Origin of the sequence: Methylotenera sp. (assembly GCF_029945535.1) — a bacterium.
Lineage (GTDB): Bacteria > Pseudomonadota > Gammaproteobacteria > Burkholderiales > Methylophilaceae > Methylotenera.
In genome coordinates, this window is record NZ_JAQSCU010000018.1 from 128,119 (window position 1) to 185,789 (window position 57,671).

Here is a 57,671-nt window from a genome sequence, read left to right on the forward strand (position 1 = left end):
AGGCTCTGCTTGAGCTTGTTCTCTCATTATTTCAGCTAACTCGGCTGGGCGAAAAAAAACGGTTTTTTCAAAAGCTGAATCATTGCTAATGTGGTTTTTTGACTTAGCGTCACTGATAAATTTCAATTGATGCTTGCCAAGCGAAATCAAGTCTCCAGACTGCAATAAATAGCTTTTGACCAACTTGTCGTTAACTTCGGTGCCATTTGTACTATCTTTATCTTCGATATAAAAGTCATCGCCCTTTTTCAATATCACGGCATGCTCACCACTGACTGCTAGATTATCGATATGAATGTCATTCGTTGGTCGTCGGCCAATAGTAGTGCGCTCACTTTCAAGCGGAAACTCATTCAGCACCTTATCATCTAAAGAAAAAATCAGTTTAGCCATTATCCACCCTGCTATTTTAACCAACTAAAAAAGTTATCGCGCCAAGTCTTGCTGTACTCAAAAGACTCTTTTACCTTAATAAGTATGACAGAAATATTATCTTTTCCACCATTTTCGTTCGCCAACTGCACTAGCGCTTGTGCAGCAACGTTGATATCTGGCATGAGCTTGTTAAGCGCAGACTCAATGACTTCATCATCGACTAAATCGCTTAAGCCATCTGAACAAACTAAGTATATATCACCTACCTCAACATCATGCTCGTTAAGCTCTAACTCAACCTCTGGGTCAATGCCCAAGGCCCGCGTGACTAAGTTTCTATTGGCTGAGTGTTTTGCTTGCTCTGGGGTAATAAGCCCTGATTTAATCTGCTCTTGCAATAATGAATGGTCTTCCGTTATTTGGCTTAATACTTGGTCACGCAGCCTATACATACGCGAATCGCCGACATGCCCAACGAGCAATTTATTATTGGTAAAGACCCCAACAACCAGGGTGGTGCCCATACCTGCACACTGTGGCTGAGATTGAGAAACACTATAAATGACTTCGTTAGCACTTTTAACTGCATCAACAATCAACTGCGCTTCTGCTTGCTTACCTAATACCGAATCAACTTTTCCAGCGTGCTGGCTAGCCAAGCTTTCCATTAGTTCGGCAGTAATACTTAGCACCGCCATCTCACTTGCCACTTCACCAGCCTTGTAACCACCCATGCCATCAGCAAGCACAACAAAACCCATTGTGTCATCACTTGCAACGGCATCTTCGTTATGGTCACGCTGCAAACCAACATCAGTTAAACGCACAATTTCTAGCACGCCACTCAAGTTCATGCTAGCCGGCTAACTCGATCTTAGCATCGCATAATGCAGGGAACTTCTGCACTTTTCCACGAAGAATATGCAGAAAGACTAACAACATGACGGAATCAGAAATTTTAACGGCATGAGCATCTCTTTAATCATCAATTGTCATCACTGACTAGCGCGCATCATTTAATAGTCTAAATGCTATAACGCAGAGCGATATCAACTCTTATTATTTAGAACTTCTGAAGCACGCACATCAGCCGCCAGTTTATCTAATACGCCGTTGATATATTTATGGCCATCAATCCCGCCATATATCTTAGCTAACTCAACGCCCTCATTAATCACCACTCGATAAGGAATGCTCATATCAAACATTAATTCACAGCCAGAGATTTGTAAAATCGCATGCTCTATCGGGCTTAATTCACTGACTTGACGATCAATAAATGCAGCCATTTTTTCATCAAGTTCAGTGGCATGCTCACCAACAGCTTCAAGCAATTGTTTGAAATAAGCTTCATCTGCCTTTGCATAATCTGGGTCTTCTGCCATATCACGATATACAGCACTCATCTCGGACTGATTCAACATTCCACGATAAACCGCTTTTAATACTAACTCGCGTGATTTTCTGCGATTTTGCCCAGGTTTCTTTTTAACTGATGGTTTTTTTGCTACATTTTTTTGATCAGTTTCTTTTTCTACGACTAGGCTGGTTAATGAAGCATCATTCTCAGCCATCATAGCGATCTAACCAAATTAGCCATTTCAATAGCTACTTGTGCGGCTTCAGCACCTTTAACATGCATACGCGCAATTGCTTGATCATCATCTTCAGTGGTCAGTACGGCATTAGCCACAGGAATACCTGTGTTAAATTGAACTTCAGAAATACCACGTGCAGATTCATTAGAAACCACTTCAAAATGGTAAGTCTCACCGCGAATAATGGCACCTAGTGCAATCAAGGCATCAAATTTTTCGCTAATTGCCATGTGTTGCAAAACCAATGGTGTTTCTAATGCACCTGGTACGGTTGCGATGGTAATATCATCGCTCGCAACGCCTAACTTCAGCAACTCTGCAGTACATGCGCTGAGCAAACCATCACCAATATCACTGTTAAATCTTGAAAGGACTACACCGATTTGCAGGCCTGTTCCATCTAAGTTTTTTTCAATTTCTCTCACGTTTTATCCTTAAGCGCTACCGCACAATTCACAAAACCGTATTTTACCGCATATCGATGATAATGATTTAGTAAAAATACCGTTGTAAGCGCTATACAACTGATTTAATGAAATAATCCCCAAGCCTTTTGTATGGTGCTCCAAATACCATAACTAATCGGAATTAACACCAAAGTCCATGCAAGCACCACCAACATTGGATGGCTAGCCGATTGCGAGGCGCTATTCACGACACCATTTGTATTTGTAGCTTCAGATTTTTCATGTGCTAGCTTTCTTACAACTTCTAGCTCCGCGTCTGTCATGTAATATTTTTCAGCCACCGGTTTCACTAGAGAGTTCGCGATAAAACCCACCACAAGCAAACCTGCCAGCACCAGAAAAATTGGCGCGTATACTTGGTCAAACGGCACTTTGGCTTCTAAACGCGTGTCATGCATGTAATTCACCACGACTGGCCCTAAAATACCTGCGGTAGACCACGCAGTAAGTAAGCGCCCATGAATCGCACCCACAAACTGCGTGCCGAACATATCTGCCAAGTAGGCGGGAATGGTTGCAAAACCACCGCCATACATAGAGGCAATCACACAAAAAGCACCTACAAATAAAGCGAGTGATTTAAAGCCCGCCACATAAGTCGCAGTGCAATACATGAGTGCGCCCAACACAAAGAAAATATAGTAAGTGCGCTTACGGCCTAATTTATCTGACGAAGTCGCCCAAGCAAAACGGCCAAAAATATTAAACAATGAAATCAAGCCAACAAAACCTGCGCCTACTGCTGCCGCAGCGGCCGTGAGTGCTTCATCTTTTTTAATATCAGCAAAGCCAATACCAGGCTGACCAATCAGTGCACCACCAAAGGTTTCTTGCAGCATAGGCGCAGCCGCGCCAATAATACCAATGCCAGCTGACACGTTCATACATAACACCAACCACAATAACCAAAACTGCGGTGTTTTATGAGCGTTTTTAAGATGCACGTGCTTGCTGGAAATCATCGCGTTATTTTGTGCTGCTGGCGGCGCCCAATTGGCAGGTTTCCAGCCAGTTGGCGGCACGCGATAGCTCAGCGAACCCCATAACATGAATACAAAGTAAATCGCCGCTAAGGCAACAAATGTTTGCCAAACACCTGGATTGGTTGGCGTTGCAAAGTGCCCCATCAGCTTAGTAGCAAGTGGCGAGCCTATCATCGCACCACCGCCAAAACCCATAATCGCCATACCAGTTGCCATACCACGACGATCAGGAAACCATTTAATCAGGGTAGAAACAGGCGAAATATAACCTAAACCAAGACCTATACCGCCGATCACACCACTGCCTAGCCACATCAACCATAATTGATGCGCATAAACACCGTACGCCGAAATAAGTAAACCACCGCACCACAACACCATAGAAACTAAACCGGCTTTGCGAGGGCCTTCACGCTCTAGCCAGCCACCCCATAGCGCAGCCGAGCAACCTAGCAACACAAAAAACAAAGTAAACATCCAACCTAAATCAAACTGCGTCCAATTACAATCTGTCGCAAATAAAGCCCTTGCCGTGCCTGATAGTTTTTCAGATAAGTTAGTCGCTCCGGCCGCACAGGCTGCTAAGGGCTTACCATCCACGCCTATAAGCGCATTGCCTAGTGGCTTCCAAAACACACTAAAACCATACGCCATACCAATGGACAAATGCACTGCCAATGCTGCTGGCGGCACTAGCCAGCGATTAAAATTTGCATTTGCGGTAATATGCTCTTTAGATAAAAAATTCGCCATGCCACCCTCTTAATATACAAGAATTATTATTGCGTAATTACGTTATGTTACATAGTGTAACAAATTAAAAAAAATGGCAATTTAAAAAGAGGTAATTTGATAGAAGCACTACAGAAGCATCACTGATGCATAACCGTAGAATTTTATATTTACTATTTGTCATTAATCTGTCACATTTAAATCATAAACTGGCAAAAATAAAGTAATAAAAAGTACATTCAAGAGGAAGCTATGCCTGCCAATATATTAGTTGTGGAAGACGAACCAGCGATTCAAGAACTGCTCGCGCTAAACATTACCCAGGCGGGGCACAATGCCATGCGCGCCTTAAGTGTAGAAATTGCACAAAACCTAATGCGTGAAACTATTCCAGATTTGATTTTACTGGACTGGATGCTGCCAGGCATGAACGGCTTGGAGTTTGCGCGCTTATTGAAATCAGACAGCCTAACAAAGACCATCCCGATTATCATGCTGACCGCTCGCGGCGATGAATATGACAAAGTGCGAGGTTTAGAAGTTGGCGCAGATGACTACGTCACAAAACCATTTAGCCCTCGCGAATTGAATGCACGCATTAAAGCGGTGTTACGTCGCCGCGCGCCGCAAATGACAGACGACCCAATTGAAATGGCAGGTTTACGTTTAGACCCTACTACTCACCGCGTCACTGGCAACAGTAAAACGATAGACTTAGGTCCAACTGAGTTCAGACTGCTGCACTTCTTTATGACGAATGCTGAACGCGTACACACACGCAGCCAGCTTTTAGACAAAGTTTGGGGCGACCGCGTTTTTGTTGAAGACCGCACAGTAGACGTACATATTCGCCGTTTGCGTAATGCACTTTCACTTTCGGGCCATGAAGATTTAATTCAAACCGTACGTGGAGCAGGCTATCGATTATCAGAAAAGAACGATTAAATTAAGCATTAAATATATACGTTATAGCTCATTATTCGGCTAAAAGCTGGCTATAATTGTTGACGTTAATTTATTGAAGAAGTTAATCTGTGCTAGATATTCGTTGGAAAGCTGGTTTATTCGTTTGCGCGCTCAGCGTCATCTGTCTATTTTTCTGGCTAATCACTAGCATCAATACAGCGCTTATCGTATTCGCTGCTGGCCTTTTGATGTACCTCATCAGCCATGTTTATTGGCTACATGCGTTGCAAAAGTGGTTTAAAAACCCCAAACTCAAAGAAATACCCGAAGGCTCAGGCGTTTGGGAGGATATTTTCGTCGCACTGTTGAAGTACGAGCGCAACAATAACCAAAACCAAAATCAACTTAACTCTGCACTAGAGCGCTTTAATCTTGCCACTAGCGCCATGCCCGATGGCTTGGTAATACTGAGTGCGAGCAATGAAATTGAATGGTGCACACCCAATGCAGAACATCAGCTGGGATTGAATCTAGATACAGATAGAAAGCTTCCTGTCGTTAATTTGATTCGCAATAGCCACTTTATTGCTTACTTATATAACGAAAAATATGACGAGCCTTTTAAATTAAAATCTTGGCGTAATTCTGAAGTCACTCTTGAAATTCAGTTGATACCATTCGCCAATAATCAAAAACTATTAATTAGCCGCGATATGACTCAGTACGAAAAAGTAGACGTCATGCGGCGCGATTTTATTGCCAATGTTTCTCATGAACTACGCACGCCACTCACCGTGGTAGGTGGTTTTTTAGAAACACTGACTGATATGGAAGGCGCAGTGCCAGATAATTTAAAGAATTATTTTGCCATGATGGAAGATCAAACCATACGCATGCGCCGTATCATTGAGGATTTACTCACACTCTCCACAATAGAAAGCAACACCGAAGAGCCTGACGATAGTGAAATCGATATGTCTATTTTATTAAAATCCGTGCAAAATGATGGCGTTGGGTTAAGTCAGGGCTTGAATAAAGTTAAGCATATCATTCATCTAGAAGCTGACGCTACACTCAACCTAAATGGCGCGGTGGAAGAGCTGCGTAGCGTATTTAGCAACCTAGTCAGCAATGCTATTCGCTACACCCCTGCTGGTGATAAAAAGTCAGGTAAAACTGGTGAAATCTTTATCCGTTGGGCATTAGTGAATGGCGAGCCTGTTTTTTCTGTGCGCGACACGGGGATTGGTATTGAACAACAACATATTGACAGGTTAACCGAACGGTTTTACCGAGTAGACCGTAGCCGTAGCCGAGAAACTGGCGGCACGGGGCTTGGTTTATCCATCGTTAAACATATCTTAATTCGCCATCAAGCGAAACTTGAAATCTCCAGCGAGTTAGGCGTAGGAAGCACATTCAGTGCGGTATTCCCTAAAGCACGAATTGCATTAAAAAAATAAACGTTTAAAAATGCGCTCATTCATTATTGTTCTGCTAATTGTGATGTTGCCAGCTTGTACAAACATTTCAACTAATACAGCCACGCAAGCCACCAAGCCGATTCCTGAGCAAAATGACCGCAGTACGATTAATCAGATCGGCAAGGGTGATTCTGACCGCATGGCTGATGTTGAAGTGCGTGAAAACACCGAAAGCCTGCGCCTACTGATGCTAAAATTGTATAAGCGCAACCCGCACGAATTGCAAAAGAGCACGCCGGATGTTGCAGAGAAGATGGTTAATTGGGTGTTCAACGGTGAAACACAACATCATTACCAATTTGAATCCATCAACAATCAGCAAGGTACAGAAGCCATATTCTTAGCATTTAAACCAGAGTTCACTGGTGACCGTGTGCTGGCCTTTACTGTTGGGCTGCAAACTATGTTACTTAAAGCGCATGGTAACAAAACTGATTTCTACTTAAATGACAGCATAGACCCGCAACATATGTATAACGTGTCGAGAAACATTGAGATTGCCGCTTGGAAGCTTTCAAATGCTAGAGATGAAATGGGCACATTGTATTTACTCAGTAATGAAATCAACGATAAAGATAAAAATTTATCATTTGAACGCGAGTTCGGAAAAATGATAGGTCGCACAGATTTGTTTGCCATTACCTTAGCTGAAAAGTCACAGAGGCTAATTTCAAGGGTGGTGCAAAGTCTTGCAACTGCTGTGTTCTTACCTTTCTAGCAGGCTCCAAACAGGCAATAAAAAAGGAGCCTAGGCTCCTTTTTTATTGAATACAGCTAGAACAGGTACGCGAAAAATTACTTTGCAGCTGAGTCTTTTGCAGCAGCATCTTTAGCGGCTTGCACAGCATCTACTGCTGCATCTTTGGCTTCACCAGCAGCGGCTTCAGTAGCTGCAGCAGCTTCTTTAGCAGCATCCTCAGTTTTAGCAGCAGCATCTTTTGCAGCATCAACGGTAGTTGCTTTCATTTCTGTAACAGCTTCTTTCGCTTTTTCAGCAGACTCTGCTGCTGCATCCTCTGCCTTTTTGCTACATGCGGCAAAACCTACAGTCACAACCAAACTTAATAACAACACTTTTAGCAGTTTATTCATCTCAAAATCCTTTATAAATTTTAGGTCTACTGTTTAAATTGCAGTCCTACGAGTAAAAAGTTTATTACTTATTGCTTGCTGGTGCAACGGCAGGTGCAGGCTCTGCAACAAAAATCTCTACACGACGATTTTTAGCTTTATTTGTCGCAGTATCATTTGCCACCAATGGCTCGCGCGAACCGCGACCATCAATCGTAATGCGGCTGCTGGCAATTTTTCTGCTCGTTAAATAATCACGCACGCTAGCGGCACGGTTCAATGACAATGGGTTATTCACGGCATCGCTACCAGTGCTGTCAGTGTGACCAATAATAGTCACGTTACTATTTGGATTAGTCACCAAACCATTCGCAAATGTATCTAATATCGCTCTAAAGTTAGGTTGTACATCCGCACGACCTACGGCAAACGAAATATCACTTGGAATATCTAACTTCAAGCGATTATCAGCAGTCTGCGTTACAGCAACGCCAGTTCCAGCTGTAGCCTCTTCCATTTGTTTTTTCTGCGCTTCTTGACGCTTAGTCCAAACATTACCCGCCACACCACCTGCAGCAGCACCAACCGCAGCACCAATCACGGCACCTCTTGTATTACCTGCGATTGCACCGACTACTGCGCCTACGCCAGCGCCAATTCCCGCACCTTTAGCTGTACCCTTTTGGGTCTCAGTCATATTGGCACAACCGCCCAATGTAAACGCAACTAGAATAGAACTCAAAATAAGTTTATTACGCATATAACTTCCTTTACTAATGAAACAACTATTGGTTAACCAACCGAATTAACTATTCATTACTTAGATCAACCGTTTAAAAATGAAATAGAGAATTTGAGAGTGATTTTAATTATGAACTAGATAAAAAAATATTTATGTTGGCTAACGCACACAAGAGAATTAGTTTAACAACATTAACTCAGCAAAGATGTTAACTAAACGTAAAGAATCGTAATTAATTTTAGACAGTTTGAATACTTAATAAGGAAGAGCAAAACCGAAAGCCAATAGATTGCGACTTTCGTCAGAATGACGGTTTAATTTGTAAATTTAATTAGAAATTTTAAAAACTTATATTTGCTAGTATTAAAGTAATTATTAAGAAAAAAACTAAGTTTAGTTTGAACTTTTAATTTTTTTCTTTCAAATTCAACCACTTTCCCATTTTTAACAAACTCAATATATTGTCCATGCAGCATTTGAGTCACTATAAGAGAATATGGTGCAAACTCACCGAAAATTTTATCTCTATAAAATTGCCGAATAAAATCATCGAGATTATTTGAAACAGTTGATACCCAATAGGTATTCTGGTCACCTTCTTTAAACCAAAATATGTATTCACCTTTTCCAACAACCATGTGATAACGATTTAATGCTCTGATTTGTTCCGGCGCGTACGATTCTTTTAAGTAACATACAGGCAAATCTCTTGCAGCAAAAACCTTCGGGGGTAAATGCAATGAGTGATGAGCACACCTAAATGCTAAGTTAAAGAGACATAATCGAATCTTTTGAATCATTAATTAATGTCGTTAATTGAAAGAGCGCATTAAATAACTACTTGGTTAAGTCTTTGTTACATACCCACCAAAATCCAAATGCTCGGCATTTAGATGCCGGTGGATTTTGGTGATTTTTATTCATTTCTTTCACTATTTTCAGATGAGTTCTCGTGAAATAAACATCATCTACAACAACACCTTCTCAATCCCACCGTTATTCACTCGCGCTACATATTCCTGCATCCAATTTTCACCAAGAATATGCTTCGCCATCTCAACAACAATGTAGTCTGCCTCAATACCAGTGTCTTCACCATAACGAGACAAGCCCTGCAAGCAGCTTGGGCACGAAGTCAAAATTTTCACTTTTTCTTCAGGATTACCTACCGTTAGGCCCATTTTACCCATGCCTTTTTCCAGCTCTTCTTGCTTACGCATTTTCACCTGCGTGGCAATATCTGGGCGCGCAACAGCAAAGGTGCCGCTTTCACCGCAGCAACGGTCATTCAGTTGGACGTCAGTGCCCATAAGTTTATTGGTCACCTCTAAAGGTTTATAAGTCTTCATCGGCGTATGGCAAGGGTCATGATACATATACTTAGTACCAGTAATGCCTTTCAGCTTCATGTCCTTTTCCATGAGATATTCGTGAATATCTAACAGTCTGCAACCTGGGAATATCTTTTCAAATTCGTATTTTTGCAATTGATCCATACACGTACCGCAAGACACGATGACAGTTTTAATATCCAAGTAATTCAGCGTATTGGCCACTCGATGAAACAGCACACGATTATCCGTAGTGATTTCCTGACCTTTATCGTGATTACCACTTGCTGTTTGCGGATAGCCGCAACACAAGTAACCTGGTGGTAATACGGTAATTGCACCTACTTCATACAACATCGCCTGCGTAGCTAATCCTACGTTTGAGAACAAACGCTCAGAGCCACAACCAGGGAAGTAGAACACCGCTTCTGAATCTTCAGTCACAATTTTAGGATTACGAATGACTGGAATCATTGTGTCATCTTCAATACCCAAAAGTGCGCGTGAAGTTTTGGTCGGCATTTTCTTTGGCATTGGTCGATTGATAAAATGAATCACCTGAGCCTTGATTTCCGGCTTGCCGACAGTCGCTGGCGGTCTGATTTTATCTTTTAACAGATGAAATTTCTTAGCCAAGCTATGCGCGAAACTTTGCGCTCGATAGCCAATGGTGACCATAAAGGTGCGCATCAACTTAATCGTTGCAGGGTCTTTAGCATTCAAGAACGCCATACCCAAAGCAGTACCCGGATTGAATTGCTTCTTACCTTGCTCGCGCAGGAAGTTACGCATAGCGACTGAAACATCGCCAAAGTCAATATCCACTGGGCATGGGTTTAAGCACTTATGGCAAACCGTACAATGGTCTGCTACGTCGTTAAACTCATCAAAGTGTTTCAGTGAAATACCGCGGCGCGTTTGCTCTTCATATAAGAAGGCTTCAATCAATAAAGACGTGCCTAAAATCTTGTTTCGCGGGCTATACAGCAAATTAGCCCTTGGTACATGTGTGGTACACACAGGCTTACATTTTCCGCAACGCAAACAGTCACTGATTGAGTCTGCAATCTCGCCAATGGCTGATTGCTCCATAATGATAGACTCTTGCTCAAGCAAGCCAAAGCTAGGCGTATAGGCATTCTCTAGCCCTGAACCTGCCATGAGTTTGCCTTTGTTAAAGTGACCGTTTGGATCGACTTTATTTTTATATTTGGCAAATGCTTCAATCGTTGAAGTTTCTAAGAACTCCATTTTAGTAATACCGATGCCATGCTCACCTGAAATCACGCCATCTAAGCCCTTAGCTAGCGCCATCACTCGCGCCACAGCTGTGTGCGCTGTACGCATCATTTCGTAATCATCAGAATTCACTGGAATGTTGGTGTGCACATTACCGTCACCCGCATGCATGTGTAAGGCAATGAATACGCGACCTTTAAGTACAGTTTTGTGAATTTCATCACAACGATTCAGTATTTTTTGATACTCACGACCTGCAAATATATCCGCCATTGGGCGCTTAAGTTCACGCTTCCATGAAATACGTAAATCGTAAGACTGCACAGCACGGAACACATTTTCATACTGACCGAGTGGGTCGCCAAGCTGACCCAGCACATTCACTGGCTCATCCAATGTATTCAAAATCATGCGCCATTTAGCACGTAAATCGCGTAGCAACTGTAAAGCAATCAATTGTTTTGATTGCACCATCTGCGCATCTGCGTTGCCATCTTCATCAGCTTGCAGAGGTAAATCACCTTGCATAAATGCTTCTAAAGCATCTAGCAGTTGCAGCTTGTTATTGATAGACAGCTCAATATTGATGCGTTCGATACCGTCTGAATAATCACCTAAACGAGGTAATGGAATCACCACGTCTTCGTTAATTTTGAAGGCATTGGTATGTTTGGCGATGGCGGCGGTACGGGCACGATCAAGCCAGAACTTTTTACGCGCTTCAGCTGAAACAGCAATAAAACCCTCGCCGTCGCGTGCATTACACAAGCGAACGATGTGCGAAGCCGCTTCACCCACTGCATTTTCATCGTCGGAGGCAATATCAGCAATCAACACCATTTTAGGGCGTTGTTGACGGGCAGCTTTGGTCGCATAACCAACGGCCTTGATATAGCGTTCGTCCATGTGTTCAAGACCAGCCATTAACACTAGCGGATCTTTTCTCGCAGTCGCGTCTAAATAATCTTTGATTTCAACAATGGCAGGCACAGCGTGCGATACATTGCCAAAGAACTCCAAAGCCACCGTGCGTACATGCTTAGGCATACGATGCAAAATAAATGTCGCAGAGGTAATTAAACCATCGCAACCTTCTTTTTGTATACCTGGTAAACCACTTAAGAATTTATCAGTAACGTCTTTACCCAAACCAACCTTACGGAAGCTAGGCCCTGCAATTTCTAAAATCTCCGGCTCTGCCAGCAAGGTTTTCATGTCTTCTGCGTAGCGACTCACTTTAAAACGCGCCATTGCAATATCATGAATTTTGCCTAGATTATGGTCTAAGCGTTCCACCTCAAGCCACTCAGCATCAGGTGTTACCATACGCCATGAGGCGAGATTGTCTAAAGCCGTACCCCAAAGCACTGCTTTTTTACCACCCGCATTCATCGCAACGTTACCGCCAATACATGACGCGTCAGCTGAAGTTGGGTCGCAAGCAAACTCTAAGCCGGCATCAGTCGCAGCTTCCATTGCACGACGTGTTACCACACCAGCACCACATTCAATGGTCGCCACTTGTCTTGCTACACCCGGCAAGGTACGCATTTGTACGCCAGTGTGTTGATCTAGCTTTTCCGTATTAATCACCGCAGACATAGGCGTCAGCGGAATGGCACCGCCTGTGTAGCCAGTACCGCCTCCACGTGGAATGACAGTAAGCCCTAACTCAATACAAGCGCGCACTAAGTAAGCAATTTCTTTTTCAGTGTCAGGGTTAAGCACCACAAACGGGTACTCAACGCGCCAGTCAGTAGCGTCTGTGACGTGTGAAACTCTAGCTAAACCATCGAACAGAACGTTGTCTTTACGCGTGATTTTCGTAAATTTAGCTAAGGCTTTTTTACGCAGATCATAGGTTTGACGGAAGTCATCCGCAAACTTATCAACCGCTTTTTTTGCAGCAGTGACCATTTTTCGCACTTTATCACTGGCGGTGCTACCCGTGTTGCGCTCATCAATCGCAGCAATGCGGTGATGCAACGCATCTATCAAAGCTTTGCGACGCTTAGGATTTTCTAACAAATCGTCCTGCAAATACGGGTTGCGGGTTACAACCCACAAATCACCTAGCACTTCAAACAACATGCGCGCAGAGCGGCCTGTTTTACGCTCGCCGCGTAATTCGTTTAAAGTTTCCCATATACCCTCACCCAAGAACCGAATAACGATTTCGCGGTCTGAAAATGAGGTGTAGTTGTAAGGAATTTCGCGCAAGCGCGTAGCAGGCTGTGCTTCTGCATGATGAATATTGCTATGTAGAGGTGCGTTCATTGTTTTTTTGATCAACGTCTTTTTTTGAGTAAATGTCTAGATAAATAGCTTTGCTATTAAGATAGGTGATTATAACATGTTGAATCACTGCAAATAAGCGCGACTGTTTTGTGGTTATTGAAGTTTTTTCTGACCCATTTTAAATCATTAAGTTGCGTATTAATTATGGCTTACTGCCACTATAAATAAGATAGACTATTTGCATGAATAATTTATTAAATAAATCACTAATTGCTGCCGTTATATTGATATTGCTAGGTTCTTGGGCAGCGCTTACCCACAATAGAAGCAACGCACCAGAAGTTACTTTTACCACCATTGAAGGTAAAAAAATCAGCATGGTGGACTTAAAAGGCAAAGTGGTATTAGTGAACTTTTGGGCAACCGACTGCCTAGCTTGCGTCACTGAAATGCCAGCATTAGTGGCTACGTATCAGCAATATCAACAAAAAGGTTTTGAAATCATTGCCGTTGCAATGCCTTACGACCCACCTGCACAAGTGTTAAATTATGCCACCCAAAAGAAGCTGCCCTTTCCCGTAATGCATGACGGGCTTGCAGAAATAACAGAAAAGTTTGGTAATGTTGATTTAACGCCAACGACCTTTATTTTTGATAAGCAAGGTAAGCAGTTACAACGTACAATTGGGGCATTAGATTTTGTTAAGTTAAATCAGTTATTAACTGCAGAACTTACTGCAAAAAATTGATGATGATTAAAGGATTTTATTGATGTTATGGGTTAAAGCATTTCACATTATTTTTGTCACCAGCTGGTTTGCTGGGCTATTTTACTTACCTAGGCTTTTAGTCAATCACGCCATGGTGACAGATACTGTAACATCTGAACGACTTAAGCTGATGGAACGTAAATTGTATCGATTCATGTTTCCGCTCGCAGTGCTAGCACTCAGCTTTGGCCTTTGGCTGTGGCTAGGCTATGGCGTGACAGGCAAATGGATGCACCCAAAATTAACACTGGTTGCCGTGCTTATTGCTTATCACTTTTATTGCGGAAAGCTAGTTAACGACTTTAAACATGATAGAAATACACGCAGCCATATCTGGTATCGCTGGTTTAATGAGCTTCCTGTCGTTGCGCTTACTCTAATCGTCATACTGGTTGTTGTTAAACCGTTCTAATCATTTAAAGGGTGATTTAAGCGATGGATATCTTCAATTCTCAGTGGTTACTTAATATGCTGGCTAAATCCAGCAAAACGCCACAAGGTCGCGTGCTCAGCCTGTTTGACATTTTAAATGACTGGCTTGCTGCACCTGACACGCAGATGACCATCACACAAACTTCACTAGAGAGTAGTCAGCTCATCGAGTTTTTAACAGCACAAGCTAAAAACTTAGGTGCGTCTAACCCATCCATTCTAGCTGAGCACATTGCACTGATTGCGCGTAATGCAGCACAGCAAGAAATCAATCAGCCTGGTTGCGGTAGTTTAATGCATGCTAAAAAAGCAGCGAATGCGCTGATTCTGGCGCAAACTCAAAATGAATGGGTTTGGTTAGAAAATCTACGCGATAAATTACCTGCTTTTACACCAAGCATGTCCAAGCCAGCCATTTATGGAGTAGCCGCAAGTTTATTTGTAATGATTGGTATTGGTTCAATTTGGCTACCCACACTTTTACATGCGCAAGCTAAGCCTTTAATCGCTAAATCTTTTAACAATGAAACTACAAAAGTGAGTGCTGCAATAAGTCCAGCGAATACTAGGTTAACAGCCCAAGAAGCAGCTGCGATGTATGCAAGATATGAGCAGATGCGTAATGGCACGTGTCAGTTTCCCGAAGCGATTCAGATTCCGGATAAAGATAAAGCAGTTTATTTAGAAAATGTAGTGGGTGGGAAAATACCAACCAATTTGAATGACTTGGCGATTGCCAATTCATATTTAGAAAAAGTACGCTGTAATTTCACGCCAATGTTAATGGCAAACTCTAGATAACTAAATCACAGTGTGGCAATGCTTTTACATCGCCACACCTGTTTTAAGTAACTATACTTCAGTAACTACTCTAGAATTTTCTTTAGGTTTGCTAAACCACCTTCGTAAACGCCACCAATAGCATCAGATGCTGCTTTTTCATCCGCAGGCGCTTTTGGCAAAAAGCTGCCTTCCCACACTACAACAGATTTATCTGCACCATTTGAATATACATGTAAGTTTGAAGCGTAACTAGTCACAGGCAATACGCCATCAGTAATGATGTAGCTCATCGTTTTACTTTTAGCATTGTACGCAGTTAATGTTTCATTAATCTTGCCGCCATCTTGCAATGTTAGCGTGCGTTTTGCACCTTTTTTACCTTCTGATCCAGCAACAATTTCCGTTTTTGCTACTGCTGGATGCCAAGCGCCTAAATCGCCAAACTTAGAAATCTTTTCCCAAGCAGTTGCAGCCGGTACATTAATGTTGACAGATTTAATGACATAAAGTGTTGTTGCTGATCCTGCGTTGGCATTTGCTGTAAAACCAATCGCTGCTAAAGATAGTGCTATAAGTAACTTACTCATTATAATTCTCCTAAAAAATATACAAATTGGTATATACATTTAACATCGCATTATTACAGTATAATTATTTATAATGTTGTTTTAAATCAACAATGAAAAACAATTAAACTGCAACCGTGAAAATAGTTTATCTTATATATACAGGTCTGTATATAGATTTTTTATTTATTTTGGTATAGAATCAAAATTCAAGTGTTAATTGGAGGCAATGCTATGTCTTCGCTAAAAAGTAAAATACTAATAGTCGCTACCGACCTCTTCCAAACGAGGGGTATAAATTCGACTGGCGTTGATACGATTGTCGCAGTTGCTGGTACAACTAAAATGACGCTCTATAAATACTTCACTAGCAAAGAGAATTTAATTCTTGAAGTGCTAGAAAAAGGTCATCAAGACTTTCAAAGCTGGTTGAGCGAGAAACTCAATTCCAACGCAAAAAAACCAAGCGAAAAACTACAAAAACTATTTGAATTTATTGAAGAGTGGGTAACATCACCAAACTTCCGTGGCATGGGATTCATTAAAGCTTCTGCAGAGTTTCCTAATGAAGAGAGCCCCGTACATCAACTTTCTTCAGAGCAATCACGCCAGTTTAGGCAATATATTAGTAGTCTAGCCACAGAAGCAAACATTCAAGACGCAGATGGCTTAGCACTACAACTCTCACTCATATTTGAAGGCGCCGTTCAGGCTGAACAGATGAAACGTGGCTCTGGCGCCATGAAGTATGCGAAAAAAGCCGCAAAAATATTAATCGACAGCTCACTCACAAATTAGCCTTAACATTAATTTGGCTTGCCTGTGCAAGCCAATACCTTAGATAATAGAATCTTTAATTTAATCTATTATTTTCATGAATACTCTTATTTGCGGTTCGCTTGCTTTCGACACCATCATGGTGTTTCAAGATCAATTCAAAAATCACATCTTGCCAGATAAAATTCATGCATTGAGTGTGGCGTTTTATGTGCCTGAAATGCGCCGCGAGTTTGGCGGTACTGCAGGTAACATTGCTTACAATATGCAATTACTTGAAGGCAATCCGCTCATCATGGCAACCGTGGGTGAAGACTTTTCTACCTACTCGCAATGGTTGAACCAAAACAAACTTAACACTACACATATTAGAACTATACCTGGCAGCTTCACAGCACAAGCCTTTATCACTACCGATACCGATGATAATCAAATCACCGCCTTTCACCCAGGTGCGATGGTCGAGTCGCACCAGAATAGCGTCAACGATGCTAAAGACGTAACTTTGGCAGTGATTGCCCCCGATGGACGTGATGGCATGTTTCAACATGCACGTGCATGTTTTGAAGCTGGCATTCCATTCTTGTTTGATCCTGGCCAAGGCTTACCGATGTTTGACGGCAAAGAGCTTTTAGAGTTTATTGAAATGGCCGATTACTTAGCGGTAAACGACTATGAGTCGCAAATCATTCAAGATAAAACTGGACTTGATTTAGACCAATTAGCACTTAAGGTAAAAGCCTTAATCGTGACGCTAGGCGGCGCTGGCTCACAAATTTATGCTGATGGTCAACGCTTTGACATTCCATGCGTTAAAGCCATGAAGATTGTCGACCCAACGGGTTGCGGTGACGCATACCGCGCAGGCTTGCTTTACGGCATTGCAAAAGGCTGGGATTGGCCAACCTGCGGCAGGCTAGCTTCGACTATGGGTGCGATTAAAATTGAAAGCCGTGGTGGGCAAAACCATAAACCTACGCGTGCTGAAATTGAAGCAATCTACACGCAAGCCCTAGTGGATGAAACAGCGCTGACTGAAAATTTAGGCTAATACACGCAACTATACATAACAATAAATAGTCTGAATTGATGTATTAGTTATTGGCATCGAAATTAAAGATATAGCACTAACAAAAATTAGTTAACAACATTTTAGGAGGCATCATATGAAAACAACAAGATTATTAGCCGTTGGTATATTGAGTGTATTTCTTGCAGCGTGCGCCAGCTCAAATTCTGGTAGCGTTTATAGCCGTGACGATGCACGTAAGGTGCAAACAGTCAGAACTGGCGTGGTAGAAAGTGTACGCTCAGTGAAGCTAGAGGGTACAAAGTCACCTATTGGCACAATCGCAGGCGGTGCAGTGGGAGGCATTGCGGGTAGCTCAATCGGCGGTGGCCGTGGTAGCGCCATTGCAGCAGTAATTGGCGCAGTCGCTGGTGGCTTGGCGGGCTCAGCAGTCGAAGAAGGCGTTACACGTAAGGACGCGTATGAAATCACTGTGAAACTTGATGGTGGCGCGTTAATCGCCATTGTACAAGAAGCGGATGAAGAATTTAAAGCTGGTGATAAAGTGCGAGTGGTTGAAAACAGCGGAGCCTCACGCGTTTCACACTAATTAGATTTACTCTAGTGACACATTAAGAGATGCAAGCTTCTTGCATCTCTTTTTTTTTATTTAAACTTTCGTTGCAACTCGTCGCTAAGAATAGACTGTCAACAAAAAGTCATATTTCTGTCATCTTTTTTTCACTTTTGTTCATTAAAGTCACCTTAAATTTAAGAGGAGACATTTAATGATAAATAAAGAGTTTTCAGCACTCGATATTACGCTCGGCAGCGCACTAGCGCTCAATCAAAAACTTGCACATGTAGCCACTCACGATCAGAAGCGACTTAGTATCAGCCTTGCGCACAGTCAGATAGAAGTTGAAGAAGCGCAACGTTTACGTTACAAAGTGTTCGCAGAAGAAATGGGCGCTCAGCTCTTAGGCACTGGCGGACTTGATGTGGATGGTTTTGACCAATATTGCGATCACTTAATTGTAAGAGATACTAGCACCAACCAAGTGATTGGTACCTATCGAATATTAAGCCCCTCAAAGGCGAACGAAGCAGGCGGTTATTACTCAGCTGCAGAATTTGATTTAAGCAGACTATCGCACTTATTTGACCGTACGGTTGAAGTAGGACGCGCATGCGTGCATCAGAATTATCGCAACGGTGGCACCATTACTATGCTTTGGGCTGGCCTAGCTAAATATATGCAAGTTCACAATTATGAATACATGATAGGTTGTGGCAGTGTGAGCATGGTAGATGGCGGCCACGCAGCGGCCAGCCTTTATCACAGGCTACAAGATGACTATCTATGCCCACTTGAATACCGCGTATTTCCACGCAATCCGCTGTTAAATGACTCTCTACGTACTGATATGCAAGTAGCTTGCCCGCCGTTAATCAAAGGCTACTTACGCCTTGGCGCTTACATCTGCGGTGAACCTGCATGGGATCCTTACTTCAACACGGCAGATATGCTGGTAATGTTGCCACTTAGCAGAATGAATACTAAATACGCTGCGCATTTTTTAAAATAAACTGCCTAGAAAAAGCCTCTAGAATAAATGATTAGTTTTGCAAGTGCGTTCCGTATAAAATATGGCGTATTGAAATCGATTAAAAACAACGCCATTATCATACCTACTAGAACCAGCAGACTCACCCGCTATTTTAGGGTTAGTCGTATTTTTTTACACACGTTGCTAGGAATCACATTAGCAGCATTGGTATTTCCGCTATCTAGCAAGTTGTTTAAATTAAGACTAATCAAATGGTGGTGCCGGCATTTGTTAGAGGCTTTCAACATTCGGCTTGTGAGTCATGGGAATTTACCGCCGCCCTATCAAACTGCGAGCAATATCATGTTTGTTGCCAACCATATTTCTTGGATTGATATTCATGCACTCAACAGCATTATCCCAACAAGATTTATCGCAAAATCAGACATTCAAAGCTGGCCGGTATTTGGCTACCTAGCAAAAAAATCAAATGTGTTGTTTATTTCTAGAGAGAAGCGTCAAGATGCCGCGCGCATTGTGCACGCGACTAACCGCAGCTTGTTAGATGGCGATACGCTTTGCTTGTTTCCAGAAGGCACCACGACAGATGGCACTGAAGTTAAGCCCTTTAAAAGCAGCATTATGCAAGGTGCAATTCATGCAAATGCTGTGATTTGGCCAGTTGCGTTCCGCTATCCTCTTAAAGATGGCAGCGCAAATACTGAGATTGCATATGCTGGCGAAACAACCTTAATCGAATCCATACAACTTGTATTGCAGCAAAAAGAAACTGTCGTTGAGCTGCATTTTCTAGTGCCAATAGCCACTGCTGAACTTACTGATATGGATAAAGATCGCCGAAAACTTACCTTACATATTGAGCATTTAATTAAAGATAAATTAAGGCTTTAACTTAAGCTTGATTGGTTTATCGAGTGGGTGTGATTGCACTTGTGTAATTGCTTTGGTTTCAAGGTTCATGGCAGTAAGCTGCCCTCCCCACAAACAACCTGTATCAAGCGCATATACATTCTGGCGCTGCTGCAAACCTAGGGCAGACCAATGCCCAAAGATTACATGTTTATCTTGACTTGCCCGATCTTTCACATCAAACCAAGGCACAAAACCCGCAGGAACATCTGCTAGTTCACCCTTAAAACTAAACTCCATCTTGCCCTGCTCTGTGCACACTCTTAACCGCGTCATGGCATTGGTAATCACCCGTAATCTATCCAAACCCAGCAACTCATCACTCCAACTATCAGGCTGGTTACCATACATATGTGCTAAGAAATTTAAGTAATCCTCGCACCGCAATACTGTCTCGACCTCTGCGGCATACGCAGCGGCTTGACTGCTCGTCCATTGCGGCAACAAACCCGCATGAACCATTAAGTACGATTCATTTTGATAAACCAAATGCTGATGTCGCAACCAATTTAATAAAATATCGCGATCTTCAGCCTGTAATATGGCATCTAAAGTATCGCCCTTATGCGCATTAACAAAGCCAGCCGCCACAACCAGCGCATGCAAATCATGATTACCCAGCACCACCTTTAGGCTATTTTGATGCTCATAGCTCCAACGCAGCACTTCAAGCGAGCCGCTGCCTCGATTGATTAAATCGCCCACCAGCCAGAGCTCGTCAACTTTTGGATTAAAACCAATACGTGCCAGCAATGCTTGAAAAGCATGGTAGCAACCTTGAATATCGCCTATTGCATATGTTGCCATTGATTAACCTTAATAAAAAAGCCACTTAACGATGTAAGTGGCTTCTTATTTTTTTACAATTGAACTAATTAAAACTAGATATTCGCAATCAGATTGATTAGAACCCTGCGCCAGCTTCATTCGCCATGTATTTTACTGCGCTTGCAACTTCATCATCACTCAAATCAGCATTACCGCCTTTAGCAGGCATCATACGAACACCTTTAACGGCATGAGTTACCAATGTGTCATGACCTTGCGCAATGCGTGGTGCCCACTGCTCTTTATCACCAAATTTAGGTGCACCCATCAAACCGCCACCGTGGCACATACTACAAACAGCTTTGTAAACCTCTTGGCCACTTTTACCTTTGCTTGCAGCAGGGGCTGCAGCTGCAACAACAACTGGCGCTGCAGCTTTTTCTACAACGGCAACAGCTACTGCTTTTTTCTCAACTGCTTTTGTTGCAGGTGCCGCTGCAGCCGCTACTGGAGCAGCCTCTGCGGCTTTTGCATCAGCAGGCGCAGCAGCTTTTGACGCTGGCGGCGTAAAGTTAGCCCCACCTTGATTAGCCATATACGCAACCGCATTTGCCATTTCACCGTCAGTTAACGCCGCATTACCGCCACGAGCAGGCATACTACGAATACCATTAATCGCATGGCTAATCAGCGTATCGTAACCTTGCGCAATACGAGGAGCCCATTGACCTTTATCACCAATTTTTGGCGAACCCATTAAGCCAGCTGCATGACACGCGCTACATACACCCTTAACAACTTCTTCACCACTTTTATCCACATGTGGGCCAGCATCAGCCACGGCAACTTCAACAGTTGCTACTGGCTTAATATTTTCTTCAACTTGAGCAACTACAGCTTGCGGCACTTCGGCTGCTGGCGTACCTACAACACTAGAGGTTTTTGCAATCAATGATATCAATAAGGTAAATGCTAAAATAGCACCCGGAATTACCAAGATTAATTGCTTGATTGTGGAGCCTTTATATTCATTATCGCTATTGCTCATAACAGTACATTCCCTAGTTTAGTTATCAGATACATATTATTAACATTATACCCACACTTTAACTTATGGCAAAAGGTCATACTCATTCAGGTAAAAACACATGGAAAGCCATGGTTTGCTATAATGCGTGCATTATTTGCGCCCGTAGCTCAGCTGGATAGAGTGTTGGTTTCCGAAGCCAAAGGTCGTGGGTTCGACTCCCGCCGGGCGCACCAATAATATCAATTAGTTAGCCTGTTCTAACTCTGTCGGAATACCTAAAAACTCACCTTGTGACACAGTGAGACGTAACTTTTTATCAATAAAAAAACTTATAGATATCTAAACGTCTTTTTGGATACATTTAGCCGTCATTGCTTCATGGTATATTTTTTCAATAGCGGCGGAATCTAAAGCCGGTGTTAAAAGCTTTGCACTAAATGCTTTACATCTTGAGTTATCTATAATGAGCTCTTTAGTTAATTTAGCTTTTTCATTCATTGTGATTGGATCTTGATGTTTGGAACAAGCCACCATTAAGCAAATTAGGGTAAGTCCAAAAAAATACGTTAGCAAAAGTTTTAATTTAAGATTCATCAATAGACACCAATCTAAAGCTATGAAAGAGGGGAAATGACAGAAAGCTATAAACTAAATATATATGCTGAAACAGCAATTAAACATATATCCACAATAGATTAGAATCGCATTCCAATTGTAATTCTAGTCATATCATCCTGAGTAAAATTTACTTTTGGATCATATGCAATTCGTAAAAAATAGCTTGGCCAATCATAGGTAATAGATGCACCAACGCTATTAATCGACTGCCCAGGATCTGTAGGGCCACTTTTATTAAACACATCAAGTGAAATGCGTTGTTTGTTTTGCAGAGGGAACTGCATCAATAAATGCGTATTCTGCTGTCCAGGTACGACTCTGACGTCACGCACCATAAATAGAGTGACGCTGGAACCATTTTCTTTTTTATAACCTACCCCAAGCGTAATTGCATCATTAGGGTCAAAGTTAAGGTTGGCGTAAGGCTTTAGATTTGTTACACCATAACCAATCATTCCAAAAAATGGATCGGTTGTAGTCGCTGTAATTGAACCTCCGAGAAACCCATGGGTTGCGACTTGTAGCGACGTATCTATGTTTACCATTAAGAACTGATCAGTACGTTCATACCCACCCCGCCACTGGTCAAACCCCGTTGAATTTTCTTTGTAGTAGCCAACCCAAGCTCGCTGGTTATCTCTTTCAGCTCTTATATTAATATCGTTTGCATGCACACTTTGTGTGGAGTAGTCACCGAGACTGAGTTTATATTCAATCGGTTTATCCGCCTCTAAGCTGATGTCAGGCGCAGGCTTTGTTGTATCAGCAAATGCACAAGTACTCTGCATCAAGAAAAATGCGATATAAATGAATAAATTTTTTAACATATCTATTTTTGACCTATAACTTACAGAAGCTACAACTTTCATCAGTTTTTGTAACAAGCAATTACAGATGACATTGAGCTCACTCCAAATATTTTAAACATAGAAATTCATGAATCATTAAAATTTAAGTGAGTCAGCTAATACTTAATCTGACATTAGCTGCTTAAGATTGCCATCATCAACGCTACAGTTGATCAATTTTAGGTACGTAAGATAGTAAAGTAGGCTAATGAATTTGCCTTCACTTCTAGATTACCTTTCTCAATATTGACGCCAATATTATCCACCAAAGTGAATTTAATAAAGAGCTGTTTCTTCGCTTTCGTTTGAATTGGATTTTCCGCCATATCTTTTAACTACCCATAAATACACAGAAGGCAATACTAAAAGTGTCAATAATGTTGCACTAATTAAGCCCCCTATGACAACTACAGCTAGCGGCCTTTGTGTTTCTGCGCCAATATTATGTGAGAGAGCCATAGGTAACAAGCCAAACATCGCAAGTAAACCAGTCATTAAAACGGTACGCAGGCGTGACATTGCACCTTCTTGCACGGCTTCCTCTGGAGTCTTGCCTTCCGCAATCAACTGGTCAAATACTGATACCATAACAACACCATTAAGCACAGCTTGTCCGAATAAAGCTATAAAGCCAATAGCGGCTGAAACTGACAACGGAATGCCTGTAATATATAACGCAACTATGCCCCCAATTAACGCGAATGGAATATTTGCGACTATCAATAAAGCATTCTTAAAAGATCCAAAAGCATCGAATAGCAATACAAAAATAAGTAATATGGAGAGTGGAACAACAACTGCCAACCTTGCCATTGCACGCTCCTGGTTTTCGAACTCTCCAGACCAAGAGACAATGACATTATTCGGGATGCTGACAGAAGATTTTACCTTGGCTTGCATATCGGCCACTACGCTACCCATGTCGCGATTTTTAATAAAAATGCCTACAGAAACCACCCGCTGACCATTTTCTCGCGCAATATTCATTGCGCCAACGGTTTGTTTAAAGTGTGCAAGCTCACTAAGCGGTATCTGTGCTCCGCTTGGTGTAGCAATAAGTAAATCGTCTAATTTGCTAAGTGAACGCTGTGCTTCAGCTAAACGAACAACAACCGAAAAGTGACGCTCACCTTCCCATAATTCAGTCGTAGCCTTACCCGCTAAAGCTGTTTCTATCACATCTTGAATGTCGCCAATATTGATCCCATAACGGGCGGCAGCATCGCGGTCAATATCAATGACTTCTTGTGGCAAATCACCATCACGATCGATATAAGCATTTGCAACACCTGCTACCGTAGAAATTTGCTGGGTAATTATTTTTGCCGTTTTTCTTAGAAGCGCCAAATCATCACCATGCACTTTTATCACAATCTGACCATCAATCTGCGAAATGCTTTCCAGCACATTATCTCTAATTGGCTGTGAAAATGTTGCTTCTACTCCAGGTAATGCTGAAACAGCATTACCCATCTCATTAATAATTTTTTCTTTTTTATAATTTTTACGCCAATTTTCCTCTGGTATGAGTTCTACGAAAAACTCCCCACCATTAAATATCTTCGGGTCTGATCCATCATCAGGTCTGCCAATTTTTGAAATAACAGTTTTTACTTCTGGCACAGTATGTAATGCCGTACGAATTCGCCGAGCTGACAATAGTGCTTCTGCTGGTGAAACTGATGAAGGCAATGTGACGTTTACCCAAATCGACCCTTCATCAAGCTCTGGTAAAAACTCTGTACCAATTTGAGTACCTAAAGCCAACGCAGCTACCAACAAAACTAAAGCTATGCCAATTACTTGTTTTGGACGAACTACAGCCCATGAGAAAGCTGGCTGGTAGATTTTCTTAAACCAGCTAAGTAAGCGATTATCATGATGTGGAATACGGTCACGCAACAACCACAAACATAGTAAAGGCACTACCGTGAGTGATAATATCAATGAGCCAATTAATGCTGAAGTCACTGAAAAAGCCATTGGGGAGAAAATTCTCCCCTCTGCACGTTGCAGCGTGAAAATTGGAATATGCGCTGCAATAATCACCAGCATTGAAAATAAAGTGGGGCGACCAACTTCGGTAACTGCTTTATAGATGGTCTTTCTTCGTTCATTAAAGTTGTTTTGTGCCCCGTCACTCATACTACCAAGCCGCAAAAATACGTTCTCTACTACAATCACCGCACCATCAACAATAATGCCAAAATCCATTGCCCCTAGTGAAAGTAAATTTGCGGGCATGTGTAAAAAAGTCAGCCCTAGAAATGTTGACAATACAGCAAGCGGAATAATACAAGCGACGATGAGCGCTGCACGTAAGTTACCTAAAAATATTAACAATACAAAAGTAACTAACAACGCCCCCTCAATTAGGTTACCAAACACTGTATGCAGCGTTTTTTCAATCAACCATGATCTATCGTAATATGGCTTTAACTCTACACCTGGTGGCAGCCCATGGTCATTAAGATCGCTGATGGTTTGTTTGATGCCTTTCAGTAGTTCGGAAGGGTTCTCACCTTTGCGCATTAGGACTAGGCCGTTAACTATGTCATCAGTATCATCTTGACCCACTAAACCTTGTACTGGTGCATTAGCCTCCCTAACAACTGCCACATCCCTTATCAGTATAGGTACGCCCTTGCCATTGTCACCTACTACCACGCGATCAATATCTGCCGAGGTTCTGAATGTTCCCAAAGAACGAACTAAGAACTGCTGAGGTCCCTGTGAAACTGCGCCTCCTCCAGCATTGGCATTTGCACGCGTTAAAGATGAGAATAGTTGAGCCAAGGTGATCTTCGCATCTCGCATTTTGGCTAAATCAGGATTGACCTCGTACTGCTTAAGTGCACCGCCCATAGAAACGACATCAGCAACCCCAGGCACTTTCTTAAGTGCTTTTTCAACCACCCACTCTTCAATCTCTCTTAGTTGACGTGAATTAAGGTGATGGCCTTTAACGCGATAACGGTAAATTTCTCCAATGGAAGTAGATAGCGGCGCAACATCAGGCTCAACTCCTGCAGGCAAATCAATGCCTCTTAAGCGCTCAAAAACAAGCTGCCGAGCCTCTTTATCCGTTGGTTTGTCATTGAACGTAATCATCATGTAAGACAAGCCAAATTGCGTATGTGTAAACATACGCACCATATTTGGCATGCCGGACATTGCTACTTCAATTGGGATAGTGACTTGCTTCTCAACTTCTTCTGCAGCACGTCCCGAGTATTGCGCAACAATATTGACTTGTGTATCAGATACATCAGGAAAGGCTTCAATAGGTAAGTTGATGAACGCAACGACACCTCCTAGCGCAAACAGCACTAAGCCTAATACTACAAATACTGGTTGCATTAATGCAAATCTTACAATGCGGTTAATCATAATTCTTGTTCCTAGTTAACCTGCATTGGTTTTGGCGTATCAATACTTTGTGCCGCCACTTGAGATTTGCTTTCCTCAATCAGCTTTTCTAGAAAGAGTGCGCCATCTAAAACCACCTCATCACCTTTATTTAACCCACTTGAAATTGTCACCCAATCATCATTACTAGCGATGGGCAGAATGACCTTACGGGTATAAGTGCCTTCGGAAGTTTTAACAAATACCATTTTTGTAGACTCTTTCAAGAATACTGCTTTTGCAGGTATATCCAGTGTATTGTTAGCCGTATTACTGAGCTGAGCCGTGACGTACATTTCCCCCTTTAATTTAAGATCTAAGTTGCGTAGTTTTGCACGTACTTTCAGCGTATGACTTGCAGGATCTAATGCATCTTCAATGAAATCTATTTGTGCATTAAATGTTTTGTTTGGCCATGCACTAGAGTGAAGTGTGACTTGCATGTCTTTATGTATGGAGCTGATCGCTTGCTCGGGCGCATCTATCCAGCACCACAGATAAGTTGGATCGCTTACGACAAATAAAGGTGAAGTAGCTTGATCTGACCTCAGCTCCATTCCAGGATTAGTGTTGCGTGCGACCATCATTCCAGCAATAGGGCTTCTAATGGTGAATTTTTGATCAACTGCATCGGTAGCACCTAATGACCGAAGTCTTATTTCTGCTCGAGCAGCTTCTGCTTTGCTGTTTAATAAGTCAGTTTGTGATTGCTCAAAATCCTTGCCCGCGATAATGCCCGCATCTGCCAAATATTTATTCCTTGCATGGTTTCTTTCCGCTTGGGCTAGCTCCGACTTTGCTCGAGCTACATCTGCTTGTGCGCTACCCAGATCTGGTGAACTTAAATGCGCCAAGGCTTGATGCTCCTTAACTGGTTTACCAACCTGTACTAAAACATCCACTAAACGTCCATTGATAGGCGGTGAAACCCGGGCAGTATGATCTTCATCCCAAGCAATACGGGCTGGAAAGCTGACTATATTATCTTGAGAAGAAATGACAGGTGCTGTGATTACACTCTGTTTTAAACGAGAGTTTGCTGAAAAGTGAACGGCATTTTCTGAAATGGTTGGCTCATCAATTGAAGGAACATCTGCTTTTACAGGTTTTTGACACGCCGTCAATTGAGATAAAAGAGTCACCGCTATCAATGTATGCATTAAGTAGCTTCGTGTAAGTACATTAGAAATCATCATGATCACTTCGAGTTATTCATTAGTTAATATTATTTGCAGATATGGATTGATTGCGAGTAAAAATGGAGCGCGCCAAACTAGCTCGCGCACTTAACGTGTCCAAGCGTGTTTGGCGCAAAATCCGCCTTGCCTCAAGTAAATCCAATAAACCTAAAGCGCCTTTTGCGTAACCTAACTCAACAGTGCGGGCAACATCTTCAGCATGTGGTAGCAGCTCTTTCTGCAGAAGTTGCAAGTTTTCCTGCGCATTTCCCATATCAGTATTCATCCGTTGCCACTCTGATTTTGCATTTGCTTCTATATGCGCTAACGCTTCTTTTGCTGCGTCATAATTACTGGTAGCTAGTGCAATTTCACCTTCATAATGATTGTTGACTGTCAGTGGGAAACCCAGCGTAAAGCTAATAGTGTCTCCAGTGCCAGTTGCATTATTTGCACTTGTAGGCCAATGGTCATATTGCACACCAGCAGTAATGTCAGACTTCAGTTGTGCTCTAGCCAATTCAAGCTGCTGACTAGCCGCCTCAACACGCAATTTAGCCGCTTTCACGTCAGTGCGGCTATCTAGATCAAATTGCTGCATCTCAACAGGCTCAACATCCAAGATTGTAGAGTCAACCGTCAAGGCGTCTGCCTGATGTTCCCAGTCCAAAAGACTTGCTAGCGTGATTTGTGCTGCTTTTGCGTCAGACTGCGCCTGATGTAAATCTATCTGGGCCCGATTAGCATCAATTCTTTGGCGCTCTGCATCAAGAGGCGACAAGTCTCCCTTTTCTAGGCGAATGCTATTGGCACGGAGTGTTTCTTTATACAAATCGACCATTTGTGACAATAAATTAATCCGCTCGGTACTAGCAGCTACATCTACCATTGCCGACAATAGAGCAATGCTTTGCTGACGTTCTGTTTCAAGTACATCTTGCTTGGAGGCTGAGACGATGCCTTGTGCCGCCTTAACTCTTAAGTTACGTTTATTTCCTCTTTCGATTAATTGTTCATAGCGGACTGAAGTATCAATTGTTTTGTCAAAATATGAACCCGCACCAATGCCAAGTTTAGGGTTTATATTACCAACGCCAATACTTAAATTTGGATTCTGGGTTTCGCCGGCTTGAGTCAGGTTAGCTTCATTAGCAATAATGAAGCGGCGACTATCAACAATTTCAAGGTTGCACTGTAATAAGCGATTCAGCGCAATATCCTTAGTAAGCACCGCTGGTGGGGCTTCTGTTTGGCAATGTTCGGATGCATAAACTGAAGCTGAGAAAATGATGCAGCAGCTCATCAGAGAAGTAACTAAACGCTTAAACTGAAGCTTAAAAAAAGTGATGTATTCGCAATTACATTGCTCTTTGAGTAGCCGTGGATAGATGTTCATGCACTTGGTCATATAGATTTGCTTTTAAGAAACCAGCGGTTCCGTTGTAGTGTTTATAACAAGATTGCCGGATTCTACAGATGCAACCTTGCAAGAACATGTATGGAACCTTTCAGCAAGCTTTCATTACGAAAATTTCTACTTGGAATCATCAAAGTACAGCTAACAGGGCTGGAATCACTGAGTTATACTTAAAACAAGAAATTTAACGTTGAGCTTATAATGCGCATATTATTGGTGGAAGATGACACTTACTTAGGCGAGAGTACCGCAAGAGCGCTACGCTCCCAGCAGTGGTTTGTGGATTGGGTCAAAAGCGGTGACTCTGTTATGAATATGTTAGGTCTTGCTTCTTATGATGCAATTATTCTAGATGTTGGTTTGCCTGGTATGGACGGCTTCGAAATTTTGCATAGTTTGCGCGCCCAAAACAACACTCTGCCAGTGTTGATGTTAACAGCTCGCGATACTATTGATGATCGAGTATATGGATTTCAACTTGGTGCTGATGATTATTTGGTAAAACCATTTGCTTTGAAAGAGCTCGTCGCTCGCATTCAAGCCATTACGCGGCGCTTTCATACACGCCAACATAACGAAATTATATTCGGCATTTTACGCATAGACTTAACTGCCAAGCGTGCCTATTTATCGGATAAATCGCTCGAACTATTACCTCGAGAGTGGGCTGTACTTGTGTACATATTGAACAATTTGGGCAAAGTAGTAAGCAAGGAACAAATTTTGGAAGCAATTTCTGACTGGGACGAGGCACCATCAAGCAATGCCATTGAAGTCTATATTTCGCGGCTCAGGACAAAACTCACTCCTGCTGGAATTTCAATTCGGACAATTAGGGGATTTGGTTATCTGATAGAGGAGTCTGTCAATGGAATCCAGCCTTAAAAAGCAATTGCTTATCTGGCTGATAGTACCAATGCTAGTGATTGCTCCTGTGGCAGCAGCATTCCAATATTGGCTATCTCTCAGACCTGCGAAACAAGAGTTTGATCACCAACTCGGTGATTATGCCATCGCAGTTTCAAGTTTTTTAAAAGTGGATGGGGAAAGCATTCATTTCAAAATGACGGATGAAGCGATACATCTGCTGCGCACAGATCAAATTGATACTGAATTTTTTCTGGTTGCATCTCCTGATGGTAAGGTAATCGCTGGAGATCCTGTACTGAATACCCCTGAAGGTAAAGTTGCTGCGGGCGAGTTACGTTTTATAGATCGTGAAATCAACGGTCATGCACTGCGCATGGTGATTTATGGCGTAGCTTGTGGCCAAAACTCATGTCAAGTAAGGGTTGCTGAAACCCTGCGCAAAAGAGACAAGGTACAGACTCAAGCACTTATCACGACGCTACTGTCGATTCTCATATTGAGTTTGACTACAGCGGCAGTGGTTCTGGTAGCTGTAAAACATGGCTTAAAACCTATGCAGGATCTTCGCGCTCAACTTGCTGATCGAAACTTTTCTGACCTGCAAGCTATAAGCTTACCGCATGCACCATCTGAATTGCAGCCACTCATTACAACACTCAACCATCTGTTCAAGCAACTTAGTGACGCCAGTAATGCACAGAAAGCCTTTCTGGCTGATGCAGCTCACCAGCTTCGCACTCCGCTAACAGCGCTTCAAACAGAATCAGAGCTAGCATTGTTGGAACCTCATCCAAAATCACTTAACACCACTCTAGAGCGCCTCAATCGTTCTGCAAGCCGTGCTGCGAAGTTAGCAAACCAATTACTGGCGATTGCTCGTGCAGATCCCAACAGTCAAAACTCAAGAGAGTTTACACACATCAACCTCAAGGATATTGGTGCTGAAGCTGCAAATGAGTGGTCCAGTCTAGCATTCTCAGCTGGTATTGATTTAGGATTTCAATTGCTTACAGCTCCCGTATATGGGCAATCAACTTTACTTCAGGAGCTATTGTCGAACCTTATCCATAACTCAATTGAACATGCGGGTAAAGGTACTCAAATTACTGTAAAAACCTATGTTTTAGCGCAATCAGCTATTCTTGAAGTAGAAGATGATGGTCCAGGAATAGATTTTGAAGAGCGTCAAAAGGTTCTACAACGCTTCTCTCGCGGTAGCCAAGCTAAAGGGTTCGGTAGCGGACTGGGCTTGGCAATTGTCAATGACATAGCACGAATTCATGGAGCAAAGCTCATATTAACAACACCTACTACAGGTAAAGGATTACTGGTGCGTATATTATTCCGAGTTGATTCGGCTAGTGCCGGCTGAGGTAGTTCTATTTTTTTATACTAGAAAACTAAACTATTGCGGAATGTACTGCTCAACAATGAACTTGCTCATTCCATTGGCGAGCTCTTCTTCACCATAAAATACTTTGCCGATATTCTCCGTGGTTAATAAATTTGATTCATCTTCGTTGTGCGTTCTGACAACAATTTTAATTTCAGGTCGCAGAGCTTTTGCAGTTTCGGCCATTTTTCTGATATTAATCGTATCAGGTGTTGCAATAACCAGCATGGATGCATTTGCAATATGCGCTTGAATTAATACGGCAGGTTCAGAAGCATTTCCCGATACTGCTGGTATGCCTTTTTTACGAAGATTTTCAACGATCTCTCTATTTTCTTCGGCCACAACATAAGGGATGTTGCTATCGCTTAATGCTTTGGCAATTCTTTTTCCAACGCGTCCATAACCCACCAGCACAACTTGGCCTTCTAAGTACTTACGCTCTGTACTCATAGGTAGCTCAGAAAATTGATCTACACGTTGCTCATATTGACGCGCAATTTCAGAGAAACCGAGCACCCACTTTTTAAACGGTTTAATGATTGAGAATACGAGTGGATTGATAGCAATTGAAATTAAAGCACCAGCCAAAATTAAGCTCATGCCTTCAGCGGGCAGAATGCCTAATGAAACGCCCAAGCCAGCAAGAATAAAAGAGAATTCACCAATTTGCGCCAGACTTGCAGCTACAGTGAGTGCAGTGTTGAGTGGGTAGCGAAGTGCTAAAGTGATTACCATGGCAGCAATCGATTTACCAAAAACAATTATGGCTACAACGGCCAATACGCTCATTGGTTTCGCCAATAATATTGAAGGCTCAAACAGCATGCCAACTGACACAAAAAACAGCACCGCAAAGGCATCCCTTAGTGGCAATGATTCTTCAGCTGCTCGATGACTGAACTCAGATTCGCGCATCACCATGCCTGCAAAAAAAGCACCGAGCGCGAACGACACACTAAACAATATCGCAGCACCATAAGCGATACCAATTGCGGCAGAAACAACGGATAAAGTGAAGAGTTCTCTTGAGCCAGTTTTTGCAACATGCCATAAAATCCACGGCAGCAGGCGCTTACCTACGACTAGCATCAAGACAATAAAACCTGTCACCTGCAAAAGCGTAAAGCTAATGGTCTGCCATAATGGGGTAGACGTAGCTTCAGTCGTTACGCCGCCTAAAATGGCTGCAAGTGGCGGCATTAACACCAAAACTAGCACGGTCACAAGGTCTTCAACCACCAACCAGCCTACGGCAATTTTGCCATTCATACTCTCAAGTATGCCTCTGGACTCAAGTGCTTTTAATAACACCACAGTACTGGCACACGATAGTGCCAAACCAAAGATTAAGCCTTCGCCAAATGTCCAACCCCACCAATTGGCGAGCAGCATGCCAAGCACCGTTGAGATTGTCATTTGTATGATAGCGCCGGGTAAGGCGATGCGCTTTACAGACATCAAATCATTAATGGAGAAGTGCAAGCCTACGCCGAACATGAGCAGCATGACGCCAATTTCTGATAATTGAGATGCGATGCTGACATCTGCAACAAAACCTGGCGTTGCGGGACCAATCAGAATGCCTGCGAATAAGTACCCAACAAGTGCGGGTAGCTTGCAGCGCTCAGCGATAAAGCCAAAAATAAGTGCGAGCCCGAAACCTGAAGCGATGGTTGTAATAAGTGTTAAGTCATGATCCATATGTTTACCTTTTTTATGGCTAAGCATACCAGTCTTTAGTCACGTTCAGATGACTAATGGCACTTTAATGACATCAATTTCTTCTAATAATTGATGTCATTATTAAATGTCAAAATCATATTACTTTCGACTAAATATCAAACTTAACAGATTGTTTGCACATCCTCTTTGAGGTGGCTTTAGCATTGTGAGATGCATCTCGCAATGCTGATGACGCTAGCGCGTTTTCAGTACGATGAACTTAGCCATTTAAGCTTTTACTTACAATCTCGAACACATCATTTGATAGATTGGGTGTGTCCATAATCGCTTGTAGTGCAGCTTTCATATGCGCTTGCAGGGCTGGTGTGTAGCGCTTCCATTCACGGAATGGTGTCACTTGGCGTGATGCAATTTGTGGGTTGATTTCATTCAACTCGATAATTACATCTCTCAAAATGGCATAGCCTTGACCGCTTGGATCATGGAATTTTACTGGGTTGTTGATTGAGAATGCGGAGTAAAGCGAGCGCACGCGATTGGGGTTCTTAATATTAAAGTCTGGATGCTTGAGTAGCTTTGCAAAGTCATCAAATATGGCATCTCTGTTTGCAATCGCTTGCAGAGAGAACCATTTATCCACCACGAGTGGATAGCCTTTAAATCGACGATAAAAATCTGCTAAAACTTCATCGCGTTCAGCTTGCGTACTGTCAGATAGGCAAGATACCGCCGCAACAAGATCGGTCATATTATCTGCCGCATCATAATGCGCCTTTGCAAAGGCTGCGCATCCAGTGCCATTGGTGACAGTTAGTAATTCAAGCACTGTATTTTGTAACGCTCTGCGCCCCATTGCCGCTGGTGATAGTGAAAACTCGCCAGTATTACTGTTGTCTTTATACAAGCGCTGCAAGGCTGCTTTGTGTGTCTGTTTAATTGTTTTAAGTATGTGCGTGCGGGCATTATCTATGGCGGCAGGGTCAATCACATTCTGCGTTTGTGCAATCACTGCTATCGCTGGCAGAGTGAGCGCACGCGCTAGCAATGCTTTATCACCTTGGTTGGCAAGACCTTGTTCAATCATCACGCCAAAATCATCTACAAATTGAGCGATATTGGCTCCTCCATCAGCCATCACACGTTCGATGTTACGCAAAGCGAGCGTTTGCCCTGCTTCCCAGCGGTTGAAACCGTCAGTATCTTTAAGCTGTAATAGACGCAGATCATCATCGCTCAAATTTGTGATTAACTTTACTGGTGCAGAAAAGCCGCGCAAGATTGACGGTACTGGCGGCGTATTCACATGATTAAAAGTGAAGCTTTGTTCACGCTCAGTCACTTCTAATATTTGCGTGTCATGTGTTTGCTCACCCGTTGCATCGAGCAAGCCAACCGCCACTGGTATATGCAGTGGCTTTTTGTCTAGCTGCCCTGGTGTTGCAGATTGAGACTGCTGAAGCGTGAGTGTGTATGTGCTTAGTGCCGCATCATATTGACTACTCACCTTTAAAGTTGGCGTGCCAGCTTGCTTGTACCACAAGAAGAATTGCGACATGTCGCGGCCTGATGCGTCTGCCATGCATTGTACAAAATCATCGCAGGTGACGGCGTGCCCATCATAGCGGTTAAAATATAGGTCAGTAGCTTTGCGGAATGTTTGTTCACCCAGCAAGGTATGCTGCATACGAATGATTTCCGCACCCTTTTCATACACGGTTTTTGTGTAGAAATTACTAATCTCAATAAATTGATCGGGTTGCACAGCATGCGCTAGCGGGCCTGCGTCTTCTGAAAATTGCAGGCGACGTAATGAGTTAACATCATCAATCCGCTGTACAGCTTGAGAGTTCATATCAGCACTAAATTCCTGATCTCTAAAAACGGTAAAGCCTTCTTTGAGCGATAATTGAAACCAGTCCCGGCAAGTCACGCGGTTGCCAGTCCAGTTATGAAAATACTCATGCCCAATCACGCCTTCAACACTCATAAAGTCATTGTCAGTCGCGGTATCTTGATGAGCGAGGACTAGCGAAGTGTTAAAAACATTCAATGAGGTGTTTTCCATGGCGCCCATGTTGAAATCACTGACGGCTACAATATTAAACAAATCCAGCTCGTACTCGCGACCGTATTTCTCTTCATCCCATTTCATGGCTTTAATTAGAGACTGCATGGCATGTCCACATTGTTTCTCGTCACCTGAACGAACATAGATATGCAGGTCGACATTGCGTCCAGACATTGTTTTGAATGTGTCTGCGACTCGTACAAGGTCACCAGCAACCAATGCAAAAAGGTAGCAAGGTTTGGGAAATGGATCATGCCAGACAGTAAAATGGCGTCCATCACCACATTCACCTGACTCTATGAGGTTGCCGTTAGAAAGCAGTACTGGATATTTGCTTTTATCACCCTCAACACGCACTGTAAAAGTGCTAAGTACATCTGGGCGATCTTGAAAGTAAGTGATGCGGCGAAAGCCTTCAGCTTCACACTGCGTGCAATAAGTGCCTTGAGATTTGTATAACCCCTCTAGCAATGTGTTGGATGCTGGGTCAATTTCCGAAGTAATCGTCAGTGTGAATTTCTCACCTGCATTATTGATGGTCAAGGTATCGTCATCGACGATGTAGCTATCAAACGGCTTGTTATCAATCTCAACAGAGATAAGGTTCTGACCTTCACCATTTAAGATTAAGTCATTTGAAGCACTTTCTGGATTTTTAAAGTATTGCACCTCAGACTTTACAATTGTTTTATCTTCTAACAATGTAAAGCTGAGGTTTACATGCGCAACTTTATAAGAAGCTGGCAGATAATCTTTTAAATATATAGTCTTAGGTGTCAGGTCTTTTTCTGTCGGCATCATCATAATCTTTGCTGGTTATGTTTCTTAATCATTATTAAAGGGGCGGATTCAAAACCAACCGTCACAGCTTATCGCCTAGACGAAATTAGCGACTATTTATTTAAGCAGTTCATTGATTTCAACATCAACTTTGCTACTATTAGGTTTAACTGCGGATGACGTGCCTTGTAAGTCACCCGCTTGCGGTTTAGCATCACCAGTTTTAGAGATTCGCGCTACGATGACCACTTCAGCAGCTTGTGAAAGTTTATTCGCTGGCATTAAGCCTTTACTGTCATCTAAATGATAAGTGTAAGGTAAGTCTTTTACCGTGATGCGTTCAATTGCAAGCGGCATACTTGCGCCTTGTGCGGCACGTGCATACACAAACACTGTGGCTGCAGGGTCAATATTGGCAGCTAGCGCTGGTGCTAATTTAACTGCTCCGCTGACGCCTTGAGTGGCTTCGGCTGGTGTTGCTGATTCAGCAGTCGCAGGTGCTTTGACACCAGCTAATCGATATACCTCATCTAGGGATGCTTTTACTTTAGGCGCAATGTCAGAATCGGCTGGCAATTCTTTTTGCAGGTTCTGCCAATAAACGATGGCTTGTTTGTAATCTTTGCGATTGGTTGCAGCCGCAGCAGCTAGCAACAACGATTTAATATGATGCGGATCTAACTTTAAAGCCTGATTCACTAATTCTGTTGGTTTACCAGCTAAGTTATAGCCGTTTGATACCGCTAAAGCATCTGCATAATCCGCTAATAATTGTGCATCATTCGGAATTATTTTTACCGCTTTCTCATAAGCAGGAACGGCATCAGAGGTACGGCCTAGTTCTACATAGGTTCTTGCCAACAGCGCCCAACCTTTACCGTCGGCCGGGTTTTGCGCTAATTTAGCATTCATTGCTGCAAGCAGAGGCTCTACATCACCAGCCCTTGCGCTCTGCTCTTCTGCACTTTGAGATGCCTCAATAGCTTGGGCTGCATTTGGCAAACTAATTGCAGCTGGACTACCGATTTTGTAATAAATAAAGATTGAAGCTAATGGTAATACTATTAACAAAATCAAAGCCAACATACGGTCTGGCTTGCTGCTGCCCGTTAGCACGTTATTTGTGCCAATTTCATCCAGCATACGTCGCTCAAGTTCAGTTTTAGCAATCTCATATTGCGCAGCATCTAGTATGCCATTGGCTTTGTCTTGCTCTATTTCATCAAATTGCTGATGAAAAATTGCACGTTTTTCCGCATTAGCATCTGTAGTAACAGTTTTATTAGGCTTTAACAAAGCCGGCAGAATAAGTGCCAGCGTAGCGACTATCATTGCAATTACAACTACCCAAAATAACAACATCATGCTTCCTTATTTTATGAATTACTTATTGAGTAACTCGCGTACTTTACGGACTTCTTCTTCAGTCAGCGGGACATCACCAGCCATTGTTTGACGTCTGCGCAACTGTAGAAATAAACTAAAACCGCCAATCAATAGCAAGGCAAATGGCCCTAGCCATAATAAAACGGTGCTCGCTTTAAGCGGCGGGCGATAGCGCACAAAATCGCCATAACGCGCGACCAAGTAGTCAATAATCTCTTGGTCGCTCATGCCTTTAGCAGCCATTTCGCGAATCTCTTGCACTAAATCTTGCGCCAGCTCCGCATGCGAATCTGCCAACGTCTGGTTTTGACAAACTAGGCAACGTAGCTGGCTAGATAAGCGCTGCACTTGCACCTCAACAGCAGCGTTGTCTTGCAGTGGACGTGCGTCTTGTGCAACGGCGTTCAATGCGCAGATTAAAAGGCTAGCGGCAAATAAATGTAGTAGTTTATTGAGCATTATTGAGCCTGCAATTGTTTAACTAATGGGGCGATTTTATCGCGCAATGCTTCCATAGTGATTGGGCCGATTTGCTTGTAAGCAATCATGCCTTTTTTGTCAATCACATAGGTTTCTGGTACGCCATAAACACCATAATCGATGCCCACACGACCATCTGCATCTACTGCGTTAATTGTGTAAGGATTACCAGCCTGATCTAGCCATTGTTGCGCATCTTGATTGTTATCTTTGTAATCTAAACCAACAATAGGCACAAAATCTGATTTAGATAGCTCCACTAGAAGTGGGTGCTCATCTTTACAGGCCGCACACCATGATGCCCATGCGTTAAGTAGCCAGACCTTGCCTAACATTTCTTTAGGAGAGAATGTTTTATCAGCAGCATCTAAACGAGCCAAGTTAAACTGTGGCGCAGGCTTTCCTACTAATGGCGAAGGCACTTCTCTAGGGTTCAAAAACAAGCCTTTAAAAAGAAAACCAACCACCACTAAAAAAATAATTAACGGTAATAAAGCGCGCTTCATGCCGTCACCTCGTCCTCAGTCAACTCGCCATTATTTGAGCTTTTATTACGCTTTTTCATACGATAGCGCCTATCAGATAAGGCCAACAAACCGCCTAATGCCATCAATGCACAACCCGCCCATATCCATTCCACCATAGGCTTATGATAAATACGTATGCTCCAAGCGCCATCGCTGAGCGGCTCGCCAAGTGATGCATATAAGTCGTGAATCACCGCTGGACTAATACCAGCTTCAGTCATCGGCATATTAGTAACGGTGTACAGTCTTTTTTCAGTATTGAGTACAGTGCGCTCAACACCATTTTTGCTCACGCGAATTTGACCTCTATTTGCGGTGTAATTTGGCCCTTGAATTTCATCTACGCCTATAAAGGTAAAATCAAAACCAGCTAAATGTGCAACATCACCAGGTAGCATACGCACAGCGGTTTCTGACTCAAAACCTTTTACTACGGTAACGCCTATAGTAAATACAGCAATGCCTAAATGCGCAATGACCATGCCCCACCAAGCGCGCGGAACGGCCTTGATACGTGAAGTTAAAGATTGTCCCACACCGCGTAAACGATGACGCACCATATTGAACGTGGTCGCGATAATCCAGAAAGCTAAGAATAAACCTAGGCCTATCATTGGCGTTAAATTGCCTAACCAGAGTGGCAGGATAATGGCTGTGGCAATGCTGACGCCAAAAGCCCAGCGCAAACGTATGGCTAGTTCAGGTAATGAAGCATTCTTCCAGCTGGCTATTGGACCAACCCCCATCAAGAACAATGCAGGCGTCATGAGTGGCGCAAATACTGCATCAAAATAAGGAGGGCCTACAGAGATTTTGCCGTAATTTAGTGCATCCAAGAACAACGGATAAAGCGTGCCGAGTAATACCGATATCGCCGCGACGGCTAACAAAACGTTATTAGCGAGCAGAAAACTTTCGCGTGAAACTACACTGAACTTACCGCCACGACCAACCGTTGGTGCGCGCCAAGCAAATAACGCCAATGAACCGCCAATTACAATCACTAGGAACGCTAAAATAAATACGCCGCGTCTTGGGTCTGTGGCAAAAGCATGTACAGAAGTCAGTACACCTGAACGCACTAAGAATGTTCCGAGTAGGCTTAAAGAGAATGCGCAAATCGCGAGTAATACTGTCCAAGCTTTAAAGCTGCCGCGTTTTTCAGTGACCGCTAGCGAGTGAATAAGCGCAGTACCCACTAGCCATGGCATGAATGATGCGTTTTCTACCGCATCCCAAAACCACCAACCGCCCCAACCTAGCTCGTAATACGCCCAGTTACTACCACCTAAAATACCCAAAGTTAAGAACACCCATGCCAAAGTGGTCCAAGGGCGCGACCAGCGCGCCCAAGCGGCATCTAGCTGACCGCCAATCAAAGCGGCAATGGCAAAAGCAAATGCCACTGAAAAGCCAACATAACCCATATAAAGCATAGGTGGATGAAAGATCATGCCCGGATCTTGCAACAAAGGATTTAAATCACGGCCATCTAAAGCTGCTGGAATTAAGCGATCAAATGGGTTTGAAACCATGAGCATGAACAGTAAAAAGCCTACGCTGATTAAGCCCATGACACCCAAAATGCGCGCACGCATATCATCTGGCAGATGCTTGGAGAATGCACTTACTGCCACAGTCCAAATACTTAATATCAATGCCCAAAGTAACAGTGACCCTTCATGACCGCCCCACACCGCTGCAATACGAAATTGTATAGGCAATTGTGAGTTTGAATTAGAGGCAACATACATGACCGAATAGTCTTTGGTTGCAAAAGCATAAGCCAAGCAAATGAACGAAAATGCAATGAGCAAAAATTGTACGCGTGCGAGCGGTCTAGCTAGCCCCATCCAAGCCACATTGCCACGAGCAGCACCGATGATAGGCAAGCTACCTAGCGTGAGCGCCACCAGCAAGGCGAGAATGAGAGAAAAATGGCCAATTTCAGGAATCACGTTAATATCCTTAGTGAGTTTTAACTATAGTGAATTTAATCTAACTATTTATTGAATTGCGGGTGTTTTGATAATTGCATTGAACAGCTTTCTGCAGGTCAGCTTTTAAACCGACAAAGTCAGACTAAAGCCCGACCTACATTTAACAAGCTGTACTATTTCGGCATCACTACCGTTTTACCTTGTTCTTGAGCACGTTTTAGCGCCTCTGCAGCTTCTGGCGGCATATAGTTTTCATCATGTTTAGCAAGCACTTCACTAGCCATAAATATGCCATCTGGACCTAATTTACCTTGCGCTACCACGCCTTTACCTTCTTTAAACAAATCCGGTAAAACACCCTTGTAAACAACTGGTACAGTTTTAGCGGTATCTGTAATAGCAAAATGCACGGTTAAACCATCATCTTGGCGCTTTAAACTATCTTTTACTACTAAGCCACCAATACGGAAGCCAGTACCGTGCGGCACTTCACCTTTATCTACTTGCGTTGGTGTGTAGAAGAACACCATATTGCTTTGGAAAGCATTCAAAATAAGCATTGCGGCTAAGCCTAGCAATGCCAAACCAATCGCTATTAAAATAAATCGTTTATGTCGTGCTTTTATAGCCATATTAACCTTGTGCCAAAATTTTAGATAAACGTAATGCAGCTTTGCTACGTTTGCGCAGAGATATGACTTCCCAAGCGACACAAAGTGCCGTTAAGCCAAAAGAAAACCACACATAAAATGCGTAGCCACCCATATTAAAAAATGCTGACCAACTTGCCCATTGCATTATAATTTGCCTCCTGCTGTGACTGACAGCTCTTTAACCCAATCCGATGAACGCTCACGTTCCAGCATAATGCAGCGTACGCGCATCAATGCAACCGCCACGGTATACATCCAAAAAGCTAAAGCCATCAGCAGCATGCCCATCAACATAGTCGCCGCCATTTTCGGCGCCGCACCCATATTGATGCTGGAACCTTGATGCAAGGTATTCCACCATTTGACTGAAAAATAAATAATCGGCACGTTCACCACACCAACCAGCGCTAACAAAGCCCCCGCTCTATCTGCGCGACGCGGGTCATCAATTGACGCTTGCAAAGCAATAAAGCCAAGATACAAAAACAGTAATATAAGCTCAGAGGTTAAACGGGCGTCCCACACCCACCATGCGCCCCACATGGGCTTGCCCCACAGCGAACCTGTGACCAAAGCAAGTAAGGTAAATATTGCCCCGGTTGGCGCTAAAGCTTGCGCCATCATGGCAGATAATCGCGCATTAAGCGCTAGCCCTAACGCCGCCCAACCAGCCATGACGATATAGATCACCATGGACATCCAAGCAGCGGGCACATGGACAAAGATGATGCGATACGCTTCACCTTGTTGAAAATCAGTAGGGGCAACGGCAAAGCTAATGTACAAACCTGCTATAGCGAAAATTGTGGCTAACCAAACAAACCATGGAATCATTTTTCCAGCTAATGGATAGAAAGTTTGTGGTGATGAATATTTAAACCAATTAATGCTCATAATTTATTTGCTCAAATTGCTCTGTAATTGCATTCAAATTGCACGGTAATGTTACTGTAATTCACGACTGCATTTCACGGCTGTCATTCACAGTGGCGCATATTTTACTCTACATGCGGTTTATTCTACAGAGATACGTAATGCAGCAGCTGTAGCTAATGGTGCTAACACCAAAGCAAGTAAAGAACAGGCAGCCAACAATGAAAGATGCGCCTGTGCACTCATGCCATGCTGACTTGCCGCGACTGCTCCAGCGCCAAAAATCAACACTGGAATGTATAAAGGTAACACTAATAACGCCACCAACAACCCGCTACCACGAACGCCTAATGTGAGAGCAGCACCAATTGCGCCAATTAAACTCAATGCTGGCGTGCCTAACAATAAAGAAATAATAAGCACAAATAACGCGTCGTTCGGTAAGGCATACTGCAAACCAATCAATGGCGCTAACAATACCACTGGCAAACCGCAAACCAGCCAATGAGCCAACACCTTAGCCGTGACCAATAACGTCAATGGCTGCGGCGCGAGTAACATCTGTTCTAAACTACCATCAGCAAAATCTGCGGCAAATAAACGTGTAAGTGAAAGCATGCCAGCCAATAATGCCGCTACCCATAAAACACCTGGTGCGATGCTGCTCAGCACAGTAGGCTCTGGACCAATGCCAAGCGGAAATAAGCTGGAAACAATCAAGAAGAAAAATAGCGTTGTCGCAACATCTGAACGTCTACGGAAAGCTAATAAAAGATCGCGCTTCAGCACGGTCATCCATGCACCGTTCATTCACTTAACCTCAAAGTTTGAGTGGACTGTGCATGAATTGCGACATCTTGATGAGTGGTAAGAATTGCCATTCCGCCACTGGATAGATGCTCCCCTAACTTTGCAGCAAGTATGCTAACTGACGCAATATCTAAGGCAGCAAAGGGTTCATCCAATATCCATAATTTACCTTCTGACAACCAAAGCTTAGCTAGCGTCACTCGTCTTTTTTGCCCCTGCGATAGCACGCGTGCTGGTAAATTTGCACAACGCTCGATTCCAATCGCTGCTAATGCCGCCAATGCTTTATCTTCTGTCACTTCATTACCTGCGGCACGTGCGCTCATGGTTAAATTTTCTAGCGCAGTAAGATCATCTTTAAGCCCGTTCAAATGGCCAATATAAGTGAGATTGGACAAATAGCTTTCAGATTCTTCTTTGATAGGTTTTTTATTCCAGAAAACTGTTCCACTTTCTGGCAGCATCAATCCGCACAGCATGCGCAATAAACTACTTTTGCCACTACCGTTCTCGCCCAGCACATAGAGCAGGCCGCCTGCATTAAGCTCAAACTCTACATTTTTAAACAGCAAGCGATCACCGCGCAAGCATGCTAACCCTTGCGTTAGTAACATTAAATGTCCAAACGGTAGCCGATAAAACTGAAATCGCGGAATGTGCGGGTGTGCCCTGGGTTAAAGCTGTCTGAATTATTTTCATTAGTCACTTCTAAACCTACCTCTGCTTCTATAGTCGCCTTTTCGCGCAGGCGGTAGCTTGCTCTGACTGTCGGGCCAACAACATATTGCACGGAAGCTGGGTCCGACTCAATTCTGAGTAACTTCACCGAGCTATCCAAGCGCCATTTATCACGAGGCACCATTACGTTAGTTAACACTACTGACTGAACACGGCTTGTTGGGCCATCAATATAACTTACACTAATAATCGAAGTATCATCTTTAAATAGCGTGTCTAAACCTACTGCCTGCACATGGTAAGTATATGTATTACCACCTGTAAATGAATTACGCAGATTTTGTCTATCGAGATCACTTAAAAAAGTACCATTGTCTGCCGCTGTTTTTTCAGCAAGTGCTATTGCGCCATTACTGGCATTGGCACTACCAGTTACCCTACTCATTTGAACATCTCCGCCCAATTGCCAGCGAGGCGTCACTTGACGTGTTGCACCTACCAAAAACAAGCTGGTATCCAATGTTTGGTTGATTGCATAATCTCTTAATCCTGACGCAGTTAAAGTATTTGGGGCGCTTATAGTACTACCTATTCGCAATGCCTGACGCAGCGATGTAGGCGTTGTTGGGTAAAACGTTTGATTTTGAAACGCGGGATCAAATAACGCATTAATCAACTGTAACACTGGCGACTTGCGATTTTCCATCAGGATATTATAACTGGTACCTTCTGCCGTTTGCCAGTTACCTTGCAACATAGCAGTATTTAAACGATTAAAATAAGTATCATAATCTACCACTGAGTATAACGATTTTCCCATATCAAAGTAACGCAACTCACCACCTACGCCACGCCTGTCAATTAAGTCATCGACCCTTTGCTCAATGAAAAATGTATTACCACTCCATTTTTCATTAATCGGACCAATATCCAGATTGATTCCATAAAAATGCCGTCTGTAATCAATATTATATTCGTCCAATGCACCTGCAACAAAGTTCAATTTGTATTGCGGCGATAATCCATAACGGAATAATCCACCATCAAAGCGACCTAAAACACCGCCAGAATTACCATTCTGTCTACCGATGCGTGTCATAAAGTCTGAGTCTTTATTCTGCAATTCAACATAAGCAGCTTGCAACCTATTGCGATCTGCCTTATTCGGCAGAAAGTCCATGGTTTGCGTATTACGGATTACAATTCGGTTATCCCACTCGTTTTGGCGGAATCGGGCAGTAAGGTCTATCGCACTCACTAATTGAGACTGATCATGCGTTCCCGTATTTTTGCCAGAGCCTGGATAATTATGGCTGTGCGCATCATAGTAATACTGATTCCAGCTACCATAGACCGTATTTTCGTGGATATCTCGAATTGGCTTTTTGGTTTTAGCCGCATCCGCACTGCTAAATTTATTTGAACCCTCTAACGCGGTTAAACGTTGGCGAACGCGTGTAGCGCCTTCACCCTCTGGATAAAGCTTAAGATATGTTTCATACTCTGCTTTTGCCTTAGACATTTCACCCATTTTTTCACGCGAATTAGCAATTAGCTCTTGGGCATCTTGTGAATGAGTATTGCTTGGCAAACCGAGTACAGCATTCAGTAATTGCACTGCTTTGGGGTAATCACCAACACCTCTTGCTACGCGCGCCTCAGAAACCAACTTTGCGGCATAATCGTTATCACTCATATCAGCAGGCTTAGCTGGAATTTCACCTTGAGGGCCGTGATCAATGACAGGTGCTACTGGCGACTCAACAGCTGGTTCTGCAATGACTTCTGCCTTGTCTTTTGGCACATGAATCACTATACCGCGACCACTATTGTCTGGCGTAACAGTGAATTTGACTGGGCTTTTAAATCGCACACCTATGCTATTAGAATTTTGCTCAGGATAGTTAACGGTAAAACGAGGTAAGAGATTTGTTTTGGGTGAATTTCGAAATTCACGCTGATTTGATAGCGTTTCTTTTGAGAACTGAGGAAACTCTAAAAAGATTTGAATGCGGGAAGTTTCAGTATTTAAGGGTGCATGCCTTAAATAACGCACTTGCGTTAAGAACTCAATATGAATTTCCGTCTCGTTTTGAGCTTGTACGATTTCAACTTTATCAAGAAGTTTATCTGCATGTGCCAACGAAGGCACAAGTGAACAAACAACCGCTAAAACAAGGTAAAAGCTTTTGGATAAATTCACATTAACCCTCATTTCTAAGGCATTAATTGCATATAGCCAAATAGTATTTATTTTTTTCATAAAAGTCAATTACTTACAATTTTAAGATAAAGTTTTTATTAGTTAGCTTCAACAAACTAAGGTGAGAAAAATCTACCTTATGAATCCTTTATTTGTCGAATGTATTAGTGTTGTGACAACCTGAAGAGTTACAGTCTTTAGGTGAATTATGTGATTTTGACTCAACTCCAACATATCTAGCACCATGACAAGATCTACATGTTGCGGTCAATAACGAATGGTTAGGTTTTTTAGGATTACTAAAGCTAGTGGTGCCAGTGTGGCAAGCATCACAAGAAATTCCAATTACAGGCACATGGTTAGATATTACGCCCATGGCAGCGGCGCCATTATGGCAAGTTGAGCAACTACTTGGAGCGATGCCTGTATGGTTAAAGGCTGCGCCAGTAAATGTAGTAGTCGATTTATGGCAAGTTTCACAACCCGCAGTAGTCTGTACATGGTTAGCAGACTTGCCTAACGCTGTAGTTCCATTGTGACATTTCGCACAACCTGTGGTGATGCCAGTATGGTTCATAGTAGCACCAGTAAACGTTGTCGTAGACTTATGACAAGTTTCGCAAGAAGCTGTAGTTTGTACGTGGTTACTTGGCTTGCCTTTTGCCGTTGACCCATTATGGCAAGTTGCGCAGCCAGAAGTGATGCCGGTATGATTCATCGCTCCTGTACTAAATGTCGTCGTCGATTTATGGCAGGTTTCACAAGATGCCGTAGTTTGCACGTGCGTACTTGGTTTGCCTATTGCAGTTGATCCGTTATGACAAGTTGCACAACCGCTGGTAATGCCCGTGTGGTTCATGGTTGTACCAGCAAACGAAGTGGTTGATTTATGGCAAGTCTCGCACGATGCAGTGGTTTTTATATGAGTACTTGGTTTCCCTGCCGCTGTATTACCATTGTGACAAGTTGCACAACCACTCACAATGCCAGTATGGTTAAAGGCTGCACCTAAAAACGATGTTGTTGACTTGTGACAGCTTTCACAAGATGCCGTAGTTTGCACGTGATTACTTGGTTTACCCATTGCCGTTGAACCGTTATGACATTTAGCACACCCCGTCGTAATACCAGTGTGGTTCATCGCTGTGCCAGCGAAGCTTGTCGTAGATTTATGGCAAGTTTCACACGATGCAGTCGTAGCAATATGGGTACTTGGCTTACCTAGTGCCGTTGACCCGTTATGGCAAGTTGCGCAGCCAGAAGTGATGCCAGTATGATTCATCGCTCCTGTACTAAATGTCGTCGTCGATTTATGGCAGGTTTCACACGATGCGGTCGTAGCAATATGGGTACTTGGCTTTCCTTTGGCTGTAGCCCCATTGTGACAAGTAGCACACCCCGTTGTAATGCCAGTGTGATTCATCACAGTTCCAGCAAACGAAGTGGTCGATTTATGGCAAGTTTCACACGATGCGGTCGTAGCAATATGGGTACTTGGCTTTCCTAGTGCCGTTGACCCGTTATGGCAAGTTGCGCAGCCAAAAGTGATGCCAGTATGATTCATCGCTCCTGTACTAAATGTCGTCGTCGATTTATGGCAGGTTTCACACGACGATGTTGTTTGCACGTGAGTACTTGGCTTTCCTTTGGCCGTTGACCCATTGTGGCAAGTGGCACACCCCGTCGTAATGCCAGTGTGATTCATCACAGTTCCAGCAAACGAAGTAGTAGATTTATGGCAAGTTTCACACGATGCGGTCGTTGCAATATGGGTACTTGGCTTACCTAGTGCTGTTGACCCGTTATGGCAAGTCGCGCAACCAGTGGTAATCCCAGTATGATTCATTGCGCCACCTTTGAAGCTGGCGGTGGACTTGTGGCAAGTCTCACAAGCCGCTGCAGTGGATATATGAGTGCTTGGTTTAGAAACTGGTTTAACACCTGCAAAGCCCGTGCCGTTATGGCAACTTGAACAGCCCGCGGTAATGCCTGTGTGGTTCATCGCTGTGCCAGCGAAGCTGGTGGTGGATTTATGGCAGGTTTCACAGGCCGCTGTGGTTGGGATGTGGTTGCTTGGTTTAGCTAAGCCAGAGCCGCCTGTTTTATGGCAGGTTGCACAACCGGTGGTAATGCCGGTATGGTTCATCGCTGCGCCACCTTTGAAGCTGGTGGTGCTCTTATGGCAGGTTTCACAGGCCGCGGTGGTAGCGATGTGGCTGCTGGGTTTGGATTTGATGTTGGCAAAGCCACCGCCGTGACAGGTCGCACAGCCAGTGGTGATACCGGTGTGGTTCATTGCAGCACCCTTAAAGCTGGTTGTGCCCTTGTGGCACGTATCACAAGATGCTGTTGTTGGTACGTGACCAGCACTCATTCCTGACGCAGTTTTACCATGACAAGTTGCACAACTACCTGGCGCAACCCCACTATGATCCATTTTTCCATGTTTAAAACTGGTGGTTGAGTTATGACAAGTTTCGCAAGCCGCAGATGTTTTAATGTGATTACTGGATTTGCCAAGCGCCTTATTTCCATCGTGGCAACTTGCGCAGCCGCCGCTTATACCCGTGTGGTTCATTTTTGCAGGTATCCAGCCAGTTGTCTTATGGCAGGCGTCACATGATTGGCTGGTACTAATATGTCCAGCTTTCTTCCCCGTAGCTGTTTTGCCATGACAAGTCGCACAAGTTCCAGCGGCGACGCCTGTATGATCATGACCTAATGCTGGCAACCAAGCATTAGTGCTCTTGTGACAAGTATCGCAATTAGCCGCTGTTGCAAGATGCTGAGCAGGCTTACCACGCACATTGGTATTATTGTGACAGGCTGAACATGTGCCATTAGTTGCACTGTCGTGCACAAAATTTACCGATGGCCAATTCGTAGATTTATGGCAAGTTTCACAACTTTTATTTGTAGGTATATGCTGACTAGGCTTAGCTGAGGCTGAAGCACGACCACTTTGTACATGGCAACTCTCACACTGTTTAGGAGTTCCCTTGAAAATGCCGTTTGTATGACAGCTTTCGCAGTTAACTTTTAGGTGAGCACCACTTAAAAGGAAACCCGTTTTACTGTGATTAAAATTGGTTGCTGAGCGACCTCTTTGGCTTGCAGCTGAAGCATCACCTGTTGAGAATGATAAAATAATCAATAATGTTGCCAATAACAAAGCAGTCCAGTTCAGCATAGCGAATATACGGCCTGATTGGGTGGAGTCTGCTTTACTTACTGATATCATTGGTAACATTTAATCCTCCTCGAGGAGTTATTGGCGAGCATCATGCACACCAACGTATCGCCTTAAAAAGGCTTTGAACTTTAAATTCAATTGAGCGACTAAACAGTCTAAAAATACAATTTTTGTGTGAAATTTTCACACGAAAGCCAATAATACGTGTGACAAATTCACACGTCAACCACTTTGTGTAAAAAAATCCCACATATTTTTTCAATTATTTGTATAATTTAAACCATGACAAAGAACGCTGAAATTTCTTCTGATAACCCTATAAAGGAAAAAGTACTCACCGCTTTACAACGTGTAATGAAGCCGCTCGTCAGGCTGGCGCTGACGCAAGGCATTAACTATCAAATGCTGCTAGAAACATTGAAAATAGTCTTTGTACAGGTGGCTGAAGAAGAATTTAAATTATCGCAACGTGAACAAACTGATAGTCGAATCAGCTTACTTACGGGCTTGCATCGTAAAGATGTGCATCGATTACGCGACTTACCTGAAAGCACACAAACAACATCTCTTGTTACTTTGGGCTCTCAATTGGTTGGCTTGTGGATTAGTGACGCCGATTTTGTTGATGCCCAAGGCAAACCTAAGCCTTTAGCGCGCTTAGCAAGTGTAGGTGGTAACGTCTCTTTTGATCGCCTTGTTGCGCGCGTTAGCAAAGACATTCGCGCTAGACCTGTGCTTGATGAGTGGCTAAGAATTGGTGTTGCCTACATAGATGATCAAGATCGCGTATGTTTGAATAACGAAGCATTTGTGCCAAGCGAAGGCTTTGAAGAGAAATTATTTTTCTTCCAACAAAATATACATGACCATGCCGCTGCAACGGCGCATAATTTAATGAACTTAACTCCCCCTATGTTAGAACGTTGCGTCTATTACGACAGTCTGACATTAGAAGCTATTAGTGAATTAAAAGTGCTTGCAGAAAATCAAGGGATGACTGCGTTAAAGGCTGTCAATGCACGCGCCATTGAATTGCAGACTGAATCTCAAAACAATGCTGATGCAAACCAGCGCTTTACCTATGCATTGTATTTTTACCATGTGCAGAAGACTTAAGCGCTTCATTGCCACATGCGTTCTACCGCAGAAAAACAGTTCGAATTGACTAGATGAGTATGTTGCAACTCACTCCAAGTGCCAATTCAAACTTAAGTTAACTGAAGGATTAGTTAATATGAAAACTTACATTCACAACTTCATCGCTATCATCTTGACGATATTGTCGTTATCGGCAAATGCCAACCCTTGTGACGATGGCGGTATAGGCGGCACTGGCATGCCTTTAAGTCTTGGTACTGGCGGCATTGGTGGCACTGGCAACACTTCTGACAAATCTACAGGCATTGGTGGAACAGGCATTACCAGCGCGCAAGAAGGCATAGGCGGGACTGGCGTAACTAACAAAGGTATTGGTGGCACTGGTGTAGAAGCTGATAGTGGTATCGGCGGCACCGGTATTGTTGGCATCATCACAGGGTTTGGCAGTATCTGTGTGAACGGATTAGAAGTGCATTACTACAATGACACTCCTATGGATTTAGATGGTAAAAAAATCAGCAGTGATGCACTCGCTGTTGGTCAAGTAGTAGCTGTAAAGGCGCACGGAAAAGAACAGTCACTGATCGCTCATGAAATACATGCTTTCTATCAAGTGACTGGGCCGATTACTGCAATTGATCTTGTCGCTAAAAAAATAAAAGTCATGGACCAATCTATCAATGCAAATGACACTCAAATCAACAATATGAAAATCGGGCAATGGCTGAGTGTAAGCGGCTTACGCAGTGAAGATGGCAGTATTGAAGCCAGTCGTATCGATCAATCTACTGAGCGTAAAATTGCCAAATTAGTTGGTAATTTAAGTATGCAGGGCAATAATGCCTATATAGGTGGCACTAAAATAGACGGCATATCCAACATGAATAACAACCCAAATGCTGACGCTCGTTTAACAGGCGTTTGGGATGGTAGCACCTTTAATGTTAAGGATATGAAACCTGGGCCAGTAAGTGACTTGCTACAAAAGGTCGAAGTTTTCCACTTGCAAGGCATCGCTGGTAGTAATGTGACCAATGGGAAAGTCAAGCTTTCTGGGCAAACTGTAGCCGTGCCAGCTAATATCAAAATTCTTGGTAATAGCTCAACTAGCATAGCAGGCAAACCTATTGTCGCGCACGGCCAAGTAAAAGATGGCAAGGCAAAAGCGCAATCAATTGAATTGCGTCCGATGAAAACGGAGGTCAAAAATCGTATGGACCGTCCGGTAAATTCATCCCAATCTAATTCATCAGGGGAATCAGGCGAAAATACTAGCGCGAATGCAGTTAAAGCTACGGCCTCAAATAAAAGTGAAATTAAGCCTAAGAAAGCTGACAAAACCGAATTGTCTGACCGTGTTTATAAGCAAGAGCAAGTTGAAAAAGTAGAAAGGGCTGAGTCCATAGAGAGAGTCGAGACAGTTGAAAGGGTTGAGAGAGTGGAAACGCCGGAGAGAGTCGAGAAAGTTGAAAAGGTGGAGAGGGTAGAAACGCCTGATAGAGTCGAAAAAGTTGAAAGAGTGGAGAAGCGAGATGACTAAATTTTCTTCAAAGCATCGCATCGATGCAGCCAACTTAACTTGAAGCACTATTCATTAAAAAATTTAATCGTAGATGTACACAACAAAAATAAATTATGAACTACAAAATTAAACTCAAAATAACTAACCTACTCATTTCTACAATTAGCCTTTTGCCTTTAGCAAGTTATGCCGAAGGTAAATTAAGTTTAACTAGCGGCGTAGATTACAGCACTGGGAAATATGGACAATCTGAAGCGACAGACATTACTTACATTCCTTTTATTGCCAAGTATGATACTGGAAACACCACGCTAAAGCTGACTGTACCTTGGGTAAAAATAACTGGTCCAGGCGATGTGGTCGGCGGGAATACACCAATTGTAATAGGTTCGTCCAATCGCCCTATCACTACTGAATCCGGCTTAGGTGATATTGTATTTTCTGCTACTCAAACCATTGCACAATTCGGTGAGAGTAATCCGCTACTATTAGAATTAACAGGTAAAGTTAAATTTGCTACCGCCTCCAGTTCAAAGGGTTTAGGTACTGGCGAAAACGACTACACCGTAGAACTTGGTGCTTACAAATCAATCAATACCGCAGCAACTTTGTTTGGGGATATTGGCTATAAAAAACTAGGTGACCCCTCTGGCATTAATTTAAATAATGTTTGGTACGGATCAGTAGGGTTCGTTTATCAACTCAGCCCGGCCAACAGCGCTGGCATGATGGTGGATATTAGACAAGCAACAATGAATACCTCCCAGCCGTTAAGGGAACTCACGGTATTTTTAACGCATAAATTTAATGCAAATTACAAATTGCAAACTTACCTTACCACTGGCAATACTGATGCCAGCACTGACTTGGCTGGCGGTCTAATGTTAGGCTGGATGTTCTAACTTATCAAGTAGTAGTTATTTTAAAAACATAAGCAGAACACACTTTAACTATTGAAATAAAAACCTACCTAGACATCCCAGCACCCATTTTCAGAGCTGCCCAAGTGTTAGAAACGTGGCAACGTTCACACTGACGACCAAAACCTCCATCATGAACATCGTCTGATGAGTGACAATCCCCACACGTAACTGAGATCAGCAGCTTATGTCCTTTAGATGGGGTTCTGTGACACTCATAACAGCCTATGCCTTTATGACCACCATCAAGCTTAAATTTAGTTTTTTTATCATGATCAAAATCCCAAGCTTTCCAGTCTCGTGCGTTATGGCACGTTTCGCATGCGGGGCCTAACTTAAGCTTATGCACATCGTCTTTTGTGTGGCAGCTGATACATTCTGACTTCGCCGCTTTAAACTCTGCTGTCAGATGGCAACTCTTACAATCTACTTTAAAGTGTTTACCCAACAAAGGAAACTTCGATTTTGCATGATCAAATTTAGCATCCTTCCAAGATTTCGCGTTATGGCAATCTTCGCACTTATCACCCTCTTGCCCCTTATGCTTATCATCAGACTTATGACAACTAATACAGGTGCTTTTTACCTTACCTCTGTATAGGTTAGCTTTGTGGCAAGAATCACATTTAGTCGCTCTGTGTTTATCAAGCAATTTATACTTGGTGTCACGGTCATGATCAAAAATGAGCGTTTTCCAGGTTTTTTCTATGTGACAGGTTTCACATTTTTGATCATAACGACCCTTATGACCTTTACTATCATCATCTTTCTTGTGGCATGAGTAGCAATCAGTTTTCAGGTTTTGCCCATAAAGCTTGCCTTTATGACACTCAACACATTTAGTGTCCTTATGCTTTTCCTTAAGTGGATATTTAGTATCACGAGTATGGTCAAATTTACTAGGTAACTTCCAATCTTTAGCGGTATGGCAGCTCTCGCATTTCGTACCAAAATCGCCTTTATGACCTTTTGTATCGTCATCTTTTTTATGGCAGTCATTACACAATAGCGGCAATTTTTCCTGCATACCATTTTTGTGGCAGGTTTGACACTTAGCGTTTTTATGCTTATCTAGCAACGGGAATTTAGTATCGTTATGATCGAAGCCTGGCGTACTAGACCAACTCCTTTCTACATGGCATTTTTCACAGCGGTTGCCTAATGTACCTTCATGCTTATCATCGCCCTTGTGGCAAGCTACGCAACTAGTTGGCAATTTAAGTGAGGTTGCACTTGGCTTATGGCAACTTTCACACTTAGCAGTGGCATGTTTACCACGTAAAACGTAATGCGCATCTTTACCATGGTCAAAAGTGTCCTCTTTCCAATCTTTAGCGGTATGACAGTTTGTACATTTCTGGCCTAAAGTGCCTTTATGTTTGTCATCTTTTTTATGACAGGAATAACAATCTTTAGGCGCTTCTTTATATTTCTTAGACTTATGACACTCATCACATTTAACGTCCGCATGCTTACCTTCTAGCGCAAAATCTGATTTGTTATGGTCAAACTTTTCTCGTGTTTCTTTCCAGCTCTTCTCATTGTGACAACTCTCACAATCTACACCTAGCGTACCGTCGTGCTTATCATCTTTTTTATGGCAAGCATTACAAGCGTTTGGCGCATCACGATATTTGACTTTAGGTTTGTGGCATTCTTTACATTCTGTTTTAGTAGCATCAGCATGGGCGCCCTTTAGCTCAAAATCAGTTTGTGAGTGTTTGAAGGTTTTTTCATTGATAGGTGCGATTTGCGCCGCACGGCCTTTATGCTCGGTATGACACTCTACACAATTACGTGATTCTTTTAGCTTTCCGTGTAAGCCTTTCTTTTGCGCGACATCTTTATTAATGTCTTTGTGGCAATCTTTGCAAAGCTGATTCTGGCCTTCTTTATCAAACTTTTTATGACACTGCTTACAATCATCTTCCCACTTAAGATGCCCTTGAATCACCTTGCCTGGCATCATCACAGACTCAAGCGTATCAGCCCCTGCATTAAATGAAAGTAAGAAAGCCAACACAAAAAGACTAATTAAACGCAGCATTAATTATCGGCCTTGCTAGTACATGTGTACCCAAATAACATGAAATATCGCGCTAGCCACCATCATGTACATCAACGGTATATGTAAAATATGCCACGCAGAAAATATCTGTTCGAATTTTTTAAATTGCGCAACCGTTTGTATCTGAATCAAATACTGGCTAACTAATGAAGACGCCTCTTTCGCAACGTCATTCATCTGCTTTGGCGCCATTACTTTGTATATATACCGTTTACATTGCCAAGCGATATACATGCGACGCATATCAAAAGTCAAAAAGAACCAAACCCCTTCAAAGAATCCGCGTTTTTTCTCTAAAGCCAAACATTCAAAATAAGTAATTTTTTTTTCTACTTTTGGCAAAAAGTGCAATTTAGACTTCACACCGTCTGAACTACCTGCCAGCTCATCTCTCGCCTCTTTCAAGCTAGAACGACTGCCGTATAAGCCTCTATGTATACGAGTATAGGCAAACCTACCAATTAAGCCGCTGCTTGCCACCACTACCATGCAGTAAAAAGCGATCGTTGCATTCATAGACCCCAAACGGAAAGTAGTATGAAACAGCACTAGTACTGGGCCTAATACCCCTAAAATCATGTGAACTCTGAACCAATATTTAAGCTTTCCTAATCCTTGCATAAACTTGATGTGTTTGCGAAAAGAATACATCAGTAGCGTCAGCATCATCAAACCACCCATCAGACCCAAGTTATAACCCAAACCTGTACCTGGTTTATAGTAGTTTCCATGTGCAATTTTCCATCCAAGCCTAGTGAGAGCAAGCACTGAAGCCACCATGACAAGCTGATTTAACCCATGTCCAATCTTATTTAACAATACAACTCCTTATCTAAAAGATGTCATGCAAAGCTCATTAAAATGCTTTGCAGTCACTATAATACCTCTCAAAAAGTTTGACGTGTGAAATTTTCACACATAATATAGCTAAAGTTATTGTTTTACTCAATAATCAAACAAACAAATCAATAATTTTTTAATGTAACAAATCTACCTCGGGGTTAATCTTCAAAGTAACGAAACTAGACATGTCAAACATCACCTTAACTTTATACCTTGCACCATTTCTTTTGGTATTGACGCTTTATATAGCTCGTCAGAGAACACTTAACCGACGCGGCCGTGAGCGCTTACATGAAGCCAGAGAATCTGGCTTAACCGAGCCGGCATCAATTCATCCGGTCATCAATTTAACAAAATGTTGCGGATCTGGCGCTTGTGTAAAAGCATGCCCTGAAAAAGCACTGAGTTTAATTAGAGGCAAAGCCGTACTCACAGACCCTACCCATTGCATAGGGCATGGTGCCTGCTTGGAAGCATGCCCAGTAGAGGCAATTCAATTAGTATTTGGTACTGAAAAACGCGGAATGGATATTCCTTTTGTATCTCCAACCTTTGAAACTAATGTCTCGAATATTTTCATTGCTGGAGAGTTAGGTGGCATGGGCTTGATTCGTAAGGCAGCAATACAAGGTAAACAAGCGATTGATTCCATTCTCACCAAAAAGAATGAGGGTAATAATTACGATGTCATCATTGTGGGTGCTGGCCCCGCTGGCTTGTCTGCCACGCTTGCCGCCAAAGAGCAAAAGCTTAAATATTTAACGATCGAACAAGAAGTTAGTTTGGGTGGTGCCATTTTCAAATATCCACGAAATAAAGTGGCAATGACTCAACCCGTCACTTTGCCAATAATTGGAAAAGTAGAGATGTATGACATCAGCAAAGAGGAATTGCTTGGCTTTTGGTTACGTGTATTAAAAGAACAAGAGCTTAATGTTAACTTCAGCGAGCGTATGGAAAGCGTTCATAAAACAGATACAGGTTACGAAGTTAAAACATCAACAAACACATACCAAACAGCAAATGTTTTACTCGCAATCGGCCGACAAGGTACGCCACGCAGGCTAGGAGTTTCAGGTGAAGATCAAGCCAAAGTAGTTTATCGACTAATAGACCCAGAACAATATCGCGGGCAACATATATTAGTGGTAGGTGGCGGAGATAGCGCCATTGAAGCTGCAATTGCACTATCAGATCAACCAGATACGAATGTCACCTTATCGTATCGTAGCGAAGCATTTGGTAGAGTCAAAGCTAAAAATAGAGATAGACTTGCCCAAGCTGAAGCCTCAAATCAAATTAACGTAGAGTTAAAATCAAACGTTCAAGAAATTCGTTTGGACTCTGTCGTCATGGAGCTAGCCGATAAAGAAGTTGTGGAAATTCCGAATACCGCTGTCATCATTTGCGCAGGAGGCGTTCTGCCTACCCAATTTCTGAAAGAAATCGGTGTCATGGTAGAAACTCACCACGGCAAACCTGTTCGTAGTTAGATTGTTATACAAAACTCAAAGCATCAAACTAAAAAGGACTGCAAAAGTTGATGAAGTTAAGTATTTTTATTTTAAGCATGTTATTAAGCATTAGCAATAATGCCTTTGCTAACACTCCGGGCGAAGTTGCTATTGGGAACTACCTGCCAGATGCCACACTGAATGGTTTTTCAGGAAACACGAAGAAATTCTCGTCATATCGCGGCAAACCGCTCATTATCAATGTTTGGGCTAGCTGGTGCGGTCCATGTAGAGAAGAAATCGGTTCGCTAGAGCGCCTATCACGCCGTTTCGGTGGCAAGCAGATTAACGTCATTGGCATTTCAACAGATGATGATGCCAGTGCTGCAGCCGCATTTATCAAAGATTCAAAACTAACATTTACAAACTATCTTGATAGTCATGTACGGCTAGAAAACTTGCTTGGTGCGAATACTATCCCACTCACGATATTGGTTGATGAGCGTGGACGCGTCATCGAAAAAGTACGCGGCTTTCAAGAGTGGGATAACCCAGGAACCATTAAGTTTATCAACCAAAAATTACACCTGAAATTGAAATAGTGTCGTTATCACACGTGCCATAAAGCACCTCTATTTCAGCTTATTTAGTTGAACTTTTTATCTAATTTTTCATCTTAATATATGAGTAACTGGTTTACACAATCAGCTACTTAACGATTTTTTATGATTGCTCAAAAGGCAAAAATTAAAAAGGAGAGAAAGCCATGAAAACATTAAAAATCAATAAAGTACTCGTTGGCGAAGCTCTAGTAGGCGAAGGCAATGAAGTAGCCCATGTTGACCTCATCATTGGTCCAAGAGGTAGCGGTGCAGAAACAGCTTTTTGTATCGCATTAACCAATCAAAAGCGCGGTGACAACTCTTTACTTTCTGTTATTGCACCTAACCTCATGACCAAACCCCCAACCGTCATG

The 57,671-nt window shown here is 42.8% G+C and carries 51 protein-coding genes and 1 tRNA gene (2 of these 52 only partly in view); 20 read left to right on the forward strand and 32 right to left on the reverse strand.

The features are described 5' to 3' along the window. From PSU72_RS12255 to PSU72_RS12275, 5 genes are all read right to left on the reverse strand, one after another. Nucleotides 1–393, reverse strand: the 5' portion of a protein-coding gene (locus PSU72_RS12255; protein WP_300432864.1) for an FHA domain-containing protein. The gene continues 342 nt to the left of window position 1, outside the view; only the first 393 of its 735 coding nucleotides appear in the window; it begins with the start codon at nucleotides 391–393; its stop codon lies off the left edge, out of view. Between the two features lie 11 nt (nucleotides 394–404). Continuing rightward, nucleotides 405–1,229, reverse strand: a complete 825-nt coding sequence (locus PSU72_RS12260) for a Stp1/IreP family PP2C-type Ser/Thr phosphatase (protein WP_300432865.1) — start codon at nucleotides 1,227–1,229, stop codon at nucleotides 405–407. Between the two features lie 195 nt (nucleotides 1,230–1,424). Further along, the gene (gene nusB, locus PSU72_RS12265) at nucleotides 1,425–1,952 is read right to left on the reverse strand and encodes a transcription antitermination factor NusB (protein WP_300432866.1); all 528 of its coding nucleotides are present in this window, start codon (nucleotides 1,950–1,952) and stop codon (nucleotides 1,425–1,427) included. Then, nucleotides 1,949–2,398, reverse strand: a complete 450-nt coding sequence (gene ribH / locus PSU72_RS12270) for a 6,7-dimethyl-8-ribityllumazine synthase (RefSeq protein ID WP_300432867.1) — start codon at nucleotides 2,396–2,398, stop codon at nucleotides 1,949–1,951. The genes nusB and ribH overlap by 4 nt, the downstream gene beginning before the upstream one ends. A 104-nt stretch (nucleotides 2,399–2,502) precedes the next feature. Then, nucleotides 2,503–4,176 carry an OFA family MFS transporter gene (locus tag PSU72_RS12275; protein WP_300432868.1) on the reverse strand — a complete coding sequence of 558 codons (1,674 nt, stop codon included), beginning with the start codon at nucleotides 4,174–4,176 and terminating at the stop codon, nucleotides 2,503–2,505. Between the two features lie 231 nt (nucleotides 4,177–4,407). On the opposite strand from PSU72_RS12275, the gene phoB reads away from it, so the two are divergent. The 3 genes from phoB to PSU72_RS12290 all read left to right on the forward strand — a co-directional run bounded on the left by phoB (nucleotide 4,408) and on the right by PSU72_RS12290 (nucleotide 7,263). Beyond that, the gene (gene phoB / locus PSU72_RS12280) at nucleotides 4,408–5,100 is read left to right on the forward strand and encodes a phosphate regulon transcriptional regulator PhoB (RefSeq protein ID WP_300388350.1); all 693 of its coding nucleotides are present in this window, start codon (nucleotides 4,408–4,410) and stop codon (nucleotides 5,098–5,100) included. Nucleotides 5,101–5,189: 89 nt separating this feature from the next. Continuing rightward, nucleotides 5,190–6,524 carry a phosphate regulon sensor histidine kinase PhoR gene (phoR, locus tag PSU72_RS12285; protein WP_300432870.1) on the forward strand — a complete coding sequence of 445 codons (1,335 nt, stop codon included), beginning with the start codon at nucleotides 5,190–5,192 and terminating at the stop codon, nucleotides 6,522–6,524. Nucleotides 6,525–6,534: 10 nt separating this feature from the next. Beyond that, the gene (locus PSU72_RS12290) at nucleotides 6,535–7,263 is read left to right on the forward strand and encodes a hypothetical protein (protein WP_300432871.1); all 729 of its coding nucleotides are present in this window, start codon (nucleotides 6,535–6,537) and stop codon (nucleotides 7,261–7,263) included. Between the two features lie 77 nt (nucleotides 7,264–7,340). On the opposite strand, the gene PSU72_RS12295 is transcribed toward PSU72_RS12290, so the two are convergent. From PSU72_RS12295 to PSU72_RS12310, 4 genes are all read right to left on the reverse strand, one after another. Next, nucleotides 7,341–7,637, reverse strand: coding sequence for a hypothetical protein (locus PSU72_RS12295; RefSeq protein ID WP_300432872.1), 297 nt, complete (start codon nucleotides 7,635–7,637; stop codon nucleotides 7,341–7,343). Nucleotides 7,638–7,701: 64 nt separating this feature from the next. Further along, nucleotides 7,702–8,376: an OmpA family protein gene (locus PSU72_RS12300; RefSeq protein ID WP_300432874.1), complete on the reverse strand. Its 675-nt coding sequence runs from the start codon at nucleotides 8,374–8,376 to the stop codon at nucleotides 7,702–7,704. Between the two features lie 296 nt (nucleotides 8,377–8,672). Next, nucleotides 8,673–9,158 carry a hypothetical protein gene (locus PSU72_RS12305; protein WP_300432875.1) on the reverse strand — a complete coding sequence of 162 codons (486 nt, stop codon included), beginning with the start codon at nucleotides 9,156–9,158 and terminating at the stop codon, nucleotides 8,673–8,675. 168 nt (nucleotides 9,159–9,326) lie between these two features. After that, complete coding sequence (locus PSU72_RS12310) at nucleotides 9,327–13,205, reverse strand: DUF3683 domain-containing protein (RefSeq protein ID WP_300432876.1); 3,879 nt, start codon at nucleotides 13,203–13,205, stop codon at nucleotides 9,327–9,329. 203 nt (nucleotides 13,206–13,408) lie between these two features. Between PSU72_RS12310 and PSU72_RS12315 the strand changes: the two genes are divergently transcribed. The 3 genes from PSU72_RS12315 to PSU72_RS12325 are packed head-to-tail and all read left to right on the forward strand — an operon-like array spanning nucleotide 13,409 to nucleotide 15,169. Continuing rightward, complete coding sequence (locus PSU72_RS12315; RefSeq protein ID WP_300432877.1) at nucleotides 13,409–13,915, forward strand: TlpA disulfide reductase family protein; 507 nt, start codon at nucleotides 13,409–13,411, stop codon at nucleotides 13,913–13,915. A gap of 22 nt (nucleotides 13,916–13,937) precedes the next feature. After that, entirely contained in the window at nucleotides 13,938–14,348 is a 411-nt protein-coding gene (locus tag PSU72_RS12320) for a CopD family protein (protein ID WP_300432878.1), read from the forward strand. Nucleotides 14,349–14,371: 23 nt separating this feature from the next. Continuing rightward, entirely contained in the window at nucleotides 14,372–15,169 is a 798-nt protein-coding gene (locus PSU72_RS12325; RefSeq protein ID WP_300432879.1) for a hypothetical protein, read from the forward strand. Between the two features lie 65 nt (nucleotides 15,170–15,234). Here the strand turns inward: PSU72_RS12325 and PSU72_RS12330 are convergent, their stop codons facing one another. Next, the gene (locus PSU72_RS12330) at nucleotides 15,235–15,738 is read right to left on the reverse strand and encodes an SRPBCC family protein (protein WP_300432881.1); all 504 of its coding nucleotides are present in this window, start codon (nucleotides 15,736–15,738) and stop codon (nucleotides 15,235–15,237) included. A 213-nt stretch (nucleotides 15,739–15,951) separates the two neighbouring features. Between PSU72_RS12330 and PSU72_RS12335 the strand changes: the two genes are divergently transcribed. The 5 genes from PSU72_RS12335 (at nucleotide 15,952) to PSU72_RS12355 (ending at nucleotide 19,965) form a co-directional block, all read left to right on the forward strand. Further along, nucleotides 15,952–16,515, forward strand: a complete 564-nt coding sequence (locus PSU72_RS12335) for a TetR/AcrR family transcriptional regulator (RefSeq protein ID WP_300432882.1) — start codon at nucleotides 15,952–15,954, stop codon at nucleotides 16,513–16,515. Nucleotides 16,516–16,591: 76 nt separating this feature from the next. Beyond that, a complete protein-coding gene (locus tag PSU72_RS12340) occupies nucleotides 16,592–17,545 on the forward strand; it encodes a carbohydrate kinase family protein (RefSeq protein WP_300432883.1) in 954 nt (317 codons plus the stop codon). Nucleotides 17,546–17,660: 115 nt separating this feature from the next. Continuing rightward, a complete protein-coding gene (locus PSU72_RS12345) occupies nucleotides 17,661–18,113 on the forward strand; it encodes a glycine zipper 2TM domain-containing protein (protein ID WP_300432885.1) in 453 nt (150 codons plus the stop codon). 178 nt (nucleotides 18,114–18,291) lie between these two features. After that, entirely contained in the window at nucleotides 18,292–19,092 is an 801-nt protein-coding gene (locus tag PSU72_RS12350; RefSeq protein ID WP_300432886.1) for a GNAT family N-acyltransferase, read from the forward strand. Nucleotides 19,093–19,119: 27 nt separating this feature from the next. After that, complete coding sequence (locus PSU72_RS12355; RefSeq protein WP_300432888.1) at nucleotides 19,120–19,965, forward strand: lysophospholipid acyltransferase family protein; 846 nt, start codon at nucleotides 19,120–19,122, stop codon at nucleotides 19,963–19,965. Here PSU72_RS12355 and PSU72_RS12360 read toward each other — a convergent pair. Together PSU72_RS12360 and PSU72_RS12365 are read right to left on the reverse strand one after the other, a co-directional pair. Further along, complete coding sequence (locus tag PSU72_RS12360) at nucleotides 19,954–20,790, reverse strand: symmetrical bis(5'-nucleosyl)-tetraphosphatase (protein ID WP_300432889.1); 837 nt, start codon at nucleotides 20,788–20,790, stop codon at nucleotides 19,954–19,956. The two genes, PSU72_RS12355 and PSU72_RS12360, sit on opposite strands and share 12 nt — an antisense overlap. Nucleotides 20,791–20,887: 97 nt before the next feature. After that, on the reverse strand, nucleotides 20,888–21,799 hold the full coding sequence (locus tag PSU72_RS12365; RefSeq protein WP_300432890.1) for a c-type cytochrome: 912 nt from the start codon (nucleotides 21,797–21,799) through the stop codon (nucleotides 20,888–20,890). A gap of 138 nt (nucleotides 21,800–21,937) precedes the next feature. Here PSU72_RS12365 and PSU72_RS12370 point away from each other — a divergent pair. Beyond that, a tRNA-Arg gene (locus PSU72_RS12370) sits at nucleotides 21,938–22,014 on the forward strand. Nucleotides 22,015–22,120: 106 nt separating this feature from the next. Here PSU72_RS12370 and PSU72_RS12375 read toward each other — a convergent pair. From PSU72_RS12375 to PSU72_RS12395, 5 genes are all read right to left on the reverse strand, one after another. Next, the gene (locus PSU72_RS12375; RefSeq protein ID WP_300432892.1) at nucleotides 22,121–22,375 is read right to left on the reverse strand and encodes a hypothetical protein; all 255 of its coding nucleotides are present in this window, start codon (nucleotides 22,373–22,375) and stop codon (nucleotides 22,121–22,123) included. A gap of 101 nt (nucleotides 22,376–22,476) precedes the next feature. Beyond that, entirely contained in the window at nucleotides 22,477–23,283 is an 807-nt protein-coding gene (locus PSU72_RS12380; protein ID WP_300432893.1) for a hypothetical protein, read from the reverse strand. 240 nt (nucleotides 23,284–23,523) lie between these two features. Further along, nucleotides 23,524–26,637, reverse strand: coding sequence for a CusA/CzcA family heavy metal efflux RND transporter (locus PSU72_RS12385; protein ID WP_300432895.1), 3,114 nt, complete (start codon nucleotides 26,635–26,637; stop codon nucleotides 23,524–23,526). Between the two features lie 11 nt (nucleotides 26,638–26,648). Continuing rightward, on the reverse strand, nucleotides 26,649–27,851 hold the full coding sequence (locus PSU72_RS12390) for an efflux RND transporter periplasmic adaptor subunit (protein ID WP_300432897.1): 1,203 nt from the start codon (nucleotides 27,849–27,851) through the stop codon (nucleotides 26,649–26,651). A 19-nt stretch (nucleotides 27,852–27,870) separates the two neighbouring features. Continuing rightward, nucleotides 27,871–29,136: a TolC family protein gene (locus tag PSU72_RS12395; RefSeq protein WP_300432899.1), complete on the reverse strand. Its 1,266-nt coding sequence runs from the start codon at nucleotides 29,134–29,136 to the stop codon at nucleotides 27,871–27,873. A 315-nt stretch (nucleotides 29,137–29,451) separates the two neighbouring features. On the opposite strand from PSU72_RS12395, the gene PSU72_RS12400 reads away from it, so the two are divergent. Both PSU72_RS12400 and PSU72_RS12405 read left to right on the forward strand, forming a co-directional pair. Then, nucleotides 29,452–30,135 carry a response regulator transcription factor gene (locus tag PSU72_RS12400; protein WP_300432900.1) on the forward strand — a complete coding sequence of 228 codons (684 nt, stop codon included), beginning with the start codon at nucleotides 29,452–29,454 and terminating at the stop codon, nucleotides 30,133–30,135. Next, nucleotides 30,119–31,492 (forward strand): sensor histidine kinase, encoded by a 1,374-nt coding sequence (locus PSU72_RS12405; protein ID WP_300432901.1) that lies wholly within the window; start codon nucleotides 30,119–30,121, stop codon nucleotides 31,490–31,492. The genes PSU72_RS12400 and PSU72_RS12405 overlap by 17 nt, the downstream gene beginning before the upstream one ends. 33 nt (nucleotides 31,493–31,525) lie before the next feature. On the opposite strand, the gene ybaL is transcribed toward PSU72_RS12405, so the two are convergent. From ybaL to PSU72_RS12470, 13 genes are all read right to left on the reverse strand, one after another. After that, entirely contained in the window at nucleotides 31,526–33,217 is a 1,692-nt protein-coding gene (ybaL, locus tag PSU72_RS12410; RefSeq protein WP_300432902.1) for a YbaL family putative K(+) efflux transporter, read from the reverse strand. A gap of 241 nt (nucleotides 33,218–33,458) precedes the next feature. Next, nucleotides 33,459–36,065 carry an aminopeptidase N gene (gene pepN, locus PSU72_RS12415; protein WP_300433300.1) on the reverse strand — a complete coding sequence of 869 codons (2,607 nt, stop codon included), beginning with the start codon at nucleotides 36,063–36,065 and terminating at the stop codon, nucleotides 33,459–33,461. A gap of 99 nt (nucleotides 36,066–36,164) precedes the next feature. Beyond that, entirely contained in the window at nucleotides 36,165–37,412 is a 1,248-nt protein-coding gene (ccmI, locus tag PSU72_RS12420; protein WP_300432903.1) for a c-type cytochrome biogenesis protein CcmI, read from the reverse strand. Between the two features lie 18 nt (nucleotides 37,413–37,430). Continuing rightward, the gene (locus PSU72_RS12425; RefSeq protein ID WP_300432904.1) at nucleotides 37,431–37,892 is read right to left on the reverse strand and encodes a cytochrome c-type biogenesis protein CcmH; all 462 of its coding nucleotides are present in this window, start codon (nucleotides 37,890–37,892) and stop codon (nucleotides 37,431–37,433) included. After that, on the reverse strand, nucleotides 37,892–38,419 hold the full coding sequence (locus tag PSU72_RS12430) for a DsbE family thiol:disulfide interchange protein (RefSeq protein WP_300432906.1): 528 nt from the start codon (nucleotides 38,417–38,419) through the stop codon (nucleotides 37,892–37,894). The genes PSU72_RS12425 and PSU72_RS12430 overlap by 1 nt, the downstream gene beginning before the upstream one ends. Beyond that, the gene (locus PSU72_RS12435; RefSeq protein ID WP_300432907.1) at nucleotides 38,416–40,398 is read right to left on the reverse strand and encodes a heme lyase CcmF/NrfE family subunit; all 1,983 of its coding nucleotides are present in this window, start codon (nucleotides 40,396–40,398) and stop codon (nucleotides 38,416–38,418) included. The genes PSU72_RS12430 and PSU72_RS12435 overlap by 4 nt, the downstream gene beginning before the upstream one ends. 155 nt (nucleotides 40,399–40,553) lie before the next feature. Further along, nucleotides 40,554–41,006: a cytochrome c maturation protein CcmE gene (gene ccmE, locus PSU72_RS12440; RefSeq protein WP_300433301.1), complete on the reverse strand. Its 453-nt coding sequence runs from the start codon at nucleotides 41,004–41,006 to the stop codon at nucleotides 40,554–40,556. Nucleotides 41,007–41,013: 7 nt separating this feature from the next. Beyond that, the gene (gene ccmD / locus PSU72_RS12445; protein WP_300432908.1) at nucleotides 41,014–41,178 is read right to left on the reverse strand and encodes a heme exporter protein CcmD; all 165 of its coding nucleotides are present in this window, start codon (nucleotides 41,176–41,178) and stop codon (nucleotides 41,014–41,016) included. Then, a complete protein-coding gene (gene ccmC / locus PSU72_RS12450) occupies nucleotides 41,178–41,927 on the reverse strand; it encodes a heme ABC transporter permease CcmC (RefSeq protein ID WP_300432909.1) in 750 nt (249 codons plus the stop codon). The genes ccmD and ccmC overlap by 1 nt, the downstream gene beginning before the upstream one ends. Nucleotides 41,928–42,047: 120 nt before the next feature. Then, nucleotides 42,048–42,716, reverse strand: a complete 669-nt coding sequence (ccmB, locus tag PSU72_RS12455) for a heme exporter protein CcmB (RefSeq protein ID WP_300432910.1) — start codon at nucleotides 42,714–42,716, stop codon at nucleotides 42,048–42,050. Continuing rightward, the gene (gene ccmA / locus PSU72_RS12460; RefSeq protein WP_300432912.1) at nucleotides 42,713–43,330 is read right to left on the reverse strand and encodes a cytochrome c biogenesis heme-transporting ATPase CcmA; all 618 of its coding nucleotides are present in this window, start codon (nucleotides 43,328–43,330) and stop codon (nucleotides 42,713–42,715) included. The genes ccmB and ccmA overlap by 4 nt, the downstream gene beginning before the upstream one ends. Further along, nucleotides 43,330–45,657 carry a hypothetical protein gene (locus PSU72_RS12465; protein ID WP_300432913.1) on the reverse strand — a complete coding sequence of 776 codons (2,328 nt, stop codon included), beginning with the start codon at nucleotides 45,655–45,657 and terminating at the stop codon, nucleotides 43,330–43,332. Before PSU72_RS12465 ends, ccmA begins: the two co-directional genes overlap by 1 nt. 88 nt (nucleotides 45,658–45,745) lie before the next feature. Further along, nucleotides 45,746–48,847, reverse strand: coding sequence for a hypothetical protein (locus tag PSU72_RS12470; RefSeq protein WP_300432915.1), 3,102 nt, complete (start codon nucleotides 48,845–48,847; stop codon nucleotides 45,746–45,748). A 225-nt stretch (nucleotides 48,848–49,072) separates the two neighbouring features. Here PSU72_RS12470 and PSU72_RS12475 point away from each other — a divergent pair, with 225 nt between their 5' ends. The 3 genes from PSU72_RS12475 (at nucleotide 49,073) to PSU72_RS12485 (ending at nucleotide 52,312) form a co-directional block, all read left to right on the forward strand. Next, entirely contained in the window at nucleotides 49,073–49,906 is an 834-nt protein-coding gene (locus PSU72_RS12475) for a DUF6502 family protein (protein WP_300432916.1), read from the forward strand. 118 nt (nucleotides 49,907–50,024) lie between these two features. Next, a complete protein-coding gene (locus PSU72_RS12480) occupies nucleotides 50,025–51,428 on the forward strand; it encodes a DUF5666 domain-containing protein (protein ID WP_300432917.1) in 1,404 nt (467 codons plus the stop codon). Nucleotides 51,429–51,523: 95 nt separating this feature from the next. Further along, nucleotides 51,524–52,312 (forward strand): hypothetical protein, encoded by a 789-nt coding sequence (locus tag PSU72_RS12485; protein ID WP_300432918.1) that lies wholly within the window; start codon nucleotides 51,524–51,526, stop codon nucleotides 52,310–52,312. A 64-nt stretch (nucleotides 52,313–52,376) separates the two neighbouring features. Here the strand turns inward: PSU72_RS12485 and PSU72_RS12490 are convergent, their stop codons facing one another. After that, a complete protein-coding gene (locus PSU72_RS12490) occupies nucleotides 52,377–54,377 on the reverse strand; it encodes a cytochrome c3 family protein (RefSeq protein WP_300432919.1) in 2,001 nt (666 codons plus the stop codon). A 15-nt stretch (nucleotides 54,378–54,392) separates the two neighbouring features. Next, the gene (locus tag PSU72_RS12495; RefSeq protein ID WP_300432921.1) at nucleotides 54,393–55,217 is read right to left on the reverse strand and encodes a hypothetical protein; all 825 of its coding nucleotides are present in this window, start codon (nucleotides 55,215–55,217) and stop codon (nucleotides 54,393–54,395) included. 209 nt (nucleotides 55,218–55,426) lie between these two features. Between PSU72_RS12495 and PSU72_RS12500 the strand changes: the two genes are divergently transcribed. From PSU72_RS12500 to fae, 3 genes are all read left to right on the forward strand, one after another. Continuing rightward, the gene (locus PSU72_RS12500) at nucleotides 55,427–56,734 is read left to right on the forward strand and encodes an NAD(P)-binding domain-containing protein (protein ID WP_300432922.1); all 1,308 of its coding nucleotides are present in this window, start codon (nucleotides 55,427–55,429) and stop codon (nucleotides 56,732–56,734) included. A gap of 50 nt (nucleotides 56,735–56,784) precedes the next feature. Beyond that, nucleotides 56,785–57,297, forward strand: coding sequence for a TlpA disulfide reductase family protein (locus PSU72_RS12505; RefSeq protein ID WP_300432923.1), 513 nt, complete (start codon nucleotides 56,785–56,787; stop codon nucleotides 57,295–57,297). A 164-nt stretch (nucleotides 57,298–57,461) separates the two neighbouring features. Beyond that, nucleotides 57,462–57,671: the start of a formaldehyde-activating enzyme gene (gene fae, locus PSU72_RS12510; RefSeq protein WP_300432924.1), read on the forward strand. 327 nt of this gene lie beyond the right edge of the window; only the first 210 of its 537 coding nucleotides appear in the window; its start codon is at nucleotides 57,462–57,464; its stop codon lies beyond the right edge, outside the window.

Bases quoted from the DNA above. Each gene is read 5' to 3' on its own strand.
- PSU72_RS12260 (WP_300432865.1), bottom strand. From the start codon at position 1,229: ATGAACTTGAGTGGCGTGCTAGAAATTGTGCGTTTAACTGATGTTGGT.
- nusB (WP_300432866.1), bottom strand. From the start codon at position 1,952: ATGATGGCTGAGAATGATGCTTCATTAACCAGCCTAGTCGTAGAAAAA.
- PSU72_RS12275 (WP_300432868.1), bottom strand. From the start codon at position 4,176: ATGGCGAATTTTTTATCTAAAGAGCATATTACCGCAAATGCAAATTTT.
- phoB (WP_300388350.1), top strand. From the start codon at position 4,408: ATGCCTGCCAATATATTAGTTGTGGAAGACGAACCAGCGATTCAAGAA.
- PSU72_RS12290 (WP_300432871.1), top strand. From the start codon at position 6,535: ATGCGCTCATTCATTATTGTTCTGCTAATTGTGATGTTGCCAGCTTGT.
- PSU72_RS12295 (WP_300432872.1), bottom strand. From the start codon at position 7,637: ATGAATAAACTGCTAAAAGTGTTGTTATTAAGTTTGGTTGTGACTGTA.
- PSU72_RS12300 (WP_300432874.1), bottom strand. From the start codon at position 8,376: ATGCGTAATAAACTTATTTTGAGTTCTATTCTAGTTGCGTTTACATTG.
- PSU72_RS12305 (WP_300432875.1), bottom strand. From the start codon at position 9,158: ATGATTCAAAAGATTCGATTATGTCTCTTTAACTTAGCATTTAGGTGT.
- PSU72_RS12310 (WP_300432876.1), bottom strand. From the start codon at position 13,205: ATGAACGCACCTCTACATAGCAATATTCATCATGCAGAAGCACAGCCT.
- PSU72_RS12315 (WP_300432877.1), top strand. From the start codon at position 13,409: ATGAATAATTTATTAAATAAATCACTAATTGCTGCCGTTATATTGATA.
- PSU72_RS12320 (WP_300432878.1), top strand. From the start codon at position 13,938: ATGTTATGGGTTAAAGCATTTCACATTATTTTTGTCACCAGCTGGTTT.
- PSU72_RS12325 (WP_300432879.1), top strand. From the start codon at position 14,372: ATGGATATCTTCAATTCTCAGTGGTTACTTAATATGCTGGCTAAATCC.
- PSU72_RS12330 (WP_300432881.1), bottom strand. From the start codon at position 15,738: ATGAGTAAGTTACTTATAGCACTATCTTTAGCAGCGATTGGTTTTACA.
- PSU72_RS12335 (WP_300432882.1), top strand. From the start codon at position 15,952: ATGTCTTCGCTAAAAAGTAAAATACTAATAGTCGCTACCGACCTCTTC.
- PSU72_RS12340 (WP_300432883.1), top strand. From the start codon at position 16,592: ATGAATACTCTTATTTGCGGTTCGCTTGCTTTCGACACCATCATGGTG.
- PSU72_RS12345 (WP_300432885.1), top strand. From the start codon at position 17,661: ATGAAAACAACAAGATTATTAGCCGTTGGTATATTGAGTGTATTTCTT.
- PSU72_RS12350 (WP_300432886.1), top strand. From the start codon at position 18,292: ATGATAAATAAAGAGTTTTCAGCACTCGATATTACGCTCGGCAGCGCA.
- PSU72_RS12355 (WP_300432888.1), top strand. From the start codon at position 19,120: ATGATTAGTTTTGCAAGTGCGTTCCGTATAAAATATGGCGTATTGAAA.
- PSU72_RS12360 (WP_300432889.1), bottom strand. From the start codon at position 20,790: ATGGCAACATATGCAATAGGCGATATTCAAGGTTGCTACCATGCTTTT.
- PSU72_RS12365 (WP_300432890.1), bottom strand. From the start codon at position 21,799: ATGAGCAATAGCGATAATGAATATAAAGGCTCCACAATCAAGCAATTA.
- PSU72_RS12375 (WP_300432892.1), bottom strand. From the start codon at position 22,375: ATGAATCTTAAATTAAAACTTTTGCTAACGTATTTTTTTGGACTTACC.
- PSU72_RS12385 (WP_300432895.1), bottom strand. From the start codon at position 26,637: ATGATTAACCGCATTGTAAGATTTGCATTAATGCAACCAGTATTTGTA.
- PSU72_RS12390 (WP_300432897.1), bottom strand. From the start codon at position 27,851: ATGATGATTTCTAATGTACTTACACGAAGCTACTTAATGCATACATTG.
- PSU72_RS12395 (WP_300432899.1), bottom strand. From the start codon at position 29,136: ATGAGCTGCTGCATCATTTTCTCAGCTTCAGTTTATGCATCCGAACAT.
- PSU72_RS12400 (WP_300432900.1), top strand. From the start codon at position 29,452: ATGCGCATATTATTGGTGGAAGATGACACTTACTTAGGCGAGAGTACC.
- PSU72_RS12405 (WP_300432901.1), top strand. From the start codon at position 30,119: ATGGAATCCAGCCTTAAAAAGCAATTGCTTATCTGGCTGATAGTACCA.
- ybaL (WP_300432902.1), bottom strand. From the start codon at position 33,217: ATGGATCATGACTTAACACTTATTACAACCATCGCTTCAGGTTTCGGG.
- pepN (WP_300433300.1), bottom strand. From the start codon at position 36,065: ATGCCGACAGAAAAAGACCTGACACCTAAGACTATATATTTAAAAGAT.
- ccmI (WP_300432903.1), bottom strand. From the start codon at position 37,412: ATGATGTTGTTATTTTGGGTAGTTGTAATTGCAATGATAGTCGCTACG.
- PSU72_RS12425 (WP_300432904.1), bottom strand. From the start codon at position 37,892: ATGCTCAATAAACTACTACATTTATTTGCCGCTAGCCTTTTAATCTGC.
- PSU72_RS12430 (WP_300432906.1), bottom strand. From the start codon at position 38,419: ATGAAGCGCGCTTTATTACCGTTAATTATTTTTTTAGTGGTGGTTGGT.
- ccmD (WP_300432908.1), bottom strand. From the start codon at position 41,178: ATGCAATGGGCAAGTTGGTCAGCATTTTTTAATATGGGTGGCTACGCA.
- ccmC (WP_300432909.1), bottom strand. From the start codon at position 41,927: ATGAGCATTAATTGGTTTAAATATTCATCACCACAAACTTTCTATCCA.
- ccmB (WP_300432910.1), bottom strand. From the start codon at position 42,716: ATGAACGGTGCATGGATGACCGTGCTGAAGCGCGATCTTTTATTAGCT.
- ccmA (WP_300432912.1), bottom strand. From the start codon at position 43,330: ATGTTACTAACGCAAGGGTTAGCATGCTTGCGCGGTGATCGCTTGCTG.
- PSU72_RS12465 (WP_300432913.1), bottom strand. From the start codon at position 45,657: ATGAAAAAAATAAATACTATTTGGCTATATGCAATTAATGCCTTAGAA.
- PSU72_RS12470 (WP_300432915.1), bottom strand. From the start codon at position 48,847: ATGTTACCAATGATATCAGTAAGTAAAGCAGACTCCACCCAATCAGGC.
- PSU72_RS12475 (WP_300432916.1), top strand. From the start codon at position 49,073: ATGACAAAGAACGCTGAAATTTCTTCTGATAACCCTATAAAGGAAAAA.
- PSU72_RS12480 (WP_300432917.1), top strand. From the start codon at position 50,025: ATGAAAACTTACATTCACAACTTCATCGCTATCATCTTGACGATATTG.
- PSU72_RS12485 (WP_300432918.1), top strand. From the start codon at position 51,524: ATGAACTACAAAATTAAACTCAAAATAACTAACCTACTCATTTCTACA.
- PSU72_RS12490 (WP_300432919.1), bottom strand. From the start codon at position 54,377: ATGCTGCGTTTAATTAGTCTTTTTGTGTTGGCTTTCTTACTTTCATTT.
- PSU72_RS12500 (WP_300432922.1), top strand. From the start codon at position 55,427: ATGTCAAACATCACCTTAACTTTATACCTTGCACCATTTCTTTTGGTA.
- PSU72_RS12505 (WP_300432923.1), top strand. From the start codon at position 56,785: ATGAAGTTAAGTATTTTTATTTTAAGCATGTTATTAAGCATTAGCAAT.